The 56,443-nt window shown below is 37.1% G+C and carries 64 protein-coding genes, 3 pseudogenes and 1 riboswitch (2 of these 68 only partly in view); of the genes and pseudogenes, 20 read left to right on the forward strand and 47 right to left on the reverse strand.

The genetic code is table 11. The features are described from left to right. From MLOOGBEN_RS21165 to MLOOGBEN_RS21190, 6 genes are all read left to right on the forward strand, one after another. Positions 1-889, forward strand: partial view of a sigma-54 interaction domain-containing protein gene (locus MLOOGBEN_RS21165; protein ID WP_179160259.1) — the 3' portion only. Its footprint begins 527 nt before the window's first position; only the last 889 of its 1,416 coding nucleotides appear in the window; its start codon lies off the left edge, out of view; the stop codon is at positions 887-889. 286 nt (positions 890-1,175) lie between these two features. Next, positions 1,176-2,117 (forward strand): thiamine pyrophosphate-dependent dehydrogenase E1 component subunit alpha, encoded by a 942-nt coding sequence (locus MLOOGBEN_RS21170; protein ID WP_179160343.1) that lies wholly within the window; start codon positions 1,176-1,178, stop codon positions 2,115-2,117. Next, entirely contained in the window at positions 2,114-3,115 is a 1,002-nt protein-coding gene (locus MLOOGBEN_RS21175) for an alpha-ketoacid dehydrogenase subunit beta (protein WP_179160260.1), read from the forward strand. Before MLOOGBEN_RS21170 ends, MLOOGBEN_RS21175 begins: the two co-directional genes overlap by 4 nt. Positions 3,116-3,213: 98 nt before the next feature. Next, the gene (locus tag MLOOGBEN_RS21180; protein WP_179160261.1) at positions 3,214-4,449 is read left to right on the forward strand and encodes a dihydrolipoamide acetyltransferase family protein; all 1,236 of its coding nucleotides are present in this window, start codon (positions 3,214-3,216) and stop codon (positions 4,447-4,449) included. A 53-nt stretch (positions 4,450-4,502) separates the two neighbouring features. Continuing rightward, entirely contained in the window at positions 4,503-5,963 is a 1,461-nt protein-coding gene (gene lpdA / locus MLOOGBEN_RS21185) for a dihydrolipoyl dehydrogenase (RefSeq protein ID WP_179160262.1), read from the forward strand. Between the two features lie 23 nt (positions 5,964-5,986). After that, complete coding sequence (locus tag MLOOGBEN_RS21190) at positions 5,987-6,838, forward strand: NAD(P)-binding domain-containing protein (RefSeq protein WP_179160263.1); 852 nt, start codon at positions 5,987-5,989, stop codon at positions 6,836-6,838. Positions 6,839-6,957: 119 nt separating this feature from the next. Here MLOOGBEN_RS21190 and MLOOGBEN_RS21195 read toward each other — a convergent pair whose 3' ends face one another. The 4 genes from MLOOGBEN_RS21195 to add all read right to left on the reverse strand — a co-directional run bounded on the left by MLOOGBEN_RS21195 (position 6,958) and on the right by add (position 10,564). Further along, positions 6,958-8,244: an FtsW/RodA/SpoVE family cell cycle protein gene (locus tag MLOOGBEN_RS21195; protein WP_179160264.1), complete on the reverse strand. Its 1,287-nt coding sequence runs from the start codon at positions 8,242-8,244 to the stop codon at positions 6,958-6,960. A 7-nt stretch (positions 8,245-8,251) separates the two neighbouring features. Continuing rightward, a complete protein-coding gene (locus tag MLOOGBEN_RS21200) occupies positions 8,252-8,659 on the reverse strand; it encodes a PadR family transcriptional regulator (protein ID WP_179160265.1) in 408 nt (135 codons plus the stop codon). 2 nt (positions 8,660-8,661) lie between these two features. Beyond that, the gene (locus MLOOGBEN_RS21205; protein WP_179160266.1) at positions 8,662-9,195 is read right to left on the reverse strand and encodes a sigma-70 family RNA polymerase sigma factor; all 534 of its coding nucleotides are present in this window, start codon (positions 9,193-9,195) and stop codon (positions 8,662-8,664) included. Positions 9,196-9,568: 373 nt separating this feature from the next. Next, positions 9,569-10,564, reverse strand: coding sequence for an adenosine deaminase (gene add, locus MLOOGBEN_RS21210; protein WP_179160267.1), 996 nt, complete (start codon positions 10,562-10,564; stop codon positions 9,569-9,571). A gap of 68 nt (positions 10,565-10,632) precedes the next feature. After that, positions 10,633-10,731: riboswitch (purine riboswitch) on the reverse strand. A 225-nt stretch (positions 10,732-10,956) separates the two neighbouring features. On the opposite strand from add, the gene MLOOGBEN_RS21215 reads away from it, so the two are divergent. Then, the gene (locus tag MLOOGBEN_RS21215; RefSeq protein ID WP_179160268.1) at positions 10,957-11,097 is read left to right on the forward strand and encodes a dsRNA-binding motif domain-containing protein; all 141 of its coding nucleotides are present in this window, start codon (positions 10,957-10,959) and stop codon (positions 11,095-11,097) included. A 379-nt stretch (positions 11,098-11,476) separates the two neighbouring features. Here MLOOGBEN_RS21215 and MLOOGBEN_RS29425 read toward each other — a convergent pair. Together MLOOGBEN_RS29425 and MLOOGBEN_RS21230 are read right to left on the reverse strand one after the other, a co-directional pair. After that, a pseudogene (locus tag MLOOGBEN_RS29425) lies at positions 11,477-11,601 on the reverse strand (thioredoxin-disulfide reductase); the annotation flags it as partial. Positions 11,602-11,672: 71 nt separating this feature from the next. Continuing rightward, positions 11,673-12,146: a hypothetical protein gene (locus tag MLOOGBEN_RS21230; RefSeq protein ID WP_179160269.1), complete on the reverse strand. Its 474-nt coding sequence runs from the start codon at positions 12,144-12,146 to the stop codon at positions 11,673-11,675. A 300-nt stretch (positions 12,147-12,446) separates the two neighbouring features. On the opposite strand from MLOOGBEN_RS21230, the gene MLOOGBEN_RS21235 reads away from it, so the two are divergent. Continuing rightward, positions 12,447-13,805: a TrkH family potassium uptake protein gene (locus MLOOGBEN_RS21235; RefSeq protein WP_256989204.1), complete on the forward strand. Its 1,359-nt coding sequence runs from the start codon at positions 12,447-12,449 to the stop codon at positions 13,803-13,805. Positions 13,806-14,091: 286 nt separating this feature from the next. On the opposite strand, the gene MLOOGBEN_RS21240 is transcribed toward MLOOGBEN_RS21235, so the two are convergent. Next, on the reverse strand, positions 14,092-14,334 hold the full coding sequence (locus tag MLOOGBEN_RS21240; RefSeq protein ID WP_179160270.1) for a hypothetical protein: 243 nt from the start codon (positions 14,332-14,334) through the stop codon (positions 14,092-14,094). Between the two features lie 51 nt (positions 14,335-14,385). Continuing rightward, the gene (locus MLOOGBEN_RS21245; protein ID WP_179160271.1) at positions 14,386-14,823 is read right to left on the reverse strand and encodes a VOC family protein; all 438 of its coding nucleotides are present in this window, start codon (positions 14,821-14,823) and stop codon (positions 14,386-14,388) included. 270 nt (positions 14,824-15,093) lie between these two features. Here MLOOGBEN_RS21245 and MLOOGBEN_RS21250 point away from each other — a divergent pair, with 270 nt between their 5' ends. Beyond that, on the forward strand, positions 15,094-15,948 hold the full coding sequence (locus MLOOGBEN_RS21250) for a cupredoxin domain-containing protein (RefSeq protein ID WP_179160272.1): 855 nt from the start codon (positions 15,094-15,096) through the stop codon (positions 15,946-15,948). A gap of 122 nt (positions 15,949-16,070) precedes the next feature. Here MLOOGBEN_RS21250 and MLOOGBEN_RS21255 read toward each other — a convergent pair whose 3' ends face one another. Both MLOOGBEN_RS21255 and MLOOGBEN_RS21260 read right to left on the reverse strand, forming a co-directional pair. Next, entirely contained in the window at positions 16,071-16,724 is a 654-nt protein-coding gene (locus MLOOGBEN_RS21255) for a uridine kinase family protein (RefSeq protein WP_179160273.1), read from the reverse strand. A gap of 165 nt (positions 16,725-16,889) precedes the next feature. Further along, positions 16,890-17,369: a CBO0543 family protein gene (locus MLOOGBEN_RS21260; protein ID WP_256989205.1), complete on the reverse strand. Its 480-nt coding sequence runs from the start codon at positions 17,367-17,369 to the stop codon at positions 16,890-16,892. Between the two features lie 295 nt (positions 17,370-17,664). On the opposite strand from MLOOGBEN_RS21260, the gene MLOOGBEN_RS21265 reads away from it, so the two are divergent. Then, positions 17,665-17,853 (forward strand): hypothetical protein, encoded by a 189-nt coding sequence (locus tag MLOOGBEN_RS21265; RefSeq protein WP_179160275.1) that lies wholly within the window; start codon positions 17,665-17,667, stop codon positions 17,851-17,853. Between the two features lie 164 nt (positions 17,854-18,017). Then, positions 18,018-18,278, forward strand: a complete 261-nt coding sequence (locus MLOOGBEN_RS28970; RefSeq protein ID WP_218781272.1) for a cupin domain-containing protein — start codon at positions 18,018-18,020, stop codon at positions 18,276-18,278. Positions 18,279-18,380: 102 nt separating this feature from the next. On the opposite strand, the gene MLOOGBEN_RS21270 is transcribed toward MLOOGBEN_RS28970, so the two are convergent. The 5 genes from MLOOGBEN_RS21270 to MLOOGBEN_RS21290 all read right to left on the reverse strand — a co-directional run bounded on the left by MLOOGBEN_RS21270 (position 18,381) and on the right by MLOOGBEN_RS21290 (position 22,308). Beyond that, positions 18,381-19,001 carry an NAD(P)-dependent oxidoreductase gene (locus tag MLOOGBEN_RS21270; protein WP_179160276.1) on the reverse strand — a complete coding sequence of 207 codons (621 nt, stop codon included), beginning with the start codon at positions 18,999-19,001 and terminating at the stop codon, positions 18,381-18,383. A 350-nt stretch (positions 19,002-19,351) separates the two neighbouring features. Beyond that, entirely contained in the window at positions 19,352-20,302 is a 951-nt protein-coding gene (locus MLOOGBEN_RS21275) for a COX15/CtaA family protein (protein WP_179160277.1), read from the reverse strand. A gap of 261 nt (positions 20,303-20,563) precedes the next feature. Then, positions 20,564-21,538 carry a Gfo/Idh/MocA family protein gene (locus tag MLOOGBEN_RS21280; protein ID WP_179160278.1) on the reverse strand — a complete coding sequence of 325 codons (975 nt, stop codon included), beginning with the start codon at positions 21,536-21,538 and terminating at the stop codon, positions 20,564-20,566. Between the two features lie 30 nt (positions 21,539-21,568). After that, complete coding sequence (locus tag MLOOGBEN_RS21285; protein WP_179160279.1) at positions 21,569-21,961, reverse strand: VOC family protein; 393 nt, start codon at positions 21,959-21,961, stop codon at positions 21,569-21,571. A gap of 59 nt (positions 21,962-22,020) precedes the next feature. After that, complete coding sequence (locus MLOOGBEN_RS21290) at positions 22,021-22,308, reverse strand: putative quinol monooxygenase (RefSeq protein WP_179160280.1); 288 nt, start codon at positions 22,306-22,308, stop codon at positions 22,021-22,023. 349 nt (positions 22,309-22,657) lie between these two features. On the opposite strand from MLOOGBEN_RS21290, the gene MLOOGBEN_RS21295 reads away from it, so the two are divergent. Continuing rightward, positions 22,658-22,969, forward strand: coding sequence for a winged helix-turn-helix transcriptional regulator (locus tag MLOOGBEN_RS21295; RefSeq protein WP_179160281.1), 312 nt, complete (start codon positions 22,658-22,660; stop codon positions 22,967-22,969). A 382-nt stretch (positions 22,970-23,351) separates the two neighbouring features. Here the strand turns inward: MLOOGBEN_RS21295 and MLOOGBEN_RS21300 are convergent, their stop codons facing one another. Then, entirely contained in the window at positions 23,352-24,416 is a 1,065-nt protein-coding gene (locus tag MLOOGBEN_RS21300; protein WP_179160282.1) for a Gfo/Idh/MocA family protein, read from the reverse strand. Positions 24,417-24,690: 274 nt separating this feature from the next. Here MLOOGBEN_RS21300 and MLOOGBEN_RS21305 point away from each other — a divergent pair, with 274 nt between their 5' ends. After that, entirely contained in the window at positions 24,691-25,455 is a 765-nt protein-coding gene (locus tag MLOOGBEN_RS21305) for an IclR family transcriptional regulator (RefSeq protein ID WP_218781273.1), read from the forward strand. A gap of 49 nt (positions 25,456-25,504) precedes the next feature. On the opposite strand, the gene MLOOGBEN_RS21310 is transcribed toward MLOOGBEN_RS21305, so the two are convergent. From MLOOGBEN_RS21310 to spxA, 8 genes are all read right to left on the reverse strand, one after another. Continuing rightward, positions 25,505-26,137, reverse strand: a complete 633-nt coding sequence (locus MLOOGBEN_RS21310) for an FMN-dependent NADH-azoreductase (RefSeq protein WP_179160283.1) — start codon at positions 26,135-26,137, stop codon at positions 25,505-25,507. Between the two features lie 188 nt (positions 26,138-26,325). Beyond that, entirely contained in the window at positions 26,326-26,991 is a 666-nt protein-coding gene (gene wrbA, locus MLOOGBEN_RS21315) for an NAD(P)H:quinone oxidoreductase (RefSeq protein WP_179160284.1), read from the reverse strand. Between the two features lie 92 nt (positions 26,992-27,083). Continuing rightward, positions 27,084-27,698, reverse strand: a complete 615-nt coding sequence (locus tag MLOOGBEN_RS21320; protein ID WP_179160285.1) for an alpha/beta hydrolase — start codon at positions 27,696-27,698, stop codon at positions 27,084-27,086. Between the two features lie 48 nt (positions 27,699-27,746). Next, positions 27,747-28,355, reverse strand: a complete 609-nt coding sequence (locus MLOOGBEN_RS21325; protein ID WP_179160286.1) for a flavin reductase family protein — start codon at positions 28,353-28,355, stop codon at positions 27,747-27,749. A 22-nt stretch (positions 28,356-28,377) separates the two neighbouring features. Next, positions 28,378-29,316, reverse strand: a complete 939-nt coding sequence (locus tag MLOOGBEN_RS21330; protein ID WP_179160287.1) for a ring-cleaving dioxygenase — start codon at positions 29,314-29,316, stop codon at positions 28,378-28,380. A gap of 91 nt (positions 29,317-29,407) precedes the next feature. Further along, entirely contained in the window at positions 29,408-29,806 is a 399-nt protein-coding gene (locus MLOOGBEN_RS21335) for a DoxX family protein (protein ID WP_179160288.1), read from the reverse strand. A gap of 61 nt (positions 29,807-29,867) precedes the next feature. Beyond that, positions 29,868-30,290, reverse strand: coding sequence for a MarR family winged helix-turn-helix transcriptional regulator (locus MLOOGBEN_RS21340; RefSeq protein ID WP_179160289.1), 423 nt, complete (start codon positions 30,288-30,290; stop codon positions 29,868-29,870). 78 nt (positions 30,291-30,368) lie between these two features. Continuing rightward, the gene (spxA, locus tag MLOOGBEN_RS21345) at positions 30,369-30,773 is read right to left on the reverse strand and encodes a transcriptional regulator SpxA (RefSeq protein ID WP_179160290.1); all 405 of its coding nucleotides are present in this window, start codon (positions 30,771-30,773) and stop codon (positions 30,369-30,371) included. Positions 30,774-31,024: 251 nt separating this feature from the next. On the opposite strand from spxA, the gene MLOOGBEN_RS21350 reads away from it, so the two are divergent. Together MLOOGBEN_RS21350 and MLOOGBEN_RS21355 are read left to right on the forward strand one after the other, a co-directional pair. After that, positions 31,025-31,459, forward strand: coding sequence for a CBS domain-containing protein (locus tag MLOOGBEN_RS21350; RefSeq protein WP_179160291.1), 435 nt, complete (start codon positions 31,025-31,027; stop codon positions 31,457-31,459). 412 nt (positions 31,460-31,871) lie between these two features. Beyond that, a complete protein-coding gene (locus tag MLOOGBEN_RS21355; RefSeq protein ID WP_179160292.1) occupies positions 31,872-32,366 on the forward strand; it encodes a hypothetical protein in 495 nt (164 codons plus the stop codon). 484 nt (positions 32,367-32,850) lie between these two features. On the opposite strand, the gene MLOOGBEN_RS21360 is transcribed toward MLOOGBEN_RS21355, so the two are convergent. The 9 genes and pseudogenes from MLOOGBEN_RS21360 to MLOOGBEN_RS21395 form a co-directional block, all read right to left on the reverse strand. Next, the gene (locus MLOOGBEN_RS21360; protein WP_179160293.1) at positions 32,851-33,864 is read right to left on the reverse strand and encodes a pirin family protein; all 1,014 of its coding nucleotides are present in this window, start codon (positions 33,862-33,864) and stop codon (positions 32,851-32,853) included. Positions 33,865-33,911: 47 nt separating this feature from the next. Continuing rightward, on the reverse strand, positions 33,912-34,889 hold the full coding sequence (locus MLOOGBEN_RS21365) for a ring-cleaving dioxygenase (protein ID WP_179160294.1): 978 nt from the start codon (positions 34,887-34,889) through the stop codon (positions 33,912-33,914). A 19-nt stretch (positions 34,890-34,908) separates the two neighbouring features. Then, positions 34,909-35,877 (reverse strand): ring-cleaving dioxygenase, encoded by a 969-nt coding sequence (locus tag MLOOGBEN_RS21370; RefSeq protein ID WP_179160295.1) that lies wholly within the window; start codon positions 35,875-35,877, stop codon positions 34,909-34,911. 368 nt (positions 35,878-36,245) lie between these two features. Beyond that, positions 36,246-36,353 (reverse strand): annotated as a pseudogene (locus MLOOGBEN_RS29435) (hypothetical protein); the annotation flags it as partial. A 78-nt stretch (positions 36,354-36,431) separates the two neighbouring features. After that, positions 36,432-37,091, reverse strand: coding sequence for a fructose-6-phosphate aldolase (gene fsa / locus MLOOGBEN_RS21375; protein WP_179160296.1), 660 nt, complete (start codon positions 37,089-37,091; stop codon positions 36,432-36,434). 433 nt (positions 37,092-37,524) lie between these two features. Then, positions 37,525-38,418, reverse strand: coding sequence for a phosphogluconate dehydrogenase (NAD(+)-dependent, decarboxylating) (gene gnd, locus MLOOGBEN_RS21380; RefSeq protein ID WP_179160297.1), 894 nt, complete (start codon positions 38,416-38,418; stop codon positions 37,525-37,527). Between the two features lie 90 nt (positions 38,419-38,508). Further along, positions 38,509-40,003: pseudogene (gene zwf / locus MLOOGBEN_RS21385) on the reverse strand (glucose-6-phosphate dehydrogenase). A 39-nt stretch (positions 40,004-40,042) separates the two neighbouring features. Beyond that, on the reverse strand, positions 40,043-40,711 hold the full coding sequence (gene rpiA / locus MLOOGBEN_RS21390) for a ribose-5-phosphate isomerase RpiA (protein WP_179160298.1): 669 nt from the start codon (positions 40,709-40,711) through the stop codon (positions 40,043-40,045). Between the two features lie 35 nt (positions 40,712-40,746). Further along, positions 40,747-40,881 carry a BA3454 family stress response protein gene (locus MLOOGBEN_RS21395; RefSeq protein WP_179160299.1) on the reverse strand — a complete coding sequence of 45 codons (135 nt, stop codon included), beginning with the start codon at positions 40,879-40,881 and terminating at the stop codon, positions 40,747-40,749. Positions 40,882-41,119: 238 nt separating this feature from the next. On the opposite strand from MLOOGBEN_RS21395, the gene MLOOGBEN_RS21400 reads away from it, so the two are divergent. Beyond that, positions 41,120-41,560, forward strand: coding sequence for a YaiI/YqxD family protein (locus MLOOGBEN_RS21400; RefSeq protein ID WP_179160300.1), 441 nt, complete (start codon positions 41,120-41,122; stop codon positions 41,558-41,560). 45 nt (positions 41,561-41,605) lie between these two features. On the opposite strand, the gene MLOOGBEN_RS21405 is transcribed toward MLOOGBEN_RS21400, so the two are convergent. After that, positions 41,606-42,466 carry an amidohydrolase family protein gene (locus MLOOGBEN_RS21405; RefSeq protein ID WP_179160301.1) on the reverse strand — a complete coding sequence of 287 codons (861 nt, stop codon included), beginning with the start codon at positions 42,464-42,466 and terminating at the stop codon, positions 41,606-41,608. 239 nt (positions 42,467-42,705) lie between these two features. Between MLOOGBEN_RS21405 and MLOOGBEN_RS21410 the strand changes: the two genes are divergently transcribed. Continuing rightward, a complete protein-coding gene (locus MLOOGBEN_RS21410) occupies positions 42,706-43,191 on the forward strand; it encodes an NUDIX hydrolase (RefSeq protein WP_256989206.1) in 486 nt (161 codons plus the stop codon). A gap of 126 nt (positions 43,192-43,317) precedes the next feature. Here the strand turns inward: MLOOGBEN_RS21410 and MLOOGBEN_RS21415 are convergent, their stop codons facing one another. Together MLOOGBEN_RS21415 and MLOOGBEN_RS21420 are read right to left on the reverse strand one after the other, a co-directional pair. Beyond that, a complete protein-coding gene (locus MLOOGBEN_RS21415; protein WP_179160303.1) occupies positions 43,318-43,602 on the reverse strand; it encodes a DUF3784 domain-containing protein in 285 nt (94 codons plus the stop codon). A gap of 81 nt (positions 43,603-43,683) precedes the next feature. Further along, positions 43,684-44,577, reverse strand: a complete 894-nt coding sequence (locus tag MLOOGBEN_RS21420; RefSeq protein WP_179160304.1) for a DMT family transporter — start codon at positions 44,575-44,577, stop codon at positions 43,684-43,686. Between the two features lie 242 nt (positions 44,578-44,819). On the opposite strand from MLOOGBEN_RS21420, the gene MLOOGBEN_RS21425 reads away from it, so the two are divergent. Beyond that, positions 44,820-45,689: a LysR family transcriptional regulator gene (locus tag MLOOGBEN_RS21425; RefSeq protein ID WP_179160305.1), complete on the forward strand. Its 870-nt coding sequence runs from the start codon at positions 44,820-44,822 to the stop codon at positions 45,687-45,689. 332 nt (positions 45,690-46,021) lie between these two features. Here MLOOGBEN_RS21425 and MLOOGBEN_RS21430 read toward each other — a convergent pair whose 3' ends face one another. From MLOOGBEN_RS21430 to acsA, 10 genes are all read right to left on the reverse strand, one after another. After that, entirely contained in the window at positions 46,022-46,681 is a 660-nt protein-coding gene (locus MLOOGBEN_RS21430; protein WP_256989207.1) for an anti-sigma factor, read from the reverse strand. A gap of 46 nt (positions 46,682-46,727) precedes the next feature. After that, positions 46,728-47,288: an RNA polymerase sigma factor gene (locus tag MLOOGBEN_RS21435; protein WP_179160307.1), complete on the reverse strand. Its 561-nt coding sequence runs from the start codon at positions 47,286-47,288 to the stop codon at positions 46,728-46,730. A 96-nt stretch (positions 47,289-47,384) separates the two neighbouring features. Continuing rightward, positions 47,385-47,858, reverse strand: coding sequence for a hypothetical protein (locus tag MLOOGBEN_RS21440; protein ID WP_179160308.1), 474 nt, complete (start codon positions 47,856-47,858; stop codon positions 47,385-47,387). Next, positions 47,855-48,661, reverse strand: coding sequence for a substrate-binding domain-containing protein (locus MLOOGBEN_RS21445; protein WP_179160309.1), 807 nt, complete (start codon positions 48,659-48,661; stop codon positions 47,855-47,857). The genes MLOOGBEN_RS21440 and MLOOGBEN_RS21445 overlap by 4 nt, the downstream gene beginning before the upstream one ends. A 40-nt stretch (positions 48,662-48,701) precedes the next feature. Then, complete coding sequence (locus tag MLOOGBEN_RS21450; RefSeq protein WP_179160310.1) at positions 48,702-49,022, reverse strand: hypothetical protein; 321 nt, start codon at positions 49,020-49,022, stop codon at positions 48,702-48,704. 73 nt (positions 49,023-49,095) lie between these two features. Next, on the reverse strand, positions 49,096-49,896 hold the full coding sequence (locus tag MLOOGBEN_RS21455; RefSeq protein ID WP_179160311.1) for a nucleotidyltransferase domain-containing protein: 801 nt from the start codon (positions 49,894-49,896) through the stop codon (positions 49,096-49,098). A gap of 220 nt (positions 49,897-50,116) precedes the next feature. Further along, positions 50,117-50,500 carry a MazG nucleotide pyrophosphohydrolase domain-containing protein gene (locus MLOOGBEN_RS21460; RefSeq protein ID WP_179160312.1) on the reverse strand — a complete coding sequence of 128 codons (384 nt, stop codon included), beginning with the start codon at positions 50,498-50,500 and terminating at the stop codon, positions 50,117-50,119. Positions 50,501-50,777: 277 nt separating this feature from the next. Beyond that, positions 50,778-51,047, reverse strand: coding sequence for a DUF6339 family protein (locus MLOOGBEN_RS21465; RefSeq protein ID WP_306430759.1), 270 nt, complete (start codon positions 51,045-51,047; stop codon positions 50,778-50,780). A 73-nt stretch (positions 51,048-51,120) separates the two neighbouring features. After that, positions 51,121-52,389: an L-lactate MFS transporter gene (locus tag MLOOGBEN_RS21470; protein WP_179160314.1), complete on the reverse strand. Its 1,269-nt coding sequence runs from the start codon at positions 52,387-52,389 to the stop codon at positions 51,121-51,123. 94 nt (positions 52,390-52,483) lie between these two features. Beyond that, on the reverse strand, positions 52,484-54,199 hold the full coding sequence (acsA, locus tag MLOOGBEN_RS21475) for an acetate--CoA ligase (RefSeq protein ID WP_179160315.1): 1,716 nt from the start codon (positions 54,197-54,199) through the stop codon (positions 52,484-52,486). Between the two features lie 274 nt (positions 54,200-54,473). Between acsA and MLOOGBEN_RS21480 the strand changes: the two genes are divergently transcribed. Next, entirely contained in the window at positions 54,474-55,136 is a 663-nt protein-coding gene (locus MLOOGBEN_RS21480; protein ID WP_179160316.1) for a LytTR family DNA-binding domain-containing protein, read from the forward strand. 265 nt (positions 55,137-55,401) lie between these two features. Here the strand turns inward: MLOOGBEN_RS21480 and MLOOGBEN_RS21485 are convergent, their stop codons facing one another. Further along, complete coding sequence (locus tag MLOOGBEN_RS21485; protein ID WP_179160317.1) at positions 55,402-55,905, reverse strand: arsinothricin resistance N-acetyltransferase ArsN1 family A; 504 nt, start codon at positions 55,903-55,905, stop codon at positions 55,402-55,404. Between the two features lie 119 nt (positions 55,906-56,024). Between MLOOGBEN_RS21485 and MLOOGBEN_RS21490 the strand changes: the two genes are divergently transcribed. Then, positions 56,025-56,443, forward strand: the 5' portion of a protein-coding gene (locus MLOOGBEN_RS21490) for a MarR family winged helix-turn-helix transcriptional regulator (RefSeq protein WP_179160318.1). 28 nt of this gene lie beyond the right edge of the window; 419 of the gene's 447 nt are visible here — the first part of the coding sequence; its start codon is at positions 56,025-56,027; its stop codon lies beyond the right edge, outside the window.

The following is a 56,443-nucleotide window of genomic DNA, read 5'->3' on the forward strand; positions in this document are numbered from 1 at the left end:
GAACACCTCGATATTGATCTTAGGAGAGTCCGGGGTCGGTAAAGATGTTTTAGCTAATTACATTCATTCCATTGATATTCGAACCAATAAAGGACCCTTCGTAAAAATCAACTGTGGAGCCATTCCTGAGCATTTATTGGAATCGGAGCTTTTTGGATATGAAGCGGGTGCATTTTCCGGTGCTAATCGCAGTGGGAAAGCAGGGCTATTTGAAGTAGCCAATGGAGGGACTATTTTTTTAGATGAAATTGGTGAAATGCCCCTTTCTCTCCAGGTAAAATTACTTGGAGTATTGCAGGATATGAAAATTCAGAGGGTTGGAGGAACGAAAGAAATACCAATAGATGTTAGAGTGATTGCTGCAACTAATGCAGATTTAGAAAAAATGATTAAAGAAAAACAATTTAGGCAGGACCTTTACTTTAGATTAAATGTACTGTCCATTTCAATACCCCCACTTCGTGAAAGACCTGATGATATCATTGTGCTTATTGAACATTTTCTAAAAGTGTTTAATGAAAAACACCAGATAAATAAGTCATTCTCGCCAAATACGATTCAATTATTTCTCTCTTATGATTGGCCGGGAAACATTCGAGAATTAAAGAATTTAGTCGAAAGACTCATGATTATTTCTGATGGAAACCTTGTTAATGAGACGTTCATTCCAGCTAACATACATACTAAAATTAGTAATAGTGATGATAAACTAATTGAAGATTCTATAGACGAAACTTCAGACCTTCAGCTTAAAGACCTAATGGATGAATATGAAAAGAAAGTTCTATCTTTCTATCTATCAAAGTATAAGCCTATGAAGCGTTGTGCTGATGTTTTAGGAATCGACCTTACCACCTTAGCACGTAAGAAAAAACGTCTTGGGCTGTGATTTACTCCTCTTTAGGGCTCTAACAAATAAATGCCAAAACATATAACAAATATGTTTTGGCATTTTCTTTTGAATTTTAGAAGATAAGAGAATTAATTGATTATTTTAAATCTTGGCACGGTACTTGCATTAAATTTAAGTAAGATTTTAAAAAGCGTTTTCAATAATTAGAAAGCGCTTACTATATAAATATCAGAGAGGTGTGGAGAAATTGGTTAATGTACTAAGTAGAATTGAAACAGAAAATAAATATTCAAAAGAATTTTTAGTTAAGTTATATGAAGAAATGGTGAGGATCAGGACGTTTGAAACAAAAGCAGGAGAATGCTTTAACAAAGGTGAGTTAGCAGGAAATATCCATCTTTGTATTGGCCAAGAAGCAACTGCAGTTGGTGCAAACTATGCTCTCGAGAAAAGAGATTTTATTACAAGTACCCACCGAGGGCACGGCCATTGTATTGGAAAAGGTGCAAAAACAGATAGAACGATGGCTGAACTATTTGGGAAAGCAACAGGCTATTGTCAAGGAAAAGGCGGTTCAATGCATATTGTGGATGTTAACTTAGGTATTCTCGGTGCTAACGGTATTGTTGGTGCAGGTATCCCAATTGCTACAGGTTCTGCCCTAGCTTCAAAAATTAAGGGCCTGGATGAAGTAACACTTTGCTTTTTCGGTGATTCTGGTGCGAATACTGGTGCATTTCATGAATCCATTAATATGGCCGCAACATGGAAATTACCTGTTGTTTACTTAATCGAAAATAATGGCCTTGGAGTTTCTGTTGACATCAAATCAGTAACAAATACACCTAATCTTTCTGTAAGAGCAGTAGCTTACGATATTCCTGGTAAAACAGTTGATGGAAATGATGTATTGGCCGTGTATGAAGCTGTCAAGGAAGCTGTTGATTACGCAAGATCAGGTAACGGCCCTTCCATCATAGAGTGTGAAACGTTTAGACATGAAGGACATTATTGTGGCGATCCTTCAAGCTATCGTCCAAAAGAATATATCGAAGAAGCCTATAAAAAAGATGCTATTAGGAGATTGAAAGAATACTTGCTTGAAAATGATGTGACCGAAGCAGAATTAGTAGAAATCGATGCAGCGATGAAAAAGGAAATTGATGAGGCATATGAATTTGCCGTTAATTCCCCATATCCGGATCTCAGCGAAGTAACAACGGATGTATATTCTCAAGATAATGATAGGAGTGTTGTACGATGAGTAAAAAAATAAGCGTTAGTGCCGCAATTAGAGAAGGCATGCATGAAGAAATGGTAAGAGATGAAAATGTCATTATGGTGGGTGAAGATTTAGGAAAAATGGGCAGCCCATTTGCTTTGACATTAGGGTTTTTAGATGAATTCGGTTCAGATAGAGTGGTCGAAACACCTATTTCAGAGTTAGGATTTACTGGAATGGCAGTGGGTGCAGCTATGAGAGGAATCAGACCAGTAGTTGAATTAATGTACAATGATTTTATTAGTGTTAGTTTAGACCCTGTAATGAACCAAGCAGCAAAATTAAGATATATGACTGGCGGACAACTTACAATGCCAATGGTGATTCGAGCACCTATGGGAGCAGGACGAAGAAATGCCGGACAACACTCACAGTGTTTAGAAGCGTTGTTTGCCCATATTCCTGGTTTAAAAGTGGTTTGTCCTTCTACTGCAAAAGATGCTAAAGGTTTAATTAAAGCAGCCATTAGAGATAATGACCCTGTTATATTCTTGGAGCATAAACTCCTTTATGCGAAGAAGGAAGAAGTTCCTGAAGGCGAATATGTAATCCCTCTAGGTGAAGCGGATGTAAAAAGAGAAGGTAAAGATATCACCATCATTACATGGAGCAGACAGGTTTATTTTGCCCTAGATGCTGCTAAAGAATTGGCTAAATCAGGTATTGATGCAGAAGTCTTAGATCTCCGTACGCTCGTTCCGCTTGATTGGGAAGCAATTAAGAAATCAGTCTTAAAAACACATAATGTAGTCGTGGTTGAGGAAGGCGTTAAAAGAGGCGGTTTTGGCGGTGAAATTAGTGCCCAAATTATGGAGGAACTATTTGATGAACTAGATTCACCTGTTGAAAGGGTAGCAGGACTTAATATCGTATCCCCTTTCAGCCCGCCGCTTGAGGATGCAAATTTCCCACAAGTGAATGATATTGTGGGTGCCGTTAAGAAAGTGTTAAATAAACAAAACGCAATGAACGTTATATAGATTCAAGAATTTTACGTAAAAAATAAAAATGTACATATTTTCCATGAATTTATAGCTAAACTATGAATTTTGGAAAATATGTTTGGAGGGTTATAAATATGGCTGTTGAAATTAGAATGCCACAGTTAGGTCTGACGATGGAGGAAGGAACCATAGACCAATGGTTAAAGCAAGAAGGTGACGAAGTAAAGGTTGGGGACCCGATTGCTCAGATCCAAACAGATAAATTGACAAGTGAACTTGAGAGTGACGTTGATGGCGTCTTATTGAAAATAGTGGCACAAGAAGGCGAAGATATTCCTGTAAAAGGTTTATTAGCCTACATTGGAAAACCAGGCGAATCAGTAGGGATAGTAGACGAAGTGGCGGCGGCTGTTGAAGAATTAGCACCTATTGAAGTGGAAGTAAGAGTAGAAAAAAATGCTGAAACTTTAGCTGTAGAGACAGGCGGAAGAATAAAAATCTCCCCTCTTGCAAAGAAAACAGCTAAAAAATTGGAAGTAGACTATACAAGTCTTAAAGGTTCTGGTCCTGGAGGAAGAATCATTCAACAGGATATCCTTAAAAAGGCTGAAGAACCAAAAGTTGAAGCTCCTGTACAAGTTACCGAAGTACCTACAGCTAAGAAGAGTGAACCTGTTGAATTAATGGACGGCGATACAGTCGTTAAACTTTCCGGAATGAGAAAAACCATCGCTGAAAGAATGTACAAATCCCACAATGAGATTCCTGTTGTGACTCAAGATGTAAAAATTGACGTTACAAAGTTAATGGAATTCAGAAAACAACTTAATGCAAACAGAGAAACAAAATTATCGGTAAATGACTTTATCTTAAAAGCTGTAGCGAAAGCATTGAAGAAAAATAAAAATATTTTAGTAAGTCTTGATGGCGACAAGATAATTAAACGTGCTCATGTAAATCTTGGTATGGCTGTCTCAATGGACGAAGGACTTATTGTACCTGTTATCAAGGATGCAGACAAAATGGGAATCGAAGAATTATCCGCAGCAGCAAAAGATTTGGCTGTAAGAGCAAGAGAAGGAAAACTAAATATGGATGAATATAAAGGCTCTACCTTTACCATCTCTAATTTAGGTATGTACGGTGTTGAATCATTTACACCAATCATTAATCAACCAGACGCAGCGATCCTTGGAGTAAATACCATTCAAAGTGAACTGGATATGGACGATGAAGGAAAAGTATTTAAGAAACAAGTTATGAAAATATCTTTAACATTCGATCACCGACTTCTTGATGGATCAGCAGCAGCTGTATTCCAACTAGATATCAAAAAATTACTTGAAGAACCTATCAATATAATTCTCTAATTCTTTTAAGAAAATCTACGCGAGATTGTTTTCACACAAGGGGGTTCATAACATTGTCAAATGAAAGTCAAGAAGTCATTATCGTTGGAGGAGGACCTGGTGGATATGTAGCCGCTATTAGAGCGGCTCAACTAGGTGCCAAAGTAACATTAGTTGAAAAAAGCAAACTAGGTGGTACCTGCTTAAATGTTGGCTGTATTCCTACAAAGGTACTGCTGCACGCTGCGGATTTATTAGCGGAAGCAAATCATGCAAATGACTTCGGTATTAATGTTCATGTAAATGGGTTTGATTGGAAAAAGGTATTGAAGAAAAAGGATAGTGTCTCCAGTCAGCTTGTAAATGGAATAAAGGGCTTAATGAGGGCAAACAAAATTAAAGTGATAAATGGAACGGCTGAGTTTGTTACATCCGATACATTGGCCGTAACCAAAGCAGATGGAACGAAAGAAAAATTGGCTGGCGGGAAAATAATTATTGCAACTGGATCCGTTCCAGCAATACCGCCGATTCCAGGTATAAAAGAAAATGATAACTGCATTGATTCTACAGGTGCCCTTTCCCTTTCAGAGGTTCCTAAATCACTTCTAATAATTGGAGGCGGGGTTATTGGAGTAGAATTTGCATCTGTATACAGCCAATTTGGTACAAAAGTAACCGTCATTGAAGCGCTGCCTAAGCTCCTGCCTTTGATGGAAGGTGAATTAACGGAAATATTAAGAAATAAATTGGAAAAAGACGGTGTTGACATTTATACAGAGGCAAAAGTACAGTCCGTTGAATATTCACCCGTTGGCGCTAAAGTGAAAGTTGAATACAAAGGTGAAGTAGTAAGTTTTGAAGCTGAGAAGGTACTTGTAGCTGTTGGAAGAAGAACAAATACAGAGGCACTGAAACTTGAGAATGCCGGTATTGATAACGACAAAGGCAGAATTACTGTAAATAATAAAATGCAAACCAATATTAAAAATGTTTACGCTGTCGGCGACTGTTTAGGTCAAGTCATGTTAGCTCATGTAGCTTCTGCGCAGGGTGAAGTGGCTGCAGAAAACGCAATGGGTCTGTCAGCTTCTTATAATGGTAAGACGGTTCCTTCCTGCGTCTATACAAATCCTGAATTTGCAGGCGTTGGTTTAACAGAAGAAAAGGCAAAAGAAGAAGGTATTGAATATATAACAGGTCATTTCCCACTTATGGCTAATGGAAAAGCACTCATCATGAATGGCGGAGAAGGTATGGTCAAAGTAATTCTCGGCAAAGAGTTTAAAGAAGTCCTTGGTGTTCATATTATAGGACCACGAGCAACCGATATTATTGCCGAATGTGCCTTAGCCATTGGGATGGAAGCAACTGTTGAAGATTTAATCGAAACCATCCATGCACATCCTACATTAACAGAAGCAGTTAGAGAAGCAGCATTAGCAGCCGAAAATAGAGCCATACATACAATAAATAAGGGTGCTAATTCTAATGAAAGGAGTGAAACCCTATTAATAAAACAATTGGTTTTATAGGCTTAGGGATAATGGGGTTACCCATGGCACTAAATCTTTTAAAGAAAAGTGATTACCCCATTATGGGTTATGATGTTTTTAATGAAAAGCGGAGTATCTTTATAGGAAATGGCGGGAAATCTCCAGATAATATAGAAGAAATTTATGAAAATAGTGATATTATCTTTCTCTGCCTCCCTTCTAATAATCTTGTGAAAAAGAGTATTGAAGATATCATTAATAATGGAAAAAAAGGGACTATTATTGTAGATCTAAGTTCTACAGCTCCAACTGTGATTAGGGAAATGTATGATAAGACAAAGCAAGTTGGAATAAGCCTTTTAGATTCTCCTGTTAGCGGCGGAGAGCCTGGAGCAATTGCCGGAACACTTGTCCTTATGTGTGGTGGTGATAAGGAAACATTTGATGAAGCGAGTCCTCTCCTTCATTATATGGGAACTTCCGTTTCCTATATGGGGAAGTCTGGATGCGGAAGTATTGCGAAACTGGCCAATAATATGATTGCTGGTTGTTATCTCGGTGCCATGTCAGAAGGTTTAGCTTTCGCGGTAAAGGCTGGACTTGATCCTGAAACACTATTTTATGCCATAAAAGATGGATATGCAGGCAGCCCGATATTTGAAGTGAAGGCTCCTAAAATTATGAGCAGAAACTTCGAAGCAAGTGCAAGAATTGCAGTCCATCAAAAAGATCTTATGAACGCGGTAAAACTGGCAGAAGAAATGAATGTTGAGATTCCTATGTCTAAGATGGTTCTTGATTATATGAACGAAATGGAAGACTTAGGGAAAGTTAGTGAGGACCACTGTGCGATTGTTCAAATCTATGAAAATAATATGGGTGTAGTGGTTAAAAAGCAGGAAGTTAATGTTTAATTAATAAACTTATAAATAATTTTTGAAGCTGTCTCATTAGGGGTCTTACCCTTTTGATTTTGAGACAGCTTTTTAACTTATATATTATAGAAGAAACTCGTCAAAAAAGGAACCATTCATTAAGCTGACAAAACCAAATCTTTACGGCGGTATACACTTAACACTGCTCCTATTAATATTGCATTAAGCAAAGTAGGCATTAACCCATAACTAATAAATGGCAGAGACATTGAGGTCAAAGGGAAGAATCCAAGCACCATACCAATATTGCTAACCAGCTGGATACCGTAAAGGGCAACCCCGCCTATAAGAAGTAGTTTTCCATAAGGATCCTTAATCTTTGGATGGATGGCAATCATTCTAGCTGCAAAAAGCAGGAGAATCGTGATAAGTAAAACTCCGAAAAGCCAGCCGTAAGAATAGGTAAAGCTTACAAATACAAAGTTCGTATGCGCTTCGGGTATAAATTCCCCTATCCTAGGTTGTCCGAACCCGCCAAACCAGCCAAACCAGCCAGCTTTTTCCATGAGTTCCTGACTCTTTAGGATTATGAATCCTGCCCCATCTGAATACTTTTCAGGTTCGATAAACGCCAACAATCTTTCAATCTGGTAAGGTTTTATCAATGGCCAAACGATTATGCCTGTTAATATAATGGAGCTAAATGTGCCAGTTGTCATCATCCATTTAACCTTTTTACTAAATTTACTCCACCATAGCATCACAAATACCATCACAGAATATAGGTAGATGGTTGATATACTCGGTAAGGCGAGAAATAGCAGGATTGGGCTGAGAAACAATAATAGAAACTGCCAAATCCTTATTCTTTCATTGTTGAAAAATGAAGCCCAGGCCAGATAGAAGAACGGCAAAGCCATCAGACTTTCAATTGTAACGGGCCCAAGCTTTATTATCTTCAGCCCATTTATCATAGTGTTGGAGAAAAACGCAAGGAAGACTAGCAGCAAAATTCCTATTATGTAAAATAACCATCCGAGACTTCTCCATTTTCGATAATCAACCAGCATTACACCCACTGTTGCAATAAATCCAAGAACGACAATGAGAATTTTATAGATGATATAGTGAGAGTCATTCATATATCCAAGCGAAAACATCGGAAGAAAGCTTAATCCCATGGCTGTAGTTATAAGGAAAACCAGCCACCAATCCACCTTTGGACGGTGTAGCTTGTTCATTTGGATACCCAGTTTTGTAGGGCTTCCCATTTGTTCTACCGCTTTTTCTTCCGCCTCAGTCTCTGATAACCCCTTTATCATCCATGTATTTTTCGCTTCCTTTAAATGATAACTTAACTCCTTTGAGACATATGCCTTTGCTTCCTTTGATTTAATTTGATCAGTGACCTCATTTAGGAAAATCTGCTTTTTATTATTCGCCAATGACCGCTCACCCCTCTAACAGTTCCTTAAATACAAATCCACGTTTTGTTCGCTTTTGCTCTGCATTACTCAATAACTTCCTGCCTTTATCCTTTAACCAATAATATTTAGCTCCAGATTCGTCCCAATTGGTTTCGATGCATCCAGACTGCTCTAAACGATGTAACACGGTATACAAAAAGCCTTCGTCCCCCTCAAATTTCTGGATTCCCCGACCTCGAAGAAGCCCTGTTAATTCGTGACCTGTTTTTTCTTGAACAAGTTGCTGCATGACTGCTAAAAGAATTTCCTCATCGCTTACGTCCAATTGGTTTATTTTCTTGTGTACTGCCTTTTGGTGCTGGTCTGAAAAGTTCAAGTCTGAAAAAGTTCTTCTATCCATTACCTTCTTTAAATTCTTTAAGCGATCTTCCACACCTATTCCTCCAATCTTTCCTTCAGAAGTTCCTTGGCCCGTCTTAGTCTTGTTTTCACAGTATTAATACCTGTATCCGTTACCACTGCGATTTCCTTAAGCGGCATCTCCTCATAATAAAAAAGGTAAATCACTACCCGATATTTAATCGGCAGTGTCATAATCGCTGCTATTAATTCATCGTCCTCTTCCTGTTGGATAACTGCCTGCTCAACAAGCTCCTTTTTGGTACCATTACTAGGCATTTCTTCACCGGTAATGACCACATTTTTGGTGTACCAGCTTCTATGGAAATCCTTACAATGATTAATGGCAATCCGCCACAGCCATGTCCTCAATTTAGATTTTCCGTTATATGTATGGAGACTTTTATAGCATTTAACGAAGATACCCTGCGTTAAATCCTCTGCAATGGCTCTATTATTCACATAGGAATAGGCCAGCTGTAAGATCTCCTGACCATACTGGTTCATAATCTCTTCCATTAGGAGTTCTTTATCTTCTGATAAAAATCCATCTAAAATCAAATCTTCCACTACCTTCACCCCTTCCTATACTTAGACGAAGTGTCCTGTAAGAAAGTTTTTTAGATTTTTATTATTTTGGCTCTGTCTGTTATTATTCATTGTTGATTTTCGTGTAGGGTTGAGAATTCATAGGCGGAGAATTTCCGGCTATTGTATATAGAGCATGCGTAAGAAGGTGATATAAACGGAGATATTCCGGTTAACTGCTTTAAATAAGACAAAATCCATGGATTTGGATACAATAAGCGGAAAAACTCCGCTTATATTTAAGGTAAATTGGCTATTTCCCAATTTAAACGGAAATTCTCCGCTTATTTTCTAAACACAGTGAAATCAATATTCAGTTTTAACAGAGCCTTTATTTTATAAAAACCACTAAACCTCATATATATTTTCCCAAGCACCATTCTTTAGTTTCTTGGTCGGCAAAGGATGCTTCTACACTATTTAAATAAATTTGCCGGTAATCTTCTTCGCTTAGATTAAATTCTTTGTTAACTAGATGGATTTCTTTTGCCATTGTAGTATCAGATACTGTTCTGTTATCCGTATTAATCGTCACTTTTACACCATCTTTATGAAACTTATAAATTGGATGTTCAGAATAATGTTGAACAGCTTTCGTTTGCACATTACTGGTTGGACACATTTCAAGCACTACCTGTCTTTCTTTCACGATCTTATAAGCCTCAGCACATTCTTTAATGAATACTCCATGTCCTACTCTTTCAGCACCCAACAGTTCAACAGCTTCTAGAACGTTTTTGCCAATTCCCGTTTCCCCGGCATGAATAGTGACTCTGTAGCCATATTCTTTGGCTAAGAGAATTGGAACTACGAATCTTTTACAAAAACCTTCTTCTTCTGAAGCACATAGGTCAATTGCCACTACACCTTTTCCAAGGAACTTTTTCCCCTTCTCAACCACCTCAAAGGCGCTTTCTACCGACATCGTCCTCATGCAGGATAAGATTATATTTCCTTTTATTTCGTAACAGCTTTCAGCTTCCCTCATCCCCTCTATAACAGATTGAATAACCTCTTCAACACCAAGACCTTTTAATGTGTGAAGTAACGGGGCAAATCTGACTTCCATATATTTCACATTTTCCCTTGCTGCATCCTCAAATAGCTCAAAAGTAATTCTTCTTAAGTTCTCCTGGGACTGCATGACCAAATTAGGAAGAGAAAACCTTTTTAAATACTCATCAAGGGATTCACATTCTAACGGAGCAACCAGTTCCTTTTGCAGCTCATCCTTATCATAGGAGGGTAACTGAATGCCTTCCTTCTGGGCAATATCGATAATCGTTTCAGCCCTAAGGCTTCCATCCAAATGACAGTGAAGTTCAATTTTTGGCAATGCTAAAAAGTTCATTTTTGTCCTCCTGAAATAATTTTTAGATTAGAATTCAGAAAAAAAAATTCCTGACTACGAAGAAAATACAAATCTTGTACTTTCTTCGTAATCAGGAATTTCGGTTCCTGGTAGAGACCTCCAAACCATATTATTGGAGTTATACGAAATTTTATTGAATTCTTTAACGTTTTTTAAAGGATAATAAAAAAAGTTTAGATTGTCAACAAGGTGCCTACACGAATAATTCATTTTGTTTATTGTAAAAGCATTTTCTACAATAACAATTATTATTTGCCTTCCAACAAACCTGACACTTGCTATTTATAATATTTCACCTGATTCATCCTTGCAAAAACTAGAATAAGAAGCGGCCCAGGACACAAACTATGCTAAAAAGGAGGGTGTATATCATGGATGAAAAGGGTTTAAAACAGAACGCTAGTAATACTTTACGCACGAATAAACTGAAACCTTTAGATAAAATAGCAAGCATTGATGAGCTGAAAAAAGAGCATGAACCAGAGTATGTATTCTTATATTGGGATCAATGAAGATAAGTATCTTCAGAAGAGAAAATGAAATGGATTATGAATAGAATAATACCAAAATAAAGCAATTCTTCTTATAGAGAATTGCTTTCAATCTGCCAAAATTAGCAGGAGGATATTAAATTAATGCACCCTTACTTCAATAAGCTATTTGTTTCACTAAATATTTTTTCCGAAAACCTGTTGAATCTACTTTCAATATGTAAACAGTGTCTAATATTGTTTTTCTCCATATTCCTTAATAATCCTGTAAAAGAGGACCCAAATACTTACGACCAATAATTTTCTATCACATCTTTTACATCATCTGCTCCGCCCATATAAATGCGGTCTTTAATTAATTCATGATAGTTCTTCGTAGTCATGATAATCCTCCACCTTTTTATAATGATTTACTCCAATCATGGTAGCATTGTTTTCTAAATAACGTTCAGCATCCAGTGCAGCCATACACCCTGTACCTGCTGCTGTAATGGCTTGGCGATATTTTTTATCTTGAACATCTCCACCAAAAACGCAGTCCCTTTTTCAACTCTTGCACTCTTCACTTAAGCGAATTAGTTCACAATCTTTTTATGCTAGTTGTCTGAGAAATTTTGTTTACCTTCAATAATGTATTGAATCCCATACAACAAAGGGGCTTTGTAAAAGAAATACAGAAAAAAAGGAAAATTACTTATTCGAACTAATTTAGCTACTTTTAACTTTTCCAGTAACTTTATTAACATAAATGCAAAAAATGCATTAACAGTGGCATTAAGTAAAATAAACTGTTTAAAATTCCCATATGTCCATTTTAATATCCACATAGACCCTACCAAAAACGGACCAATATTAAAAGGAAATTCGTTAAATAAATAAGAATTGGGTTTATTATAAAAAACCCACCATTTACGTCTTTTCCCAATTAGTACATTAATAAATTCAAAAAATACAATCAGGAGTGAAGCGGGAGCAAATCTTTTAATAGTATGTAACCCTAAAAAAGGTAATGTAGACCACGCCAGTATGACCATAGTAAGATTTAACAACCTACGAATCGTTATTGACACATTTATTAACCTCCTATTCCAAAAAGCTATTCCTACCTGATAAAGTCTCCAATCAAATATACTTGTATGTAGTTATTCTTAATTAAACCTGCTGCGTTTGTTCTATAAAAAATTCAACAAAAAAGGCGGTTAATCCTTCCTGGATAAACGCACCTGTTACTTAAAGTGAAACCGAAAGTCAATATGAATATGATAATACAATCACTACTGTTATTGATATAGCTTACAATGTCATTGCTTATACTAGGCATGTACCATAAAATGATTTAGTAACAAGATAAATGATAAAGAGGTAAAAAAATGAGATTAGATTCACATTCTAAAAAGAAGATGCGTTTTACATCCGTACAATTGCTTGTATTGTTTTATTTTGCAGCAGTTATCCTTTCGACTATATTGCTTCTTTTTCCTATTACATTGAAGGACGGAGCAGAACTATCACTATTAGATGCTTTATTTATCTCTGCAAGTGCTGTCAGTGTTACAGGGCTATCGACTGTATCATTAACAGAAATACTCAGTGTTCCAGGTACGTTTATTTTTGCATTTATATTGCAATTTGGCGGAATCGGCGTAATGACGCTTGGAACCTTTATTTGGCTATTAATGGGCAAAAAAATTGGCTTAATGGAAAGAAAACTAATTATGACGGACCAGAATCAAACGAATCTCTCAGGATTGGTTATTTTAATGCGTCAAATCCTTCTCATCATGATTGCAATTGAGTTAATAGGGACGTTGATTTTAGGGTTTTATTTTTTAAACTATTTCCCTACATGGGAAGAAGCGTTTCTCCAGGGCTTTTTCGCTTCTATAAGTGCAACAACGAATGCAGGCTTCGACATTACAGGTGAATCATTGATACCCTTTGCCAACGATTACTTTATTCAAAGTATTAATATCCTATTAATGATTTTTGGCTCCATCGGCTTTCCAGTCCTTATTGAAATAAAGAACTATTTTATTACTAAGCGGAAGAGGTCTTTCAGATTTTCACTTTTCACAAAATTAACTACCTTTACTTTTTTTGCATTAATCATAGTCGGAGCTCTATGTATTTATATCTTTGAGTCCAATCATTTTTTTGCTGATAAAGCTTGGCATCAATCTTTGTTCTATTCTCTATTTCAATCCGTTACCACACGCAACGGTGGTTTAGCAACAATGGATATGAATGAATTTTCTACACCGACGCTTTTGGTTCTTTCCTCTCTCATGTTTATTGGTGCATCTCCCAGCAGTGTTGGCGGAGGGATTCGAACAACGACGTTTGCTATCATGTTATTAGCTATTTATAGCTACGCAAAAGGTAAAAACAGTATTAAAGTTTTTAAGAGAGAGATTGATCCTCAAGATGTGACGAAAGCATTTGTTGTCATTACAACTGCTGCAATGATTTGCGGAATTGCAGTTGCTCTATTGACCTTTCTAGAACCGAAAATGAGTTTACTTCAACTTTTCTTTGAAGTCTGTTCTGCGTTTGGTACTACAGGTCTTTCTATGGGAATCACGGCAGATTTAAGTATTGGTGGGAAAATCATAATTATTCTACTAATGTTCATTGGGCGTATCGGTATCTTTTCCTTCCTATTCCTATTAAGGGGTGAAACAAAAGAAGAGCACTACCGTTATCCTAAAGAAAGAGTCATTATTGGATAGGTTATTCAGCTAGGGTAAGTACGGTAAGCATTTTCTAGTTGTATAGGGTGATTAATTACCTTATACAAACACTCTATTATCATTATGGCTTCTGTTAGCAGTAACAAAACTTAACAATGTTTTAGCATATTGTATTTAATAGATATAAATAAAATAGCCTAGCTCTCGCTAGGTTATATCTCTTTTAGCATTAACTTAATCGACTAACCTGCCCCGTTCGTCTAACAAGGATTAACAAAAAGGTGCGTTAATCCTTTACAGATAGACGCACCTCTTAATTGTATTTTTATTGTAGATTAAAGAAACAGTGTCCATCTAAAATATCTTGATAACGTAGTTGGGCTTTTTCGCCAATCTTAACTAATCCTGCAATATAACATTCTTGCTCACTACCTACATATAATTCAAAACTAAAGTCTGGTTCAGTTGTTGGTACGATATCACCACTATAAATATCTCCACTTTTACTTACCATATTAAAATTCATAATGCCATCAATCATAAAAGGCAGATTTTGCTTCTTCCCCACGTATAACCTCAGAAACAGTTAAATCGAATTTAATTAAGTCCCATTCATTATTTATCCGATTTTCTCCGCCAACTCTAAAATAATTCCCTCTGGACCACGAACGTAGCATAACTTATAACTTTCTTCATATTGCTGTATCTCACTAAAGATTTCAGTACCCTTCTTTTTCAATTTAGCAACAATAGTTTCAATATCTTCAACAGCAAAACAAATATGTCGGATACCCAGCGTATTTGCACAAGGTTGCTGAATATCTTTTTCATCTGACGGCTGATAAAATTTAACTAACTCTATCCATGCCTGACCACCTGGCATTCCCAATCCTACACATGCCGTTTTAACATCTTTAAGCCCCACTATTCTGTCCAACAGTTCTCCATCCAATTCCCATTCCGCTTGCACTTCAAGTCCTAAATCAAGAAAAAATGCTTTAGCCTCTGAAAGATCATTTACGTTTATACTCACATGATCTATTCTATTGATCCTCATATCTCCTACCTCCTATGTTCCTGTTATTTTCAATACCTGTATTTGTGTTAGATTTGTTTGGTATTATTTCGCTTAAAGCAGAAAATATCCTTCTTCAACAAACCTGTCCAGTTAGTACAATAAATTCAAAAAAATAAGCGATAATGCCTCTTGGACTATCGGACCTGCTAGTTTAATAAGTTTCCACAATATTTTTGTTGTTAATATTATCTAAACTAGTATAATTACCCAATGTAGGAGAAAAATTGAGATTGCAAGGGTGGAAGTAATATGTTACTTATTGGTAGTATTGGAATGGTTTTTCTATTATCAAGCTACATTATTTATTACACTTTCCGAAACAAAAACAGGCTTAGCTGTATGGCTGGAATGATGATAAGTATGACTAACTCAATGATGGTAAGTATTGCTATTGGGAGTATTTTAGGAATCCTTATTCAAAATAAAGATTTAACCATACCTACGATTATTTCTGTATCATTAGGAATGATTGTCGGATATATGACAGGTAGACCTGTTTCACTGATGGCATCAATCGACGGATTAACAGCAGGAATAATGGGTGGAATGATGGGTTCAATGTTAGGCGTGATGTTACAGCCAAAATCTATAGACGTTATGATTTACTTTATTGACATCGTGTTTGTAGCAGTAATGGTATTACTAATTCGGTTAATTGATGAAGAAACAAATACAAAAAATCAAGAAAGCATAAGTAAAAAGCCTTTAGTAGCTAACCCCTTTGTTTTAGTCATTATTTTAATATTTATGGGTGTTCTTTTATTCGGAAAAGGTGCGTTTTATTCCGATGGCAGTAAACAAGCGTCAAACGAAGTAGAGGATATTAAATTCACAGATACAAGTAGTCAGATATATGAAGTTATGGTAAAACCTACTGAGTATACCCCTAATAATATAGTATTAAAAGCTGAAACACCATCAATCATTAACTTTAAAACAGAGGAAGTTGGTTGTACGGGTATTGTCCTATCAGAGGAACTCGGGTTTAACATTTCATTAAAAGCACATACAAATAACTATGTTAATATTAAATCTCTCAAGCCCGGAACTTATCATTACGCTTGTGGAATGAATATGTACAAAGGTACAATAACGGTGCAATAGAATTTATTCAAAAAACCCCTTTCAAGAAGGGGTTTTTTGAACTATTTTTTCCTCCGTTAGTTAAATAAAAACCGTAGTAGCCTTTGTTAAACAAAAGCCACCCCGTAAGTTGAATAAGATATTTATTTAGTTCCATTAACAATAAGGTCTGCTCTTTCATAAGGTTTTTGTTCTTCAACATAAATGTCTTCTGAGATCATCCAATTATTTTCCCACATATCACGAGCCTCTTCCCCGTCTCTTTCAAGACCTCGTGAAAGTCTTATTTCTCGTGAACATTCAACCCATATTGTAAAGTCGTATTTATTGGCTAATTCATTGCGAATGGAATATACACCTTCTATTATGACAATTCCTCCGATTGGAACAGTATGCCATTCTGCTAAATCATCCGTCTCCCAATCATATCGCTGATAACACCCCTCTTTGTTTTGACTAATAGGTTCAAGAACTTGATTTAGTACACGTTTCCAATCAATATCCGCACCAATGTTTTTTTTTGCTGGATGTGTTTTTATTAGTTGTGAGGATGGTAAATAAAAATCATCCATATGTACAACAGTTACATTTGAACATTCATTTTTTAATCTATTTGCAAATGTACTTTTTCCTGAACCCCCACAACCATCTATTCCAATTAGCAAGGTCGACTGTTTTTTGGGAATTGAATTAATTGAACGAACCAATTGTACAAAATTATTAAATTCACCTTTTTTAATTTTGAAACTCACTATATCACCACTTTTAAGTTTGTTAAATATTAGTTCTTCAAACATTTAATCAAAACCTGCTTATTGAAGTGCTTCTTTAGTTGAAGAAGAAAAAAGCCTTACTCCTTATTGAAGTAAAGCACCCCTATAGTTTAAGTACAATTATTCACAATGTTAGCTTTCATAATATAAAGAACTCGCCTCAATAATCCTTATTTCTCATCTCAAGCTTTATTTCATTTCACTAATTTTCACATCAAAGATGCTTAATAACAATACTATAATCATTATTGATAATAGCCAAGCAAACAAAGGTTTTTTGTAATGAATAGGCAAGATAAAGAAAATAATGGCTGTAAATAACACAGACCACCAAATATTCCAACCATTATGGTATGAAATAAACCCAAACTTACTATTAAAATACTCTGCACATAAATATATTCCTACCCATAACAAAAACCATAATGAACGTTTTTTCCATCCATCAGGGAACCTCCCTAAGTATATTAATACGGTTGCAGAGTAGGATACGACCATAGCTAAAATTGTAATAGTAGTATGGTTAGGTAAGATTAAATCATGAAACAACCACATTGTTTTTTTATAGAGGAGAAAGTTGTATAAAAAATCTCCAATGATTAAGAAGAGTATTGTCGGATAATACAGTTTCCAATTCCTCCAATCCCCCCATTTAAACGCTGCTAACATATATAAAATATTGATAAAAATATACATAAGACCATCCTTTAAAATTAGTATTTCTATTTTCCCTCAATAACAGGAAATTATATAAATGAGATGGTCTACCCTTGTTGAACTAAACTGCCGTTAGCGAAAAAGAAAACCTTCCAAAATGACTGCTACGTTCTTAAAATCTTGCTGTTGAAAATCTTAAAGAAATATTTCAGCCTTCGAAGTCATAATTTGTTCTTCTTTTCTGCAAACTTTTTGGACATTTTCTTTCTATAATAATATTAGTAAATAACAATTTGGAGGAATCAAGATGAAGAAAATCATTGCAACTACTGCGTTTCTTGTTGTTCTGGCATTTAGCAGCTCAGCACTTGCTGCTGGAAGTGATGTCGCCCATTGTGCCCAAATGGGAGAAAAGGGAATTTCACAAAAAGCCAAGGAAATGACTAAGGGCGTTTCCGAATGTGCTACTATGCCTGATTGCCCAATGAATAATTAGGATTACAAACGTAAAAGCCAGAGAACCACTTCCTGGCTTTTACTGTTTACAGTAACCACATTTTAGGGGTAATACCTACCAGTGCTTTTTTTAATTCTCCATATCTCATTGTGCCTTCCGACATTAGTTACAATAAAATAATGGGCTTCCATTTCCCAACCAAGATGGAAAGTGCATCGTGTACTTTACAATATTCAGGTTTTATTTTCATCTTAACCTCCAATATTAGGGTATATTCAGGTTCGTCAGGAGATATTGTATCTAATACACTGAATTACGCATCTGTCACATTTTTAGAAATGATATTAGAAAAAGGTGCATATGTTATTCAAGACCTTCCTGATACCTATAATGGCTATGTTTATGTATTAGAAGGAAGTGGCACATTCGGAGAAAATCAAGTCGAAGCCACGCCACCGCAATAGCCTCTTGAAAATTAAACTCTTGCTACCCTTTAGTCTAAGTGCAATTTTTACAAACAATAAATTTCACCTTGTGACAGCAAGTAATAATGTAAGAGAATGTTATTAATAGGCGATTCCTACACGTGATTGGACATAATCGCTACTTTCTATCTGACGATAAGTAAATTCTGCTGTATCAGAAACTGATATTTTCATACCACCTTCTGGCAAAAAATTACGTTCAATTCGATATTGACCTTCCCTTTCTCCATCTGGTAAATATGTAGGACATACAATCGTCCAATCGAGTGTTGATTGTTTCAGCATATCGTAAACTTTATGATGTTCTTCTGCTGCACGGGTTGATTTACGTTTTGATTCACTTGACTGATAACGGATTACGGTTGGCGTAGTTCTACTTTGTAAGATCCCTGCGGTTCCTATCGTGATAATTCGTTTTATACCTTCGTTTTCCATTGCTTTGATAATTAGTGGCATACTTTCTGATAGAGTGGTTGTGCCATCAGTATTTAGTGCACTAATAACTACATCAATCCCATGCATTGCACGTACTATATCATTTTTATTTAAAACATTCCCTTGAATAATGGTTAAATTTTCACTATTTATTTGAAGCTTCTCTGGAGTGCGAACTAATACAGTAACATGATGTCTATCATGAAGGGCATAAGTTACTATTTGACTTCCAACTCGTCCAGTTGCACCTAAAATTAAAATATTCAAAAGTATAATCCTCCTTATTACGAATACAAATATTACAATACACTATAAAAGCTATTATTTCGTCTTTTACAGCACTCTTCAACTAAAGGCAGGTTAGCTTAAGTACACTTGTTCACAAACTTCATTTCATCTTAACACAATCTTCCATTACAAATTTTAGTGTTAATTTCCGCATGAAACGCTGTATATCCATAAAAAAAAGAGTGACAAATTCATATACAATTTGGCACCCTTTTTAAGTTATATTTTTAATGTTTGTGATAGGTAACGGAACTTTAAGAATAAGTTAACCTTATACTAAAGCCTCTTTTGTACCTATTACCATGGGCTGTAAAAAACCTCTCCAATGTTTACTTGCCAAATGGTTGTCCCTTTTTATCCGTCCACGGTTTCCCGGTGTTCTTAGCTATCGTTAACCCCACTATTAGTCTTGTGTCTGCGACAATCATGAACAATGCTGTCCCAATTGCAAGATGGACAACAGCCCATGGGATGCTGATATTGGTTATAATCGTGAGGATGCCACTTATTATCTGTATTACTACCATAGTAGCAGCAAGGAGTAACCGCACCTTCAATCCCTGACCCCAATTATTCAGATAAGCCTTAAACATTAGCAAAATAGTATATGCTGCCGTAATGACTGCCAATATTCGGTGCCCAGTTTGGAGGATTTCGGGTGTTGTTACAGGCAGCAGTGTTTCTCTACAATCCAGCCAGCCACATACCAGACCATAATATTCATGTTTAATAAATGCACCAAATCCCATGGTTAATAAAAGCAGGATGATCAATACATTTAACTGAAATACGATATTTAATTTCCTGTTATCACTTAATTTCGTTTCAATTCGAGTATGAGATTCAGTCCGATAAATCCACAACAAGACCAGCATGAACAGCATGGCTACAAGGAGATGAACAGTAATAATAATTGTCGGTAAATCCAGCACGACAACCACTGCTCCCGCTAATATCTGTAAAGTTAGTAAACTGATAAGCCAATTTCCTGCAGTTTGGAGTATTTTGTTGTTCTTATTCCGTTTGATTAGCACAAAGAGCGTCCCTACTAAAATGGCGAGCAGAAGACCTATGGCTCGATGCGCAAATTCTATCAATGTCTCATTTTCTAAAATAGGAATAACCTCTCCATTGCATAAAGGCCATTCTGGCCCGCATCCCATCCCCGATTCCGAAGAAGCAACATATCCTCCGAAAACAATTAGTATGTAGGTAAGTAAAACTGAGATAATAGCTGCTAGTTTTATAATATTCCCTCCAATCAGTAAGCTTTTAACCAAAGTTTACCAACAATTGAAAACTTTCAAAGTGAATCTAATCACTACTTTCTGTTTTTTCTAAAAATTCAATAATAAAATAAACAGCAATCCATGATTGCTGCCGTTGGAAATGAATAGAGATAAAAATACCTTCTATATATAATGTACGACAGTCTGAATACATTTTACGAACTTAAAATTATGTTTAACAAAACAAAAAGAGATGGAGACCATCCCTTTTTAACTTTCATACAATTATTTAATCGTAAACCCCATTGTCACTTATCTAATTTCCCCCATGACCCAGTTGGTTCTCGCACCTGTCACTCCCGTACTTGGACACTTTCCGCCGCCTCCTGTCAAGTCAGCCACAATCGTTTCTACAAGGGGTTGATGGACGTGCTGCGGTGCCTCATAGTTCCATTGCTCTGTTCCACTTGCAGTCGTCAAAACAATCGAATCATTACCAAAAGTGGAAAAAGTAATTTTTCCATTACTGCCAACGATTTCATTCACATCCACATCATCAAATGCAGAAAAACACCAATTTCCTACGCCGTGAATTCTAGATTCAAATTGATAGGTACCTGTAACGATATCCTCCGCATGATAATAGCCTGCTTGATTCGATGCAAAACCCTTAACCTCTTTAATTGGCCCCAGCAAAAAATCTAATAGATCAAGCGTATGACTGGCTAAATCAAAAAACAGTCCCCCTCCAGACAATTCAGGTTGAAGCCTCCACGGGAGATTTTGTAAGTCCTTCACATCTTCTGAGGCTTTTTGATATTGTGTCGTTGAGACGAAACGAACGTCTCCAATCTCTTTATTTTCCAACAGCTCTTTTACTTTTACAAATCGAGGCAATGCCCTGCGGTAGTAAGCAACATATAATGGAACGTGAGCCCCCTCGCAGGCATCGATCATTTCCTTGCATTCATCAAAATTGAGTGCCATTGGCTTTTCAACATAAACAGGTTTTCCTGCCTTCGCAGCTTTCATTGTATATTCTTTATGTGAACCCGGTGGTGTCGCAATATAGATTGCATCAACATTTGGATCGTTAATAAGTGCGTCAGCATCATCGTACCATTTCGGGACATGATGTCTTATTGCATAGTCTTTTGCAAGTTCACCAGTTCTACGCATAACGGCAACTAACTCTGAATTTTTTATTTTTTGGAATGCAGGCCCACTTTTCACTTCCGTCACATCACCACATCCAATAATGCCCCAGCGAACTTTGTTAAATTTCACGGCAAAAATCTCCTTCCTTTTTCATCCAGCTTAGCCTTTCATATGTGGGGATTCAGGATTCATCTCCATAAACTCGAGCCAATTTCCATCAGGATCTACTACCCAGAATTGGTAATTCAGAGCCCTGCCTTGAGAAATTTCAACTTCTAAAGAAACTCCCTTTTTCTTCAATTGATCCGCTGCTTCATGGATATCATCGACCTCGAAGCAGATGTGGTCTGCTCTGTTCTTAACCCCCTCAGCACCTCCATAAAATAATTCAATGAAACACTCATCCGCTACTTTTACATAGACAATCCACGGTTCACCATTTGGATGATTCAATTCAAACGCTTTCTTAAAACCAAGCTTATTGCAATAAAAGTCCAATGAGCGTTCCATATCTACTACATGAAAACCTTTATGATTAATCCCTTTAATCATTTTTTCTCCCACCTTTACATTTTTTTATACTAAAACAGCCGCTACCTGTTCATAATTAATTATTTCACTTCTTTATAAAGGTTGATTTCTGTGCTTTCTCTCAATCTCCTCAACTTTGGAACAAATTTCATGATATGTTCACTTTTATTGTGTTGATTGATAACCTCTTCATTCTCCCATTCTTCAATCGTTGTAAGAATGGATGGATCATGGATATCTTCATGAAGAGTATACATCATGCATCCTTTTTCTTTTCTGGTTTCTGTCACAACTTCTCTAGCAAGAGTTAAATATTCTTCAAGATTTACCCCCGGTTTAAGCTTTGCCTTGCAAACTACTCTAATCATTTTAGTAGCTCCTTTTCTTTTGTTAATGACCAATATTTAAAAAACTAGACCTTCAAGACCATCATTTCATTTTAAGTAAATGCTCATTCACTTTTTAGTTAACCACATAACGATACACGTGTACCACTATATGATTATTTTAAGTATAAAAAATGTTTAATTACCATGTCAATAGATTGGTTTTTAAAATTATTGTCAATTTTTCCGTGTCAAATTTGTGAACTAAAAGTCACGTTATTGACCTGATTGGTAATAATAATCCAGTTAATACTTTATTTTAATTACTTGGTTTGCTAATATAAATATATAGTTATTAAAAATAACCAGGGTACTTTAGGGGGATTTGTGAATGGATACAGAAAATAAATTATGCAGCAAAGTTGAAGAATGCTATCATATACTAGGAAAAAAGTGGGTTGGCCTTGTCATTCACGCATTAATGGAGGAGCCAAAAAGATTTAGTGAAATCCATACCTTTATACCAGACTTAAGTAAAAGAGTATTAAATGAACGGATGAAAGAGCTCGAGGACAATGGAATTGTATTGCGAAATGTAATTGCAGACCGTCCTGTACGGACCGAATATTCTTTAACCAAAAAAGGGACAGAACTTGGACAATCGCTCAAAGCTTTAGAAGCATGGGCAGATAAATGGTTATGAATTAAAACCTCTCTAATTTAATACTGGTTTACTTGTGAGGTGCAAAACGGTAAATCGCAGATCAAATCAAATCCTTCACTGTCAAAAATGCTTAGAGATGCTATTATTTCTAAGCCTTTTTTAAATTTTATTTTCACGAAACCACCCGTAAGTTGTACAAGTTCATTAGATGCTAAAACGAGTTTGTTAAATAAGCGGAAAAATTCCTCTTAGTTAGAAAATAGCACTAAAAATGGCTTAAATAGACGGAAGATTTCCGACTATTTACTTGAAAAACGTGGAAATGGGCAATTTTGCTTAGCTTAATCGGAAAATCTCCGCTTATTTTATATGTCACTAGTTAACCATTTGAGGTTAAGACTTTAGTATGGTTACGGGATTGTTAGAGACTCTCTATTTGTACAGGCTGTCCTGTCCGTGCGGATTGATAAATAGCTAATATGATTTTTAGTGGTTTTAATCCCTCTTCACCATTTACAAGCGGTTCTCTATCTTCCTGTATAGCATTTATCATATCGATAAACTGCAAACGATGAGAAGCGCCATCAAGTGCTGCAGGGTTAACAGACGCATGATCGAAATCTCCCCCATTATGCTTTTCAATACCAGCTAAGTTAATAGCTTCACTTTCATTATTTGGATTTCTTAGATAATGCTTCATTAATTGATCATTCTCAATCACTGCTGTACCTGTTGTTCCGATAATCTCCAAGCGGGCTGACAAGCCTGGATAAGCAGCTGTAGTTCCAACAATGGTTCCTAACCCGCCATTTTTAAATTTCACTGTGGCAACAGCCACATCCTCCACTTCAATTCCTTCATGAGCCAATATGGCTATATGCGCGTATACACTTTCTACCTCACCCATGAAATACTGAAATAAATCTATCGTATGAATGGATTGATTGATTAAGACGCCGCCCCCATCCATTTTCAATGTCCCTCTCCACTTACTAGTATCATAGTAGCTTTGAGGACGATACCAATTCACAGCGGCTTGCCCAAGGACCATTTTTCCAAATCGTCCTGAATCAATATCATCTTTAATCTTCACAGCCGATGCATCAAAACGATGTTGTGAAATAATACTTAGTTTAACATGATGTTCACGGCATACATCGATCATTTGCTGCGCTTTCTCAAGGGAAATATCCATTGGCTTTTCAACGATTACATGCTTGCCTGCCCGTGCAGCCTCTATTGCCATATCAGCGTGAGTACCGCTTGGTGTAATAATCGATACAATATCAATATCTTTTCTCTTTAGCATTTCTTGATAATCTGTATACCAATCTGCACCTGCTTTTTCCGCAAGTGATTTTGCTTTTTCCTCCTTACGAGAGTAAATAGCAACCACTTTTGCTCCTTCAATCGCTGAAATTTGCTCATAATGCGTTGTACTAATGAGACCAGTTCCAACAATAGCAAACCCAAATTCCGTTTTCATTACAACCGCTCTCCTTCAGAATTAACTCTCTATTTATTTTCGTTATCATATTTATTAACATTCGTATTTAACAAAGTTATCATCCATAATAATTAACCACAATGTGGTACAATTGTATCGTATTGTGGTTAATTAAAGTATAATTTATAATTAAAGAACCTGTCAATTATTCTTTCTTCATAATTTTGTTATTATTACTATATGTATTTATGTCTTTACACTATTTGCTGGAATTAAATTAGGCTATTATGTTTGAAAGGAAGGAGGAATTATCTTGAACATCGATGACCAAAATCAAAATAAGACATCCAGTATCCAGGTTATTACACGTGCGGCTAATATACTGCGGACACTTAGAGAGCACCCAAAAGGATTAAGCCTTACACAGATTGCAAGAGAAGTGGACCTGGCAAGGTCAACTGTCCAAAGAATTGTAGCCGCACTAGAACAAGAAAACCTAGTAACACCTGCTTCTGCTAACAGAGGATTTCGCCTTGGGCCTGAGATTGCAAGGCTTGCTGGCGCTGTACATAGTGATTTAAGAGAAGAAATTAGACCATTTTTAATCCAGCTTTCAAATATGATCAATGAAACGGTCGACCTATCTGTATTAGATAACGGTAAGGTACTATTTGTTGATCAAATTATCGCGGCTCATCCCCTGCAGGCAACATCACAGCCTGGTGCCTCTTTTCCATTGCATTGCACAGCAAACGGAAAAGCCATTCTCGCTTCACTGCCTTTAACTGAAGTTGAAAACCTGCTGCCGCAACAGCTTAAACAGTATACAGATAAAACGATTACGAATCGGGATGAATTGTTAAAGGAGCTAGAAACGGCCAGAAGAGATGGAGTTGCTTTTTCAAGAGAAGAGCATATTGAAGGAATATGTGCAGTCGGGGCTGTTGTAGTAGATCGATTGGGCAATCGGAGTGCAGTCTCCATTCCACTCCCATCTACACGTTTTTATGGGAATGAGGATAAGCTCGTTACTGCCCTTATCAAAACATGTCAAAATATTAATCGACACTTCGAATAAAGGATATAAGGAAAGGCGCTGGAATATTTCCAAGCGCCTTCCTTCATTATTATACTGCTACTGGTGATAATTTCTTTGCAGCTTCTTTTACTTTTTCTAATCCTGCAGCAATAATCGCTTCAGCTTGAGCTGGCATTGCTGCATGCCCTTCAATAATAACTTCGTCAATGATTTCCATACCGAATACAAGACCAACAACGTTTTTAATATAAGTAGCAGACATTTCCATTGGTGCTGCTTCAGGTGTTGAATAAACGCCGCCGCGTGCACTTAGGATAATTGCTTTTTTGTGTGTCATTAATTGGACAGCTTGACCATTTTCATCGTACTTGAAAGTGAAACCAGCTTGGTATACATAATCAATGAACGTTTGTAATGGTGCTGGGATTGTTAAGTTCCATAATGGGAATGCGAATACCACTAAGTCAGCAGCTGTAAGAGCATCCATTGCTTTTTGTTTTGCAGCTAGAAGACGTTTTTCTAGATCCGTCATTTCCTCGCCTGATTCAACTTTACCAAATGCATTGAATAAATCTTGACCAAAGTAAGGCATATCTTCAGCAAAAACATCGAAAGTTGTGACATTCACACCCTCTAAGTTTTCCATAAAAGTTTCATACATTTTACTTGATACAGCATCTGAAGCTGGACGGTTGTTTGCTTTTACTACTAAAACATTCATATATATAACTCTCCTTTTTATCTCGGAATTTACTATTTTTAAATCATTTATCTCGAATTAATAATATATTAATCTAGTACTCTAGTCAATAGAACCGCCATAGTAGATATTTCCTGTTTTAGAAAGTAAATAACTAATAAAAAAGTCTGATGGAATGACCCCATCAGACTTTTTTATTCATTTAAATTTTATTGATTCGCTTTTTTTACCCATTCTGCAACTGTTACTGTACGCTTTGCTTGATGTTTTACAGCAGCTTGTACATCTTCAATCATTTTACCGTCCTGACCTACTGTAACGCTTGTTCCATATGGATTACCTCCAGCTCCGAATGTTACTGGATCCGTATAACCAGGAGCCGCTACAATGGCACCCCAATGATACATGGTTGTGTAAAGTGATAAAATCGTTGCTTCTTGACCACCGTGAGGGTTTTGTGCGGAAGTCATTGCGCTTACAACTTTATTCATTAGCTTGCCATTAAACCAAAGACCGCCAGTTGTGTCTAAGAATTGCTTCATTTGAGCTGGCATGTTACCAAAGCGGGTAGGCACACTGAAAATAATCGCATCTGCCCATTCTAGGTCATCCAATTTAACCTCTGGTACATCTTTGGTTGCATCTACATGTGCTTTCCAACCGGGATTCCCTTCAATGGCTGATTGTGGAGCAAGTTCAGGTACTTTTAATACTTTTACTTCAGCACCCGCTTCCTTTGCACCTTCCTCGGCCCATTTTGATAATTGATAATTTGTGCCACCCATGCTGTAATAAATCACCGCTAATTTTACATTTGTCATTTTTTCTTCCTCCTTTTCAGTTGCATTTCCAAATAAACGAGACAAGAAACCCATTTGTAACACCTCCTATTATTTCTCTCTTTTAAAATTCCATTCAGTCTTAAGCCGTTCTTTTTTTCTCCGTTGAGTCTTCCCTTTAAGTTATATTATTTCGTTATATAATGCTTTCGATACCAATTTGCTGCTGCTTCTACTTCTTGACTGGTTAATTGATGACCTCTATTTTCCCAATGGAGTTCTACCTTCGCATTTGCCTTTTCTAATAATGACTGAAGCTCTGTTGATTCCATTGGAGAACAAATCGGGTCATTCGTCCCCGCTGCAATAAATACTGATTTTCCAGTTAAATCAGGAAGTTCCATTCCTTTTCGAGGCACCATTGGATGATGAAGAATTGCACCCTTTAATGCATGCTGATAGTGAAATAATAAACTCGCAGCAATATTTGCTCCATTCGAGTAGCCGATGGCGAGAATATTATCGCGGTCAAAATCATACTTTTCAGCGGCTTCATCTAGAAACTCGTTCAATTCCTTTGTTCGAAAAATTAAATCTTCCTCATCAAATACACCTTCAGCTAATCTGCGGAAGAAACGAGGCATGCCATTTTCTAAAACATTCCCACGAACGCTTAGTACGTTTGCCTCATCATCAATCATTCCTGCAAGCGGAAGCAGGTCTAGTTCATTGCCTCCTGTTCCATGCAGCATAAGAAAAGTTGGTTTTGTTGGATTTTGTCCCTTATTGAATATATGTTTCATTATTGATCTCCCTCTATTAAGAAATTCTCCAAAGTGTTCACCTAGAGATTATTTAGGTCTTTCTATTTCAAAAATCTCACCGATTTTGGCGTAATTATTACCGGCCAATCTGCTAACAGCTGCTAATCCCCTAGGATCAATTCTTCCTTTATCATATAGGTCATTTTCGATATGAAACTGAACAATTCTCCCTATTAAAAGATCACAACCCGGTGAATCCACTCCACCTAATTCAAGGGAATGCTCTAAAAGGCATTCCATTCGAATTTTGGCTTCTTTTACACCAGGTACAGAGACTTTGACACTTTCCACTGGCGTTAATTGAGCCATTTCTATTTCACTTTGATGAGGAGGCAGACTTGCTGCAGTTTGATTGATCTTTTCAACATTCTGTTCATCTACGATGTGAATCACAAATTCTTTTGACTCGTTGATATTTCTCGTTGTATCTTTGTACTGCCCCTCTCTTCGCTGAATCGATAACGAAATCATCGGGGGATTTGAAGAAACAATATTAAAATAACTAAAAGGTGCACCATTTAAACTTCCATCCTTCGAAAGCGTGGTAACAAAAGCAATCGGTCTTGGAATAATACTGCCGATTAGAAATTTATAATTTTCTCTTTCAGACAATGAGGCCGGATCAATTGAAAGCATGACATCATTCCTTTTCGAATAATTAATCTAATTCTCTAACTTTAAAAGGCAGCAACCCGCGTTCAATTTGTTCTCTGTGTTGTTCATACTGTGCAGGCAGCATTAATTTTTCTCCCATTGTCGCTACGGACTCATCATGGGCAAAGCCTGGAGGATCAGTGGCAATTTCAAATAAGATTTCCCCATGTTCTCTAAAATAAATCGCATTGAAATAGTTTCGATCCTGTACAGGAGTGACACCGTAACCATTGGCGGCAACATACTTTTGCCATTCCAGTTGATCGTCATCATCGCTTGCACGCCATGCGATATGATGTACAGTACCCACACCCATTTGTCCCCGTCCAATCGTAGTTAATTTTAGGTCAATGACATTTCCGATATCAGCCGAAGACCGGTAACGGGCGAAATCTCCTTCTTTTCCAACGAATTCAAGCCCCATAACTTTTTCTAACAAATCTGCCGTTTTACTAGGCTGTGATGATAATAGAGTGGTCCCGCCAAACCCTTTGATGGCAACTTCTGGTGTAACGCCGTTAAAGTTCCAATTATTCACTTCTCCTTCTTCTCTTTCAACAATTTCAAGGTGAAGACCATGTGGATCATCGAATTCCAAATATTGCTCACCGAATCGTTCCATTTTAGTAAATGGTATTTTAAACTTTTCTAATCTATTTTCCCAAAATACCATGGAACCTTTAGGAACAACATATGAGGTGACTCCTACTTGACCGTCACCGATTGTTCCCGGACGGGCTCCAGCCCAAGGAAAGAAGGTGATGATGGTTCCAGGTTTTCCTCCTTCATCTCCGAAATAGAGGTGATAGGTACCAGGGTCATCAAAATTTACCGTTTGTTTCACTAGGCGCAATCCTAAAACACCTGCATAAAAGTCAACATTCTCCTGTGGATGACCAACAATAGCAGTAATATGATGAATACCCATTGTTTTCTTACTCATTTTAAAACACTCCTTTTTATATTATGGTGTCTTATTTTTATTTAAATTATCGATAAAACCCCTAAATTAAGATTCTCTAATCCGAGATATATTAGAATAAAAAAGCATCTAATGCATATTGACCTGGTCCAATTAGTGCTATACCAATTACCACTGCTATTAATGTCAGGTTATATTCATATCCATTTTGTGTTGCCCAATAACCATTAGCAGCATGAACCTTTATAATCGCCATTACCATTGTAGCTGCAATCATGATTCCTGCAAGGGGTGTAAGAAGTCCTAATGTAAACAATAATCCCCCCATTAATTCTGCTAATCCTGCCATAAGGGCCATCATCACACCTGGTTTCATACCAAGGGATTCCATCCAGCCACCTGTACCCTTTAAGCCGTAACCGCCAAACCAGCCAAATAATTTCTGTGCGCCGTGAGCCATGAATGACACACCAATTACTACCCTTATAATTAATAATCCAATACTCATCATTTTATTTTCCTCCTGCTTTCTATTTATCTCGATTTCGAGATATCAACTAAAAAAATATACATCACACTCTGTTACTAACCTTTTTTAAGGAGTCGACTAACAACTGTGATTCATTATCTGTTAAATCAGCAAAAATTGAATCAATCATGTCTTGATACTTCGGCATGATGCTTTCCATCATCTCAATTCCTTCAGCCGTTAAGGTTATATGAATAACCCGCCTGTCTTCTCTACAGTCATTTCTTTTTAGTATCCCTTTTTTTTCAAGTTTATCAATAACATACGTCATCGAACCGCTAGAGATCAGGATTTTACTTCCAATTTGCTGAATGGTTTGTTTTCCTTTGTGGAATAGCACTTCTAAAACAGAGAACTCGGTAATACTAAGTTTATTTTTGGACATTTCATCTCTTATTCTTTCCTGAATGGCTTTTGAGGTTTGCATTAACAGTAAAAATGGCTGGTTTGTACATTTCCTTTCCATGTTTACACCTCCTGTTTTAAATATCCTTATTGAATACGTTATTTACTCGATATTATTGCAAATGCAGAAACACTTCCTCTATTGAGCTTCTTCAGTAAAGCTATGGACTTCATCAAGTTGAAATATACGCATGTAACGTGGCAAAAAGCTACGTATTTCCTCTTCATTAAACCCTACTTGTAGTCTCTTTTCATCAAGGATTAACGGTTTCCTTAATACCCCGGGATTTTCTTTAATGATTGCATATAATTCACGGAGTGAAAGAGAATCAATATTTATATTTAACTTCTGAAATGCTTTTGACTTAGTTGAGATAATTTCATCGGTGCCATCCTCTGTGAAGTGAAGAATATTCTTAATCTCATCTAATGTAAGCTTTTCAGAAAGGATATTTCTTTCCTTATAAGGAATTTGATGTTCATCAAACCAAGCTTTTGCTTTTCGGCATGAAGCACAACTAGGTGTATTATATAAAGTTACCATTATTAACACTCCCTTATATTTTTTAGTCCATTTCACTTCTATCCAACCAGCGTTCCCTTTTATCTCAGCTCAAGTTATCTTGAAACAAATTATCTCGAATTGAAGATACCTTTATTATATACCAACTACTTCATAAGTCAACCGTAAATAATAAAATAATGGTGCAGCTTATATAAAGAAAAAAATTACCATAAATAATAGCGCCAATGTTCCCTATCCTATAAAGGTAAATATAATTTGGAGGTAATTTCATGGCACAATTAAGAGATATTATGACAGCAAATATTGTTACTGTTAACGAAACACAGACCGTACAGGAAGCTGCAGCGTTAATGAGCCAATATAATATTGGAGCTATCCCAGTAGTAAATAACAACAGGCAAATGGTTGGAATTGTAACGGATCGTGATATTACCCTTCGTACGACAGCACAAGGAGAAAATGCACAAACACCAGTATCTCAAGTTATGACTGCACAACAAATCGTACAAGGTACACCTGATATGGATGTTCATCAAGCTGCGAACATTATGGCACAGCAGCAAATTCGCCGTTTGCCGGTAATCGAAAATGGACAAATAGTAGGGATGGTTGCTTTAGGTGACCTAGCAGTACAAAATCAATTTGCAAACGAGGCAGAACAGGCGTTACAAAGTATTTCAACTCCTTCAGCACCGCAACAGTAGCAGGAGTTACTTTTATTACCATAAAATAATTATTAGCACAGACCCAGGCCTTGGTCTGTGCTAACATTTTTTATAGTAGAAGTGCATCACAGGTCTTTAGTCAATCAATAAATTCACCTAATGAACACCTTCCTCCAAATTTTGCTTTAATGGTGAAAAGTCACAATTACTCTCCATATTGATATTCCCAACTATTAGCTAAAAGCGCTTAATTCCAGACCCATCCTTTTATTTTCGTACCCGATAGATATAGTAATCGTTTGGTGTTTCTAAATTATTTAGGAGCATTCCGACATAATCCCACGTAACTTTAATTGATTTATTTACTCATGTTTACTATAATACAATTAGGTTACTTAAAGTATACATGTTACTTTTTATATAAAACTATTTTAGAAGTGAGGTAAGGGACATGAATATGTTAGAATCAAAAGTAATACAAACTAGATTTGAAAAAGAAATTTTTATAGAAGAAACATCAAATATTAGCATTAATGAGTTTCGTAATCTTGATAATAATGATCCTTTTTATGAATTTATGATTGGTTTGGATCTAATTCGGATTAGGGATCATGAATATTATGGAACGAAGAAAAGTTACGTAAATATAAGAATTTCTGAAGATTTACAATCTCTTTTCATAGTAGAGCCTGATGTTCAAAGTATTTTTGCCATCAAAAATGAGAAGGAAAAAGAAGCAGCCATTGAATTAATTCAGTATTTATTTGTTGATTCACCAACTTTTAAACAAGCAGTTACTGAAATGATAAGTAACTTAAAGAAGGAAAATATCGTTAATGGATTTGAAGTCAAAGAAGCAAAGACTAAACTGGCTGTGCTGGAAAGATTATTAAACGTCAGTGATGAAGATATGCATTTTACGATTAGAATGGAAAATATAGCTTAGGAATAAAAAGGGAGAGAAGCCTTATAAATGGCTTCTCTCCTGTCAGTAATAGTGCACTTTCACCTTCGATATTATTTCGATATACTTCAAGTGGTGACAGGCACCATTAATTAGCACCCATGCTGATAAATAGACGGAGAAATTCCGCTTAATTAGTAATTATCATAAAAAAAAGCTTAAATAGACGGAGATATTCCGCCTATTGATTCGAAAAACATGAAAATTGATGAAATTTCTTTGCATAACCGGAAAACCTCCGCTTATTTTTTTTGCTGCTTTTTTATTTGAATTGTTGATTACATAGGACCCGTTTGGAGATGAAACTCTTTTTGCGGGATAAAGGATTCATTCCAGGCTACCTGCCCAAAAAATCATTATTCATAAAGGTCGATGAAAGACAAATCAGAAGTTTCCTCATTAATAAAATGACTCAGTCCAATAGTGAACTGAGTCTTTTTCATATAAAACTATGCACCAGTAGTGGTTACCTTTTTTCAACTCTTCCATCCGCATAGCGTGCGAATCTTCCTGATTCACGCTTATTTACAGGATCAGGACGGTCCCATGGCCAGCCTCCAAATTGTGTATTTTGATAATCCTTGAATGCATCGCGAATTTCCTGCTCAGTATTCATGACAAACGGTCCATAGGATATGACAGGTTCTTGTATTGGCTCACCCTCCAGGAGCAGCATATAACTCTCAGAAGATCCATTTGTAATCGTAACTTCCTGATCACCAGCGAGCTTTACACGATGGTTCGTTTCAATCGCTGTTTCGTCAATATTTAGTGTATCTCCCTGATAATAGTATAAATTTCTTGTCATTGTCGCTGAAACTGCGGGCAGGACGAAGACTGCTTCTGGCATCATATGAATAACGCAGATTCCCACATGATGATTTTTATCGTTTGCCCAAGAAGCAGCGTTTGGTTCTAAACTAGACTGGCCCATCACATTTCCGGCGATCAGTCTTACGGTCGTTTTCTGTCCATTTGTATCAGCCGATTGTACTTCCGGTATATCCTCAGCCCATAACATTTTATATTCAGGATCAGCGAATTTATCTTTTACAGGTAAATTCAGCCATATCTGAAAGAATTCAAGTGGATTGCCTTTGTCCTGATGGACGAGAGGAAACATTTCAGAATGCTGGCTGCCCTTTCCTGCTGTCATCCATTGAACATCCCCATTCCCAAATCTTCCTGTGGACCCATATGAGTCAAAATGATCAATCAAACCTTCAAGAACGACAGTTACCGTTTCAAAACCTCTGTGGGGATGTACAGGAAATCCCGGAACCGTTTTGCCATGATACATTCTAAAACCATCACGCAACGTAAAATCCTCACCAAGATTTCTGCCTTCCAATGAAGCGTTAGGACCCTGCTGATCATTTCCTGAAGGATATGCATCTTTATGATGCACGGTCATAAGGAACGGGTCTTCTGTCTCCCATGGAAATCCTAATTTTTGTATTTTCATGATTTTACTATTCATTCCTATTCCTCTCCTTTAAAAACCATCCAATTGTGAAATAATTCCTATTATTCCTTGATGAATTCCTTTGTACTTCTTACTGTATCAATTGGACGAACTAATTTTTCTATTTCTTCACGTTTTGGCTCTAAGAATGGAGGTAAAGATAATTTTTCTCCCAGCGTTTCATAAGGTTCATCTCCCATGAAACCAGGGCCATCCGTAGCGAACTCAAATAATATTTGCGGTGCAACTCTTGCGTATAATGACTCAAAAAAGTGACGATTTACATAACCGGATGTTTGGAATCCAAAACCACTCAACCGTTCAATCCATTCCTCTAAAACAGCACGATCCTCTACACGTAATGCTGCATGGTGAACCGTACCAAATCCTTGTCGGGCTTCAGGAAGAACCGCATTATATTCTACAATGACTGAGGCACCATTTCCGCCTTCTCCCACTTCAAATAAGTGGAAGGAACCATCTTTATCTGTCTCTTTAAATAATAGAACCTTTTCCATCATTTCTTTAAAATAATCAAAGTTCGCAATACGAACAAAAACAGGACCTAAACCCGTAATGGCATATTCCAGTGGAATTGGACCTTTTTGCCATGGTGTGCCAGATTCCACGCCTTTATTGAATTCATCTGAAATCAATTGATATTGTTGATCATCAAAGTCAACGAAAGAAAGAGTTTTCTTGCCAAATTGTTCTTTGATTCCAGTATGTTTAACTTCTAGACGATCAAAACGTTTTACCCAATAGTCTAACGCAGCATCACTTGGTACACGGAACGATGTCTTTGAAATCTCGTTTGTACCGTGTACGCCTTTCGGAATCCCGGGGAAGTCAAAGAATGTCATGTCTGTGCCTGCACTGCCTTTATCATCTGCAAAGAATAAATGATAGGTTTGAATATCATCTTGATTGACCGTTTTCTTAACTAATCGCATACCTAAAACATAAGTGAAAAATTCATAGTTCTTTTCTGCACTGCTAGTAATTGCTGTTATATGGTGTATTCCTTTTAAATGGTTCATTCCATATTCCTCCAAGTGTTTAATTTAAGATTAATGGACGTAACTTTTCTTCGATTTCTTTTCGATTTGGTTCTAAAAATGATGGAAGTGATAGTTTTTCTCCCATTGTTTCCATTGGTTCATCTGTCGCAAATCCTGGTGTATCTGTTGATAATTCAAATAAGATTCCATTGGGTTCCCTAAAATATAGTGCTTTGAAGTAATACCGCTCCACTTTCCCTGAATTCGGTAACCTGTATTCTTTCAAACGCTCTGCCCATTGATCATATTCTTCCTCATTCGGAACACGGAAGGCAACATGGTGAACACCTCCACGACCTAATCGGACTCTTGGCAATTCAGGTCTTGTTTCAATATGAACCTCAGCACCGCTGCCTCCTTCGCCAGTTGCATAAACCGATATATCAGGATAATCCCCTTCAAGTGACGGATAGGAACCGACAAATCGAAAACCCATAACTTCTGTTAATACACCAATAGTTGGTTCTGCAATTGCCACTGTAAGGGTTACAGGTCCTAAACCAATAATGGCATGTTCCAACGGAATGTCATCTCGTTGCCAAGGAACCCCTGCTCTCACACCTTTTTCACCGTTATCAGATACAAGTACTATCCGAGTCCCCTCGAAATCTCTGAAAGCCAATGTATCACGACTTGCTCTTTTTTGAATATCATCATGTTCAATCCCAAATTGGTTAAAACGTTCTTTCCAAAATAACAATGATTCCGAATTTCTAACTCTAAGTGATACAGTAGAAATATCTGAAGTTCCCCTATATGTTTTCCCCAGATGAGGAATGTCAAAGAACGTAACTTCAGTTCCTGGGGTTCCTTCACCATCAGCATAGAAAAGATGATAGGATTCTGTATTATCCTGGTTTACAGTTTTCTTTACCAATCTCATTCCTAAAATTTTTGTATAAAATTCATAATTCTTTTCCGCTTTCCCTGTTAAAATTGATACATGATGTAGTCCTAAGAGTTCCATCTCTTAATCATTCCTGTCATAATAGTAACAATCATAGTTTCTTCATGTGCTGTTAATGTTGTTTATCTCGAATTCGAGATAATTTATAAAAAAAATGAGAGTATAAACTTTATTCATCAATTGCTTTAGGTGTTTGCTTTACTATTAGAAAGGGCAGATTATTGCATTTCCTCTCCATTATTTCACCCCCTAAAGAATCTTAAATTAAAATATCTTGGATTAAAATATCTCGAATATAGTGTAATATTAATACCTATAAACCTTTTTGTCAATAACACTTTTATTTTATTGAATTAAAATGCATTTATAGATATTTCCAAATATGCAGTCCAATTCGCGAATTGGACTGCTTTTTAATCAGATTACTATTATTTTGATATGCGTTTTTGCAATTCTTCTCTTTCTGCTTCATATCCTGGCTTACCAAGGAGTGCAAACATGTTTTTCTTATAAGCTTCTACACCCGGCTGGTCAAAATAGATAGCTTTTGTATTCTGCCAAGTTGGGTTTGTTTTATGTAAGGGCGTTAACTCTGAGATAACACCCTTCTTTTATTAGACAGTTTTCCAATCAGTAGCAAATTTTTCAAGTCCCTGATCTGTTAACGGATGCTTTGATAGTTGCTCAATAACCTTAAATGGAATGGTTGCGATATGAGCTCCAGCCAATGCAACACGGGTTACATGGTCCGGATGACGAACAGATGCTGCAATGATTTGTGAATCTAGATTTTGAACACGGAACATTTGAGCAATTTTTGCGACAAGTTCTACTCCATCTTCATTAATATCATCCAAGCGTCCTAAGAATGGAGAAACATACGTAGCTCCTGCACGTGCAGCAAGTAATGCCTGATTGACACTAAAAATTAAGGTAACATTGGTTTTAACTCCTTTTTTAGTTAAATAGCGGCAAGTCTCTAGTCCGTCAAGTGTCATTGGAACTTTGATGGTAATATTCTTATCACCGCCGTTAATTTTAATCAGCTCGTCTGCTTCCGCAATCATTTGCTCAGCTGTTAAAGCATTTGGTGTTACTTCGGCAGAAACTGATTCAACCTCCGGAACGGCATTTAAGATTTCTGCGATACGGTCTTCGAATTTCACGCCTTCTTTAGCAACGAGTGAAGGGTTAGTTGTTACACCTGATAATACGCCAATTTTATATGCCTTTTTAATTTCCTCTAAGTTTGCAGTATCGATAAAAAATTTCATGATGTTTTTCCTCCAATTTTTTTATGGTTTTATTAAAGATAAATGTTGATTTTTCTCATGAAAATCCTTATTAAGGACGAATCTCACTGGGAGCTCTCCTGATTTGTCCTTCATCTCGCTTATGAAGGACGAATCTCATTGGGAACTCTCCTGATTTGTCCTTCATCTCGCTTATGAAGGACGAATCTCTTTGCGAGCTCTCCTGATTTGTCCTTCATCTCGCTTATGAAGGACGAATCTCTTTGCGAGCTCTCCTGATTTGTCCTTCATCCCGCTTATGAAGGACGAATCTCGTTGGGAACTCTCCTGATTTGTCCTTCATCCCGCTTATGAAGGACGAATCTCAATATGAACTCTCCTGATTTGTCCTTCATCATACTTTTAGACAGCTGTTCTATTAATCAAAAATGAAATTTTACATAAGTTAAATTTATTAATTTTTTTCGACAGCATGTCCGCCAAATTCATTTCTTAATGCAGCTACAACCTTTCCTGTAAAGGTATCATCTTCCAGGGAGCGATAACGCATTAATAATGACATAGCAATGACGGGTGTTGCTGTTTTGAGGTCTAATGCGGCCTCTACAGTCCATTTTCCTTCACCAGAGGAATGCATAATCCCTTTAATTTCATCCAAATTTGGATATTTTGAGAATGCATTTTCTGTTAATTCCATCAGCCATGAACGAATAACGGATCCATTATTCCAAACTCTTGCCACCTGTTCATAATCAAAATCGAATTCACTTTTTTCCAGTACTTCAAATCCTTCTCCAATAGCAGCCATCATGGCATATTCGATTCCATTATGAACCATCTTTAAGAAATGCCCGCTGCCTGCTTTACCGGCATATAAGAAGCCATTTTCAACAGCTGTATCTTTGAACAGGGGTTGTACGACTTCCCATGCCTCTGGGTCTCCGCCGATCATATAACAAGCACCATTTCGCGCACCCTCCATACCGCCTGAAGTACCCGCATCCATAAAGCTTACGCCTACTTCCTTTAATTCATTGTAGCGTTGAATTGATTCCTTATAGTGAGAATTACCTGCTTCAACGACAATATCTCCTTTTTCCAAAAACGGCAGGATTTCACCGATTACGGAATCAACCACTGCATGCGGGACCATAATCCATATAACCCTTGGATGATCCAAAGACTGAATGAGTTCTTTATAACTTGATACACCTGTTGCTCCATATTGCTTCATATTATCTACTGCATTTGGATTCACATCAAATGCTATCACTTCGTGATGGTGATCCAATAAATTTTGTCCTAAATTCATCCCCATTTTCCCTAAACCAATAAGTCCAACCTTCATTATATTTCCCTCCAACAGCTTGATTATTATTTCGTAAAATACCTCTTGTATATATTCTGCTGAATGCTGACTAAACAATTCCCAACTTGTTTAGTTCCGTAATACCTTTTCCTTATTTTCTTGAAGTTTTTCATCCAGCCACCATGTAAAGCCATTTTCCAAAAGTAATAAATCAGCGGCAGCAGGACCATAAGAACCTGACTGATATTCAGTGAGCGGTACTAGATTTTCCTTAAATGCATCTAATATCGGCTGCACCCATTCCCATGACAAATCAACTTCTTTCCAATGAGCAAAGAAGGTGGAATCTCCATTCATTGCATCATTAATTAGTCTTTCATACGCTTCAGGGACCCCTAAGCTTATTTGGTCATTCGATAAATGGATCCTTACAGGTTCAACCTTTCCATTATTTAATGGGTTTTTGCTGTTTAATTGGATAGAAATATTTTCATCTGGGTTGATTTCGATGATTAATAAGTTAGGATTTATTTGATTATTTTTATACGAAAGGTTTTCCTGATTTTTAAATTCAATGACAATTCGGGTGGATTTTTCTTTCATTCTTTTTCCTGTGCGAATGTAAAAGGGAACCCCGGTCCAGGATGGATGATCCATCCACAACCTTGCAGCAACAAAGGTATCCGTAGTGGAAGCAGAAGCAACGCCTGGCTCCTCTTGATAGCTCGGGACTTTCTCTCCATTTACTTCTCCTGAAATGTATTGGCCGCGTACAATATCGTAATGAACATTTTCTTTCATTACGGAACGAAGTGACTCCATGACCTTCCGTTTCTCTCTTCTAACTTCTGCTGCGTTTATTTCTTTTGGTGTATCCATAGCGGTCATCATTAGCATTTGCAGCATATGGTTTTGAAACATATCACGGATTGCCCCAGCCTGATCGTAGTATCCAGCTCTTTTTTCAACCCCAACCGTTTCACTCGCGGTAATTTGAACATTTGCTATATGTTCTTTATTCCACAAGGACCGCAGAATCGGATTTGCAAAAGACAAAGCTTCAAGGTTCTGAACCATCGGTTTGCCTAAGTAGTGGTCAATTCGAAAAATTTCCTCTTCGACAAAGACACGACTTAGTTTTTCATTTAGGTCATGTGCAGATTGGAGGTCATGACCAAAGGGCTTTTCAATGATCAAGCGTTTCCAGCCCGTGGTCTCACCTAATCCACTCTTATTGATGTTAAGGGCAATCGTATCAAAAAATTCTGGTGCAACCGAAAGATAAAACATGCGATTTTCTTCTAAATGAAATTCCTTTTCTTGCTTCTCTACTAACTGTAGTAATGCTTTATAATCTTCTTGACGATTCACATCCAATTTACTATAGCGGAAGTAATCTAAAAATCCTCCCATAGCAGCAGCCTCATGTTCTAGACGCCGAGAAAACTCCAAAATGGATTCTTTCACTTTCTCTTGAAAATCAGCATGTGAAAGTTCCCCTCTTCCAAGCCCAATTATAGATATGGACTTTGGTAATTTCTGATCAACATATAAGTTGTAGAGAGCTTTTTCTTTTCGCTAGATCCCCTGTGGCTCCAAATATGACAAAAGTCATTGATTCCATTCCTCTTCCCCCATGTTCGTAATCTATTTTCTCTACTATTTATCTTCGGACTTTCGTTACAAGTTTGTTATCCATAATGGTAATAACAGCATCCGCCATACCGACAAATAATCCATTATCCACCACACCAGGCAGGAGGTTCAGATTTTTCTCTAATACTTCTGGCTGATTAATTTCTTGAAAGCTGCTGTCGATCATATAGTTACCATTATCGGTAAGAAAAGGAGTTCCTCCACTATTCCTGAGCGTTGGTTTACCTCCAAGCTCTCGAATGTATTTCATGGTCATTTCATATCCAAATGGCACCACTTCGATTGGCAGTGGAAAAGTACCTAATGTTTCAACATACTTTTGAGAATCAGCAACGACGATAAAAGTTTTCGCTGCCTTCGCGATAATTTTCTCTCTTAGAAGGGCTCCGCCTCCCCCTTTTATGAGATGTAATTCTGGGTTCACCTCATCAGCCCCATCAATCGCTACATCAATTTGATCAATCTCATGGAACGAAACAAGCGGGATGCCGAGCTCTATTGCTAATTTTTCTGTCTGCTTAGAGGATGGGACCCCTTTTATGGACAATCCTTGCTCGACCAATTCGCCAAGCTTAGAAATGAAATAATAGACAGTAGACCCTGTACCAAGTCCCACGATCATTCCGTCTTTTATATACTCTACAGCTTTTTCTCCAACTTCCTTTTTTTCAATCATGCCTTTATCCCCCTTTTACGCTGGATATCTCATGATTAATTTGTCCATTGTCTTCTAACTTGTTCCCTTGCCATCTGTAAGATTTGTTTTTCTGGTGTGTCTTTGCTTACAATGACATTCGTTTGATAGTTTTTTCCTTCGAAATTAAGTTTTACAGTTACTTCAATCATAAAGTTCACTCCTTAATGGTTTTTAAAATGATCTTTCTTGTAGTTGCTTTTATTAAAGGGTTATTTATTGTTATTCAAGTTACTTTATGTAACCATATTACATCTTCCTTTTTAGAATCGTCAAGAATTTTATCTCGAATTAAAGATATTAATATTTAAAATGCATAAAGCTTCAATTCTAAAACTAATGTTAAAATTTATATATAATAGAAAGAATACCTTTACAGGAGTGATAAAGTTGAAAATATATGTTGATGCAGATGCTTGTCCGGTTAAGGATATAATTATCACTGAGAGTAGGAATGCTGACATTCCTGTTGTCCTTGTTACTAGCTTATCTCATTTTTCTAATGCAGAACAACCATCAGGCGTAGAAACCATTTATGTGGATTCTGGAGCAGATGCTGCGGATTATCGGATTATGAAGTTAGCTGGAAAAGGAGATATAATCGTTACGCAGGATTATGGTCTCGCTTCGCTTGGTTTAGCAAAAGGGTGTACGGTTCTACATCATACTGGGTATAGCTATACAAATGAAAACATTGACCAATTATTACAATCACGTTATTTGAGTGCAATGGCTCGAAAAAGCGGAAAACGTACAAAGGGGCCAAAACCATTTACAGCCGAAGATAAGGAGAAATTTAGGGAGCTTTTTAAAAGGGCGATTTTATGTTAATAAATCAGCCCCTTTCAATTTGAGAAGTTGGGAAGAAGTTTAGGATTAATTAATCAATCCTAAAAAGTTTTTCCCAATGATATATTCCTTCTGGTCATCAGGAAGTTGAAGTGAATCAATCCAGCCTTTCTTTGACGAATAATCATATTCATTAAACTTCTTCATCCCATACGGGCCGTCGCAGCCAAAAAGAACTTTTCGATAGCCTAAAGATTCGACTGCTTGCTTTACAAGAGATGCATTTAGATAATCGCTTGATGTATCGACAAATACATTGGGTTGATCCTTCACATAATTCCATAGTTTCTTCCAAAAAGGCAGGCCGGCGTGAGCATAAATCAATTTAAGGTTAGGGTAATTTTCAGGTAAATATTTATAAGAGTCTTTTTCTGATGATAAATGAATAATCATAGGTTTACCTTTTGATTCACACAAAGCGGCAACTGGATCAAGTGACTTAATACTATATTCATGCATGAACGGATGAGCTTTCACTCCAATAAAACCAGGTTTAGTAAGATATGATTCTACTTCTTCCATTGATTCAGGAATCATTGGGTTTACGGCTGCCCATCCTAGAAACCGGTCTGGAAATCTATCAATGGCAGCAGCAACAAGATCATTCCTCGGCTTGGTAAAAATCTTGTAGGAATGGCCATAAAGATTGAAAAAGCCATCCTTCACTAGACCATCATAAATTTTGAGTCCAATTTGCGGAGCATTAAGTATTAGAAATCGGAAAAACCGTTGTAAATTATGTTGATAAGTACTTTCCACTTCAAACATGGTTTCGTTCATGGGAGCAATGAGCGCTGTTTTCGTTACATTATTTTCATTCATACCCTCTAGCATTTTGTCTAGAGTCAACATGGTTTCATCCACATGAAAATGGCAATCAACAATCATTTAAGTACTCCCCTTCGAATAACTATCTTATTTCTGTTATCAACTACTTAACTGTATTACCTTGTTAAATACATATTCTGCTTAGGCCTAGAATATCCTTTACATCATTCTGATAAAACACTATCGGATAACGAAAAACACTATCAGATAGCGGAATTTACTCTCGGATAGCAGGACTTACTCTTAGAGGCTAAAATAATCCCATTGATTCGGATATTGAAAAAGATTAATCTGTTCTTATGGATATTTTTTTGACTGCGAGGTACCAAATTTTGAACTATACACTCTGTTTTTTACAAAAGGAAAATGATGTCTTGATGTTATTACGTGCAAAGGAACCTAATAAGGGAAAATGGAATGGTGTCGGTGGAAAGATTGAGCACGATGAAACACCTTATGAAGGATGTACACGAGAAGTATTAGAGGAAACGGGATTACTGCTTAAGAAGCCAATTTTCAGAGGCATGATAGCATTGAACGGGGTTGAATGCATATATGTATTTGCCAGCAATGACTTCGAAGGCGATCTTCTTTCTTCTGATGAAGGAATCCTTGAATGGAAGAAACTCGAGTGGATCTTATCCTCGAAGGATGTGGTGGAGAATATCCCATTTTTTATTGAGGACGTTTTAAATTTTACGAGGGAACCGAAAGTGTACGACTGTAGCTATTCAGACAGTGGAGAATTAACCGGATTTCAAGTTAAATTATTTCAATCTTTTTAGGCTTAGTGAGCGGGATAAAGGATTTTCACAACCGGCTTTGTATGCAATTTCTATTGTTTCTCTAGGTTATCGGAACTACTTAGGGTTTAACACTGCGTTTTTCACTATTGCTACCCGTTAATTTAACTAATCGAGTAACCTTCTATTTATAAATAAGTACACAATTGTTAATAAAACCAACATAGCAATTATTAGAACCGTTTTCTCGTAAGGATATTCAATAAAACTATGGATAACTACTAACAAACCTAACGGTAGGAAAAAAACTCCTCCTGCTACCTTACCTAATAAATCCTTATTTTTAATCATTTTTTCATTGAATCCAGCTAACAGCCACGTTTGTTTTTTCACAGCTACTAAGTATGATACAAGTAAAAGGACTATACCAATAATCAATAATCCGTAGTCCACCTCTACACCTCCCAAATGCCTGACACTTTTTATACGAATCACAAAATAGTGGGAAACAAATGCTTCCCACTGTTTTTAACGTTATTCAGATGGTGTTTTCATTAGTTGTTTTGAAAAGTTAACTGATCTAATTTCACTAACAAATGTAGAGCCTAATAGCAATACACCACCAAGCATTTGAACAATTGTCATTTGTTCTTGCAGGATAATTGCAGAAATCAATATAGCCACAAATGGATCGACATAACTTAGCATAGCTATACTCTGTCCTTTCAACCCTTCCATACCAGAGAAAAATAACCAGAACCCAATCCCTGTATTGATAATCCCTAAAATTAAAATAAAAGGAATGGAAGAGCTTGATACTTCAAAGATACCAAAGCTGGAAGTCAAGAAAACATATGGCATTAGAAGTAAAGTAGCTGTTCCAAGCTGAATGATGGCCAGCTCTAACTTTCCCATATCTTTAATAAATTTATTTAAAAGCAATAACGCAGCATAAAATGCAGCTGCGATTAATCCAAAGGAAAGCCCAAGTATATCATCTGATTTAGATGCACTCACGCCTTCTCCTACAATCATTAACATACTTGAGATCGCTACACCTATACACACAATTTTCTTGATAGATAATTGTTCCCGAAGTACAAATGGAGAAAGAATCATCACAAACACAGGTGCAAAGTAATAACCTAGCGTTGCATTGGCAATTGTCGTATGGTCATACGATTGATAAAGAAAAATCCAATTTCCTCCCAATGCAATACCTGAAAGAATCAGAAATAAAGCATTAGATTTAACTAAATTCCATGATATTTTTTTCTTACTCATGAAGAATATTAACAATAAAAATAAGCTTCCTATGAAACTGCTTAGTAAAGCTCTTTCACTCGAAGATAGATCAATGTGTCGAACAACTAAACCAATTGTACCGAAAATCATCATTGATAATATAAACTGAATTTTAGATTTCATCGTCTACTCCTAAGAATCTGTGAAACAACTTATATTTCGCAGATTCTTAACCTGTCTTTTTGTATAAAATGATGAGTCTGGTTCTTTTTCTAAAATATCACTCACAAAAAACATCGTTAAACACCTTTTCCTTTCCTAACTTGAATAATTAATAGTAAAAATATATCATAATCACATACATTACAAAAACGAATGTTTATCATGATATATATGACAAAACCAGATGGAGTGAGGAAAGAGATATGAATATCCAAAAATATATGGCATTTGTCAAAGTAGTAGAATTGGGTAGTTTTACAAAAGCTGCCGAAATATTGGACTATTCACAGTCTGGGATTAGCCGTATGATTAACGATTTAGAAAAGGAATGGGGGATTTTCCTTTTTGAAAGAGGACGTGCCGGTATCAATTTAACCTCGGATGGTTTAAAGTTACTGCCCCAATTAAAGCGAATTTGCAATGAGTATGAAATCTTAATGAAGCAGATCGAAGACTTAAATAATTTGGAATCTGGGATGATTCGTATTGGGACATTTTCCAGCGTAGCATCTCATTGGCTCCCTAACATTATAAAAATTTTTAAGCAGGATTTTCCAAAGATAGATTTTGAATTTCTGCTTGGTGATTATACTGAAATTGAGAGCTGGATCCTAAATGGGCGTGTTGACTTCGGATTTTTGCGGCTCCCGACAAAAGCAGAACTTGAAACAATCTTTTTGGAACAAGACCGTTTGCTGGTAGTGATTCCACAAAATCATCCTCTTGCTAATTGCGAAAAGTTTCCCATCAACGACTTATTGAACAGTCCGTTTATGCTGTTGGAAAAGGGGGCAAAAGCAGAAATCTCCGAAATTTTTGAGAGACACCATATTTCACCGAATGTTAATTTTACAACATGGGATGACTATGCCATTATGTCTATGGTGGAAAATGGGCTAGGAATCAGTATATTACCAGAATTGATATTGCAGCGTATTCCTCACAAAATTATAGCGAAAGAGCTTGAGGTTCCTGCTTTTAGAAATATTGGTGTTGCTATGAGAGAACAAAAATCACTTTCCCTTGCGTCCAAGAAATTTTTAGAATATTTATCATATAGGAACAGAGAGTGATTGAGTATGATGGATCAAATTGTTAAACACACATGACAGCCTGTTTGAAATATTTCAAATCATGGGTTCGCACCTATACGTTGGTCCGAACCTTTTATGATACTGAAGAAAATATTCAGACTGGCAACAATGCATGTTTTTAAACATATACTCACTAAATCCTTAGCAAACGAATGTATAAAAAAGAATTCCTAATTGTTTCTGTAGATCCTTCTTGCACCCTACATCGTTACATCAATAAAAAAAGCATTACCATTTTTCTAGTAATGCACCTGTTCGTAATATAAGGTTAGCCTGATATTTAAAATGTATCTGTCCTTTTCTGTTACCATCTATGACCCAGCTATTTTTTCTCCACTCGGCTGGCTGCTGTCGGCGTCCGGTTCGACAGTGATGCCGATTTGATCAAAAGTCTGCCCTTCTGCGAGCTGGTAGGTCAGTATTCCGGATCCGTTTTCGTCTGGCTTGAATATGCCGCCATTTTCCCTCGTGCCGTTTTTCAGCAACCAAACCTGGTAAACCTGTGAACCTTCGACGCCGGGCAATTCGTGAACCTGCACCACCAAATTTTTCTTTAATCCCTGTTGGACAATATAGGCGATGCCATTTGTTCCCGGGTGGTTTTGATTGGCTGCTTTTAAGGGAATGGCCGTTAAAATTTCAATGGGTATATTTTCGGCATGACGATTTTTTTCCTGTACATTCGCTATTCCAAGGCCAATAATCGCGAGCAACAAGACGGCCACTATACTGGTTGAAACTAGAGTGAACTGGCTTCTGAGTATCATGGCAAGCTTGCTCATCTTAGCCATGAATGTTTCCGTACCGCTTTTCCCTTTGTGATCAAAAACAAATCCCAGCACCTCGCCTTTTAGCGATTCAGGCACCTCGATTTCGGTATAATCAAACGGCAAAGCATTCCAGGCCTGGGACAATTCCTGATATTCTTTCTTACACTCCGTACAATTCTTTAAATGTTCAACAAAGGCCATGTGTTCGCTCTCCTTGAGCTCATTTGCTATATATGGAATTAAATGATCACAATCCCTTCTCATTTTTTATATCCTCCAGTTCCAGATGCTTCCTCAATCCTTTAAGAGCCTGATGAAGCCTGCTTTTAATCGTGCCAAGCGGCTCTTGTTCCAGCTTGGCAATCTCTGAAAGAGAATACCCTTTCCAATAAAGCAAATCGATTAATTTTCTTTGCGTCGTCGGCAATTTGTTTTTCGCTTTCGCAATATCACTCTTATTTACTCGTTGCTCGATTGCATTGGCAGGGTCGGCGATCTCTTCATGTTCCTCTTGATGGTGCTGCGTCTGCCTCTTCTCTTTGCGGAGGTAGTCAATGCAAATATTGCGGGTAATCGTAAGGAGCCAATTTACAAAGCTGCCTTGAGAGGGATCGTAATGGCAATTTGTTGTCCATAGCCTCAAAAAGACCAACTGAATAATCTCTTTCGTCTTATCCTCATTCCCATTGCAAAACTTCATAACGAAGCTGTAAACAAGATTTATATATCGATCATAAAGCTCCTCTAATGCGTGACCGTGTTTTTCGTTTACCAATCTCATTAATTCCGCATCGTGTTTTTCTTTCATGTGGCACTCCCTGCTATTGGATAAAAATATATTGCCATTACACTATTTTTAAAGTTAGGATGGGAACGACCGCGACTGATCGTTCCCTGGGCAGGCTTATTCAAATTCTGTTTCGCTGTTTACGACAAACCATACATCTTTTACTCCTTGTCCGTTTACATCCCCTTCTTGCTGGTCTTTTGCAAAATAATAGAGAGGAAAGCCTTTATACGTGACCTGCTTCTCCCCGTTGTCTTCTCTTGTGATCGTATCGAAATCCTTTTTATCAAAACCTTCCGGGACGGAGAAATCCTCCTGGGTAAATGCCGGCCAGTTTGCCAGACAGTCTCCGCTGCAATTGCTTTTTCCTGGTTCGTCCTTTTTAAAATAATACAGAGCCCTTCCCTGTGAATCCACTAGGTACTCTCCAGCTTTCTCATTCTCCAAAAGCTGGAGGCTGTCAGCCAGTGCTTGTTCCGTTTGAGCTTGATCGAGTTGATCTTTCTCTGTTTTTTCCTCCGTGCTTTTTCCGCAGGCAGCCAAAGCAAAAATAATCGAAAGTATCGCGAGGGTAAGAATTCCTTTTTTCATGTATGTTCCTCCCATTTTTGAAAGATTTGGTGAGATTCTTCCGTTCTTAAATAATCAATAAATTGCTGTGCCTCTTTTTTCTGATCGGTGATTTTCGTCAGGACGATTGGCGTTCCACGATAGAGCTTTTCTTCATTGGGCAGCTCGACCAGGTCGGTCACATCCTGGAGCCGGTAATGCCACGATTCATAGGTAATCCATGCGTCCAGGCTGGAATTCGATTTCCATCGTTCAATGGCTTCGGCACTCGACTTCACAGAAAGGTTAATATTTTGGGAAATGCCTTCAATCAGCCCTTTTCTGCCTGCCAGGTCTTCCCACAAGCCAAGCTGGCCGGCCCCATTCACATCGATTATTTTTACTCCTTTTTTCGTCAAATCCTCCAGACTTACAATCTTCTTAGGATTTCCTTTCCTCACCAATATTCCTGCGGCACGCGGGTAAAGCTCCGTACGTGATGTAGTGTCGATCATTTCGGGGTGGTTAAAGATGAAGTCCTGCAGCATATACTCGGAGCCACCGAAAATAATATCTACATCTTGCTTTGCCTGGCCGATCCAATTGTCCTCTGGTCCGGCTGTTACTTCCACCTTAATTCCCGTTTCAGCTGAAAAATGTTCAGCCGCTTCCTTAATCGGTCCAAGTGGTCCGCCCGGTCCGTACACTCGGATGACATGATTACTTTGGCTAGAATTGGGTGTCGCCTGGAACGCTGGCTTACGGTCCATTTTTGCATAGGCTGAAAATCCGGCAGCCATAATGACAAAGAGTAGTAGAGCTGATAGGAACACGGTCTTCTTCATGATTCTTCCTCCATTTCATACATGATTTTTATCAGTACTATTAAAGGAAACGAAGGGAGGCTGTAAACGGTTTGATTGTAATTGCAAAATAGTTAGAAAGTTTCATAAATCTATTGAAAATCAGTCTGGTGAAGAATAAATAAAGGTGACCGGGGTAGACCGGGGGGACGGTTCTGATGGCTTTTTTTGACCGGGGTTGGCAACCCATGGGAACCGTCCCCGCGGGTTTTCCTTCAAACATTGTTTCGTTCATGGGAGCAATGAGCGCTGTTTTTGTTACATTATTTTCATCCATACCCTCTAGCATTTTATCTAGAGTCAACATGGTTTCATCCACATGAAAATGGCAATCAACAATCATTTGAAAACTCCCCTTCGAGAAACTATATTATTCTGTTATCAACTTTAAGGGCTGGAACTTCAGCTGGATAAGGTTATAAGTTATTCCTTTTTATCAAATCATCTAAATTGTCAACAAGATCATTTATGTCACTTAATAGTGTTATGGTATTGTTGCTTAGAATCGTGATTATGTTTTCTTCCATCTTGACTGGGAGATATTTGCATGTTTTTTGTGCGATCTTAATTAACTTCTTTTCTCCAGGGTGTGGCAACTCGTTAATCGCAAATAAGATATCGAAGTAACTTGCAAGTAACGCAGCAACCCTATGATTGACACTTATGTAGTCTTTTCTTTTTAGAGCTTTCTCGATTTGACAATAGTAGGATGTAACACTGTCTCGTAATAAAGGGTAATTTTTGTTAAGGATATTTTCTTTTAATTCTTTTGGAAAGGTTACGTTAATTTTATCCTGTAGTTTCTTTAATTGACCATTTTGATCATATAGTATTTTGGAATTTAAATAATTACTCCAAAAGCATGTAGTGTAACCGACCTGAGCCTGGAAATTCACTACCGTTTTCATAAGTTCGTTTTCAATCCAAGCATAATTTCTATATATGATTTCTATACCAATATTGGGTTCATTTAGCGTTCCATCATCTTCTGTTTCCCAATACTGGTTATTAATCTCCATATAATCCGAAAAAGGTTCTAACAATTTTTTTCGAGTGCTGGTAGGGATTTCTTGAACACTATAAATATACAAATCTATATCAGAATGTTCATCTTGGGTATTTGTTGAAAGAGAGCCAGAGAGTACAACACCTTCCACTTCTTCTAACTGTGAAAATACAGACGAAATCTTCATAATCATGTCATTAATAGTGTTCATTTTGGATTTCTTCCCATCTATTTTTTATTTTTCGTATTGCCCCAAATTATAGGATATTTATGGGATATAAGCCATTTTTATATTGGTGAATTGCTACCTTTAAAACAAAAATAAAAAAAAGACCTAAAAGGACATGATCAAAAAAGTTTTTTGTAAAAAAATAACCAAGATTTACTTTGAATAATTTTTTTAAAGTAAATATTGGTACTTATGAATGATTTCATTTTGATGGTTTTACTAAATCCTTATTCTTCCGATTTTTAACTTCTTCCATTTTGGCATAAAAGCTTTCTTCTACATCGATTCCAAAATAATTATAAAATTTCAGCATGTAAGCGAGACAATCTGCCAATTCCTTGCCTAAATTTTCTTTAATCTGATTCTTTGCTAACTCAAATGCCTGATCTTCTTCCATGCCATTTTGAACATTTTTAGTAGTAAGATTAAAGGCCTTTCGCAGCTCCTCCGCTACTTCGGCAACCTCCGTCGTTAGCAGCATGTAATTATTTAACAGAGAATCTCTGCTCTGGGCATAGCTCTCCTCAGAAATTTCCCATCCCATTTCTTTTTGATACTGTTTTGCAAAAGTTTGTATCTCTTTCATGTTAATCCCTTCCGTCCTTTGACCGCTTAATTTGTTAATCAAACGTTTGATTAGTTTTGAAGACCTATTGTACCAAGGCCTCGAACCCCTTAATCAAACGTTTGATTAGTTTACCACCCGATTTAATTAAACGTTTGATTAGTTTTTTTCATACATCATTTCAGCATTAAAACACTTTTTCTAAAATTAGTAATAATAGAAATTTTATCATTTTAACTTCTTAAACTCCACTGGTAGCGAAATGGAAGAACCAAATGATCTTGTTTAATCATATTTATTAAAATTGCTCTACCTCTACATACTGCCATGCCTTATCATATGCTTCTTTTTCTTGAAGGGCGTCCCAAATCGTAACCCCTCCCACGAGGTTAATATGTTTGACTAAGTCTCGTATAAATTGTCTTTTCTTGTTTATTTTAATTATATTTTCATTTCCTTCAAGTTCTTCAATATTTGAGAGCACTTCTAGTATTGCTTCTAGAGCGACCTTATAATAGTCTGAGACAATCAGTCGGGCTAATAATAGAGAAAGAACTAAAGCCTTCAGGCTCTAGTTCTTTAGCTGAATTTCTGAATGATAATGTCTACTTTTGGGATTGCAACGCACAGCTACCGCGATGTTAAGCAATTCCTTGTTGTTGTTGTTTTTGTTTGGCTGCTATTTCTTGTTTTTTGATGTCTAATCGAAGTAAGACCGAGACAAGGAATGCGACGATAATTAATGCTGTAAATACATAGAAAACTGGGATGTAGCTTTCTGTTTTTTCTCTAATTTGTGTTACTAATAGTGGACCTAAAATGCCGCCTAACGACCATGTTGTTAATAAATAGCCGTGAATGGCACCGAGTTGCTTGGTTCCAAATAAATCTCCGATGAATGCAGGGAGGTTTGAGAAGCCGCCGCCATAACAGCTCACAACAATTAAAATTAGTGCTTGGAACAATAACACATTTGTTATATTCGGAAGTATTACAAAGGCGATTAATTGCAGGATAAAGAACGTCATGAATACAGTATTTCGACCGATATAATCGGAAATGGCTGCCCAGCCAAGTCTTCCGCCGCCGTTAAAAATCCCCATGATCCCTACCATCGCAGCTGCTCCAGCTGCTGATAATCCAACGACTTCTTGAGCCATAGGAGAAGCGACAGAAATCATCATAATACCAGCGGTGGTATTAATGAGCATCATTGTCCATAGCATCCAAAAACGCTTTGTTTTCACAGCTTGTTTTGCAGTTAATTGAGACAAATCTTTTTTTACGACTTTTTTACCAGCTGCAATATCTTTTTTCAACCCATGTGGCATCCAGCCTTCAGGTGGGGGTGCGATATAGGAAGCGCCTAGTACCATAAGAATAAAATAACTGATCCCTAAAATATAAAAATTCATTTGAATGCCGATTGATTCCATGAGGCTAGCTGCCACCGGAGCTGTAATCAGTGCTCCCGTACCAAAGCCCAAGACGGCCATACCAGTGGCTAACCCTCTACGGTCAGGGAACCATTTAACAAGTGTCGACACTGGTGAAATGTAGCCAAGACCCATTCCTAACCCACTTGCTAATCCATAGGTAAGAAGGAAAAGAGTGAGGGAATCAATCGCAACGGCAACACCGGCACCAGCTTGGCCAGCTCCAAAAAGGATCGCTGCAAGGATCGCTGATTTTCTTGGACCATTTCGTTCAACAAAATTGCCAAAGAAAGCTGCTGCAATCCCTGCAAGTGCCATCATAATCGTAAAGGATAACGTAATTCCTGCCTTTGACCAGCCCATTGCATCATGAATCGGATTTGTATAGACACTGTATGCGTATGCAGCACCAATGGAAAGGTGGATTGCAATGGCAGATAAAGCGATCAACCACCTATTTTTACTAGTTTTCATATGTTTCCTCCTTCAATTATTGATAGTTTTAAAACATCTCGGCTCATGAATAGAAAGGGAGACCTTTCTATTCATGAGCCGTCGCAGATTCCTACTAGTCTTCTATTGTAGATAAATCACCTGTTGGAAGGTTCAGCTCCCAAGCCTTTAACACTCTTCTCATGATTTTACCGCTTCTCGTTTTTGGCAATTTATCTTTAAATTCAATTTCTCTTGGAGCAGCATGTGCCGCCAATCCTTTTTTTACAAAGTTACGGATTTCTTCTTGAAGTTCAGCGCTTTGCTCATATCCGTCTCGTAACGCAATAAATGCTTTAATAATTTCCCCGCGTACAGGATCTGGTATGCCAATGACCCCAGCCTCAGCTATAGCTGGGTGTTCAACAAGCTTGCTCTCGATTTCAAAAGGGCCGACACGTTCACCTGATGTCATGATGACATCGTCGATACGTCCTTGGAACCAGAAATATCCTTCTTCATCCATGTAAGCCGAGTCTCCCGAAACATACCAATCTCCTCGAAGAAAATAAGATTCATACTTTTCCTTGTTATTCCAGATTGCTCTCATCATTGATGGCCAGCCTTTTTTGATTGCTAGATTGCCCATTGTGTTTGGAGGCAGGACGTCCCCTTCGTCATCGACAATCGCAGCTTCGACCCCTGGAATTGGTTTTCCCATGGAACCTGGTTTCATTTCCATGGAAGGATAGTTACAGATGAGTTGGGCTCCTGTTTCTGTCATCCACCATGTATCATGGATTCTCAAGTTCATGACTTTCATTCCCCAACGGATTACTTCAGGATTAAGCGGCTCACCTACACTTACGACATGTCGCAATGAAGAAAGATTATAGTTTTTAATAGGATCATCTCCAGCTCCCATTAACATCCGGAAAGCTGTTGGAGCACTATACCATACGGTTACGTTATAATTTTCGAGAGTCTGATACCAATCCGAAGCGCTAAATCGTCCACCGCGGATGACGTTTGACACACCCGCAAGCCAAGGTGCAAAAACTCCATATGTGGTTCCTGTTACCCAGCCCGGGTCTGCGGTACACCAGTAGACATCATCGTCTTTTAGATCGAGGACCCATTTAGCAGTTTGGTATTGTTGGATCATTGCGTTGTGTACGTGTAAGACGCCTTTAGGCTTTCCTGTTGAACCGGACGTATAATGAAGGATCATTCCATCCTCACGATCCACCCATTCAACATCGAGCGTATGGCTTGCTTGTTCAAAGTTTTTAGTAAAGTCAATGTACGTTTCATCTTCTTTTACCTCATCTCCAACGATAACAACTTTCTCCAGATTAGGAAGTTCGTTAACTGGGACACGTTTGAGCAATTCAGAGGTTGTGACAAGGACTTTTGCTCCGCTGTCTTCAAGGCGATCCTTTACAGCCCCTTCCATAAAAGCTTCAAATAATGGCCCAACTATGGCACCAAGCTTTATGGTTCCTAGTAAAACGAAATAGAGTTCGGGAGAGCGAGGCATAAAGATGAACACTCGATCACCCTTGTTTACGCCAATATTTTTTAAAACATTTCCAGCTTTATTTGAGTAATCTCTCATATCTTTATAGGTATATTGTTCTTTTCTGTATTGGTCTGAATAATAGAGAGCCACTTTGTTGGCTTTTTCTGTCATGGCGTGGCGGTCGATTGCTTCATGCGCGATGTTAACAAGGCCGGTTGTGTGCCAAGAAAAATTCTGTTCTACTTGAGACCATTGGAATGAGTTGTACACTTCAACATAATTTTTTAAGTTGTAAGTATCCTTTTTTGCAGAAAGAGTTTGTGCTGTCATAGTGAATATCTCCTTTTAATTTTTATTGTTTTTTTGTTCATTGGAGCGCTTTCATTTTCGTTGTATAATAAAAAAGAGATTAGGAAAGTATTGGTAAGGTTTTCATGATTCCCTTTCCTAATATTTTGATAATTCCATCTATTCTAAAAAATATATAGTAGATTGATTGCTTTGTCACAAAAAAGTGACAAAGAATAATATTGCATGACAGAATACAAATAAATGCGATAAAACCAAAAAATGGATAATAATTTTAAAAATGGGGGGAGAAATCATGGATAGAAATGTTGTTCATCAATTTTCGAAATTCATTGAAGATTGGGTTCCAGCAGAGGCTTCTATTGCCATTGCAGGTGGAGATAGGTATGTATCATACATCCCTGGGAGTCATGATATTCATATTACACAAGGTCAGCCGATTCCTTTGGGGAGTATTACGGAGCGTGTCTATTTACAGAAACGTAGAGTTGAATCGATGGTTGATGAATCCGTTTTCGGTATTCCTTATTATGGAGTTGGCTACCCGCTTGAGGATGCAGAAACAGGTCTTAGCGGGGCTTTAACCGTTATTCTGCCGCCTGAATATTCGTTTAAAAAGCACAAAACGCTTTCTTTTATCATCGGTAGAAAAGATGACCTGTGGATTCCGATCCCAATTGAACAGGTGATGTTTATAGAAAGTAAAGACAAGAAAACATTCATTTATACAGAGGATGGCTGTTATCATTCAAAATTTCCACTTAAAACACTTGAACAACGAATACCAGACACGTTTATTCGAATTCATCGCTCTTATATTGTAAATATTTCTTCGATTAAACACATCTCGCGTGACCTGATATCCAATTTAGAGGTCACATTAAAAGGATCAGAGGGTACCGTTCTTCCGGTAAGCCAGAGCTACGTCCAGCGAGTTCGGAAAAACTTAGGATTTTGAGGTGCGGTGTCTAGTGCAGTATATAGATAAAAAGCACCATAAATAGAGTAGGCGCATGAAAAATTTCATACGCCTCTCGCAGGTGCGTACGTGCGTAATTCCTGGGTGGTGCCAAATTTTTTTAAGCTATAAAACGAATAAATGATAGTAAATGCTGCTACGGTGTTACTTCTACTTATCTTTTTTCATCAGTTCCACGAGCTCAGTGTAACCAAAACCCTCGGCATATGTAAGAGCAGACATCGTTCTTACACGGTAGTTTAATTTAAGGAATAAGGATCTTTTCCATAATCATTACATCAACAAAGCGACCATCTAATTTCCCTTGGTTTTTAAATACTCCGACTTCTCTAAAACCATTTTTTTTGTAAAGCCCCTGACCCAAGTTATTGAAAGGAAAAGTAAAAAGAACAATTTTATTAAAGTCATTCTTAATCGCTGTACATTCAATTTCTTTTAATAATGATGAACCGACACCCTTTCCTCGGTAATCCCTCCTTATGTAAATGGATAAATCAGCTACACCGGCATAGGCGCTCCTATTCGAATAGGCATTTAAAGAAGCCCAACCAACAATTTCATCATTATCCTCGATTACTAAAACCGCAAAACGTTCGTTATGGTTGTTAAACCATTCTGTCATGTACTCAATATCTTTTTGGTTTTCCTCCAACGTTGCAATCCTGTCTTCAATTCCTTGGTTGTAAATATTTAATATCGCTCCCAGATCATTTAGTGAAGCCAACCTTGTTTTAAATCCTGCTTCCATATTCTTTCCCCCTACCTTCATCTGTTTAAAATGATTATATAAGAAAATTTTCCAATTTGAAAGAAAATAAGTTGCAATTTGCAAGTATTTTGTATATAAATAAATCAGAGGTGAAAATAATGGAAAACGTAAGAGAGTTATTCCAAGTGATGACCAGGCGTTTTGGTCTTTTAAATAAAAATTGCTGTCAAATAGGTGAAACCGAGATATCCCTTGTACAGAGTCACATCCTTTATGAAATTCTCAGGAATGATAAACCTTCGATGCAACAGGTCGCTGATACTCTAGGAATGGATATAACCACTTTTAGCCGCCAAATCCAAACACTAATAAAGATGGAGCTGGTTAAAAAATCTCCTCTACCTGAGGATCGGCGTGTCTCACAACTTACTCTAACTACACAAGGAAATTATACTGCTGCGAAGATTGATGCAGAAATGAACCAATATCTTAAAGAAGTATTTTCAAATATGAGTGAATTTGAACGAGAAATGGTAATCAAATCAGTCAAATTACTAAACGAAGCAATGTCAAAATC

The sequence above is a fragment of the Bacillus sp. EB106-08-02-XG196 genome (assembly GCF_013396335.1).
Classification (GTDB): domain Bacteria; phylum Bacillota; class Bacilli; order Bacillales; family Cytobacillaceae; genus Neobacillus.

Coding starts and splice junctions, on each gene's coding strand:
- MLOOGBEN_RS21170 (WP_179160343.1), top strand. CDS start 1,176: ATGGTGAGGATCAGGACGTTTGAAACAAAAGCAGGAGAATGCTTTAAC.
- MLOOGBEN_RS21175 (WP_179160260.1), top strand. CDS start 2,114: ATGAGTAAAAAAATAAGCGTTAGTGCCGCAATTAGAGAAGGCATGCAT.
- MLOOGBEN_RS21180 (WP_179160261.1), top strand. CDS start 3,214: ATGGCTGTTGAAATTAGAATGCCACAGTTAGGTCTGACGATGGAGGAA.
- MLOOGBEN_RS21190 (WP_179160263.1), top strand. CDS start 5,987: ATGGCACTAAATCTTTTAAAGAAAAGTGATTACCCCATTATGGGTTAT.
- add (WP_179160267.1), bottom strand. CDS start 10,564: ATGAACTTTTTAGCATTGCCAAAAATTGAACTTCACTGTCATTTGGAT.
- MLOOGBEN_RS21215 (WP_179160268.1), top strand. CDS start 10,957: ATGGATGAAAAGGGTTTAAAACAGAACGCTAGTAATACTTTACGCACG.
- MLOOGBEN_RS21235 (WP_256989204.1), top strand. CDS start 12,447: ATGAGATTAGATTCACATTCTAAAAAGAAGATGCGTTTTACATCCGTA.
- MLOOGBEN_RS21245 (WP_179160271.1), bottom strand. CDS start 14,823: ATGAGGATCAATAGAATAGATCATGTGAGTATAAACGTAAATGATCTT.
- MLOOGBEN_RS21250 (WP_179160272.1), top strand. CDS start 15,094: ATGTTACTTATTGGTAGTATTGGAATGGTTTTTCTATTATCAAGCTAC.
- MLOOGBEN_RS21255 (WP_179160273.1), bottom strand. CDS start 16,724: ATGTTTGAAGAACTAATATTTAACAAACTTAAAAGTGGTGATATAGTG.
- MLOOGBEN_RS21260 (WP_256989205.1), bottom strand. CDS start 17,369: ATGTTAGCAGCGTTTAAATGGGGGGATTGGAGGAATTGGAAACTGTAT.
- MLOOGBEN_RS21265 (WP_179160275.1), top strand. CDS start 17,665: ATGAAGAAAATCATTGCAACTACTGCGTTTCTTGTTGTTCTGGCATTT.
- MLOOGBEN_RS28970 (WP_218781272.1), top strand. CDS start 18,018: ATGGAAAGTGCATCGTGTACTTTACAATATTCAGGTTTTATTTTCATC.
- MLOOGBEN_RS21285 (WP_179160279.1), bottom strand. CDS start 21,961: ATGATTAAAGGGATTAATCATAAAGGTTTTCATGTAGTAGATATGGAA.
- MLOOGBEN_RS21290 (WP_179160280.1), bottom strand. CDS start 22,308: ATGATTAGAGTAGTTTGCAAGGCAAAGCTTAAACCGGGGGTAAATCTT.
- MLOOGBEN_RS21295 (WP_179160281.1), top strand. CDS start 22,658: ATGGATACAGAAAATAAATTATGCAGCAAAGTTGAAGAATGCTATCAT.
- MLOOGBEN_RS21300 (WP_179160282.1), bottom strand. CDS start 24,416: ATGAAAACGGAATTTGGGTTTGCTATTGTTGGAACTGGTCTCATTAGT.
- MLOOGBEN_RS21310 (WP_179160283.1), bottom strand. CDS start 26,137: ATGAATGTTTTAGTAGTAAAAGCAAACAACCGTCCAGCTTCAGATGCT.
- wrbA (WP_179160284.1), bottom strand. CDS start 26,991: ATGGGTTTCTTGTCTCGTTTATTTGGAAATGCAACTGAAAAGGAGGAA.
- MLOOGBEN_RS21320 (WP_179160285.1), bottom strand. CDS start 27,698: ATGAAACATATATTCAATAAGGGACAAAATCCAACAAAACCAACTTTT.
- MLOOGBEN_RS21325 (WP_179160286.1), bottom strand. CDS start 28,355: ATGCTTTCAATTGATCCGGCCTCATTGTCTGAAAGAGAAAATTATAAA.
- MLOOGBEN_RS21330 (WP_179160287.1), bottom strand. CDS start 29,316: ATGAGTAAGAAAACAATGGGTATTCATCATATTACTGCTATTGTTGGT.
- MLOOGBEN_RS21335 (WP_179160288.1), bottom strand. CDS start 29,806: ATGATGAGTATTGGATTATTAATTATAAGGGTAGTAATTGGTGTGTCA.
- MLOOGBEN_RS21340 (WP_179160289.1), bottom strand. CDS start 30,290: ATGGAAAGGAAATGTACAAACCAGCCATTTTTACTGTTAATGCAAACC.
- spxA (WP_179160290.1), bottom strand. CDS start 30,773: ATGGTAACTTTATATAATACACCTAGTTGTGCTTCATGCCGAAAAGCA.
- MLOOGBEN_RS21350 (WP_179160291.1), top strand. CDS start 31,025: ATGGCACAATTAAGAGATATTATGACAGCAAATATTGTTACTGTTAAC.
- MLOOGBEN_RS21355 (WP_179160292.1), top strand. CDS start 31,872: ATGAATATGTTAGAATCAAAAGTAATACAAACTAGATTTGAAAAAGAA.
- MLOOGBEN_RS21360 (WP_179160293.1), bottom strand. CDS start 33,864: ATGAATAGTAAAATCATGAAAATACAAAAATTAGGATTTCCATGGGAG.
- MLOOGBEN_RS21365 (WP_179160294.1), bottom strand. CDS start 34,889: ATGAACCATTTAAAAGGAATACACCATATAACAGCAATTACTAGCAGT.
- MLOOGBEN_RS21370 (WP_179160295.1), bottom strand. CDS start 35,877: ATGGAACTCTTAGGACTACATCATGTATCAATTTTAACAGGGAAAGCG.
- fsa (WP_179160296.1), bottom strand. CDS start 37,091: ATGAAATTTTTTATCGATACTGCAAACTTAGAGGAAATTAAAAAGGCA.
- gnd (WP_179160297.1), bottom strand. CDS start 38,418: ATGAAGGTTGGACTTATTGGTTTAGGGAAAATGGGGATGAATTTAGGA.
- rpiA (WP_179160298.1), bottom strand. CDS start 40,711: ATGATTGAAAAAAAGGAAGTTGGAGAAAAAGCTGTAGAGTATATAAAA.
- MLOOGBEN_RS21395 (WP_179160299.1), bottom strand. CDS start 40,881: ATGATTGAAGTAACTGTAAAACTTAATTTCGAAGGAAAAAACTATCAA.
- MLOOGBEN_RS21405 (WP_179160301.1), bottom strand. CDS start 42,466: ATGATTGTTGATTGCCATTTTCATGTGGATGAAACCATGTTGACTCTA.
- MLOOGBEN_RS21410 (WP_256989206.1), top strand. CDS start 42,706: ATGGATATTTTTTTGACTGCGAGGTACCAAATTTTGAACTATACACTC.
- MLOOGBEN_RS21420 (WP_179160304.1), bottom strand. CDS start 44,577: ATGAAATCTAAAATTCAGTTTATATTATCAATGATGATTTTCGGTACA.
- MLOOGBEN_RS21425 (WP_179160305.1), top strand. CDS start 44,820: ATGAATATCCAAAAATATATGGCATTTGTCAAAGTAGTAGAATTGGGT.
- MLOOGBEN_RS21430 (WP_256989207.1), bottom strand. CDS start 46,681: ATGGCCTTTGTTGAACATTTAAAGAATTGTACGGAGTGTAAGAAAGAA.
- MLOOGBEN_RS21435 (WP_179160307.1), bottom strand. CDS start 47,288: ATGAAAGAAAAACACGATGCGGAATTAATGAGATTGGTAAACGAAAAA.
- MLOOGBEN_RS21440 (WP_179160308.1), bottom strand. CDS start 47,858: ATGAAAAAAGGAATTCTTACCCTCGCGATACTTTCGATTATTTTTGCT.
- MLOOGBEN_RS21445 (WP_179160309.1), bottom strand. CDS start 48,661: ATGAAGAAGACCGTGTTCCTATCAGCTCTACTACTCTTTGTCATTATG.
- MLOOGBEN_RS21450 (WP_179160310.1), bottom strand. CDS start 49,022: ATGATTGTTGATTGCCATTTTCATGTGGATGAAACCATGTTGACTCTA.
- MLOOGBEN_RS21455 (WP_179160311.1), bottom strand. CDS start 49,896: ATGAACACTATTAATGACATGATTATGAAGATTTCGTCTGTATTTTCA.
- MLOOGBEN_RS21460 (WP_179160312.1), bottom strand. CDS start 50,500: ATGAAAGAGATACAAACTTTTGCAAAACAGTATCAAAAAGAAATGGGA.
- MLOOGBEN_RS21470 (WP_179160314.1), bottom strand. CDS start 52,389: ATGAAAACTAGTAAAAATAGGTGGTTGATCGCTTTATCTGCCATTGCA.
- acsA (WP_179160315.1), bottom strand. CDS start 54,199: ATGACAGCACAAACTCTTTCTGCAAAAAAGGATACTTACAACTTAAAA.
- MLOOGBEN_RS21480 (WP_179160316.1), top strand. CDS start 54,474: ATGGATAGAAATGTTGTTCATCAATTTTCGAAATTCATTGAAGATTGG.
- MLOOGBEN_RS21485 (WP_179160317.1), bottom strand. CDS start 55,905: ATGGAAGCAGGATTTAAAACAAGGTTGGCTTCACTAAATGATCTGGGA.